Annotated in this window: 52 protein-coding genes (1 of these 52 cut by a window edge); 30 read left to right on the plus strand and 22 right to left on the minus strand. The window is 69.7% G+C overall.

Annotated features, from left to right (window positions below):
• The coding region (locus AC16DP_RS10255) for a hypothetical protein (protein ID WP_483956692.1) at positions 1–267 on the plus strand (267 nt) is incomplete at its 5' end.
• Positions 268–450: 183 nt separating this feature from the next.
• Here the strand turns inward: AC16DP_RS10255 and AC16DP_RS10260 are convergent.
• Together AC16DP_RS10260 and AC16DP_RS10265 are read right to left on the minus strand one after the other, a co-directional pair.
• A complete protein-coding gene (locus tag AC16DP_RS10260) occupies positions 451–726 on the minus strand; it encodes a hypothetical protein (protein WP_483956693.1) in 276 nt (91 codons plus the stop codon).
• Between the two features lie 562 nt (positions 727–1,288).
• The gene (locus tag AC16DP_RS10265) at positions 1,289–1,732 is read right to left on the minus strand and encodes a hypothetical protein (protein ID WP_329728145.1); all 444 of its coding nucleotides are present in this window, start codon (positions 1,730–1,732) and stop codon (positions 1,289–1,291) included.
• A 337-nt stretch (positions 1,733–2,069) separates the two neighbouring features.
• Between AC16DP_RS10265 and AC16DP_RS10270 the strand changes: the two genes are divergently transcribed.
• The 3 genes from AC16DP_RS10270 to AC16DP_RS10280 all read left to right on the plus strand — a co-directional run bounded on the left by AC16DP_RS10270 (position 2,070) and on the right by AC16DP_RS10280 (position 4,167).
• Positions 2,070–2,618: a hypothetical protein gene (locus AC16DP_RS10270; RefSeq protein WP_329728144.1), complete on the plus strand. Its 549-nt coding sequence runs from the start codon at positions 2,070–2,072 to the stop codon at positions 2,616–2,618.
• A gap of 2 nt (positions 2,619–2,620) precedes the next feature.
• Entirely contained in the window at positions 2,621–3,097 is a 477-nt protein-coding gene (locus AC16DP_RS10275) for an SMI1/KNR4 family protein (protein WP_329728143.1), read from the plus strand.
• Positions 3,098–3,267: 170 nt separating this feature from the next.
• The gene (locus tag AC16DP_RS10280; protein ID WP_329728142.1) at positions 3,268–4,167 is read left to right on the plus strand and encodes an SEC-C metal-binding domain-containing protein; all 900 of its coding nucleotides are present in this window, start codon (positions 3,268–3,270) and stop codon (positions 4,165–4,167) included.
• Positions 4,168–4,195: 28 nt separating this feature from the next.
• Here AC16DP_RS10280 and AC16DP_RS10285 read toward each other — a convergent pair whose 3' ends face one another.
• The 3 genes from AC16DP_RS10285 to AC16DP_RS10295 form a co-directional block, all read right to left on the minus strand.
• Positions 4,196–4,483 carry a hypothetical protein gene (locus AC16DP_RS10285; protein WP_329728141.1) on the minus strand — a complete coding sequence of 96 codons (288 nt, stop codon included), beginning with the start codon at positions 4,481–4,483 and terminating at the stop codon, positions 4,196–4,198.
• A 535-nt stretch (positions 4,484–5,018) separates the two neighbouring features.
• Positions 5,019–6,086 carry a hypothetical protein gene (locus AC16DP_RS10290; protein ID WP_329728140.1) on the minus strand — a complete coding sequence of 356 codons (1,068 nt, stop codon included), beginning with the start codon at positions 6,084–6,086 and terminating at the stop codon, positions 5,019–5,021.
• A gap of 98 nt (positions 6,087–6,184) precedes the next feature.
• Positions 6,185–6,970 carry a YidH family protein gene (locus tag AC16DP_RS10295; RefSeq protein WP_329728139.1) on the minus strand — a complete coding sequence of 262 codons (786 nt, stop codon included), beginning with the start codon at positions 6,968–6,970 and terminating at the stop codon, positions 6,185–6,187.
• 194 nt (positions 6,971–7,164) lie between these two features.
• Between AC16DP_RS10295 and AC16DP_RS10300 the strand changes: the two genes are divergently transcribed.
• Positions 7,165–8,442 (plus strand): hypothetical protein, encoded by a 1,278-nt coding sequence (locus AC16DP_RS10300; RefSeq protein WP_329728138.1) that lies wholly within the window; start codon positions 7,165–7,167, stop codon positions 8,440–8,442.
• Between the two features lie 37 nt (positions 8,443–8,479).
• Here AC16DP_RS10300 and AC16DP_RS10305 read toward each other — a convergent pair whose 3' ends face one another.
• The 3 genes from AC16DP_RS10305 to AC16DP_RS10315 all read right to left on the minus strand — a co-directional run bounded on the left by AC16DP_RS10305 (position 8,480) and on the right by AC16DP_RS10315 (position 13,801).
• Positions 8,480–11,269: a protein kinase domain-containing protein gene (locus AC16DP_RS10305; protein WP_329728137.1), complete on the minus strand. Its 2,790-nt coding sequence runs from the start codon at positions 11,267–11,269 to the stop codon at positions 8,480–8,482.
• On the minus strand, positions 11,266–11,883 hold the full coding sequence (locus tag AC16DP_RS10310) for an RNA polymerase sigma factor (protein ID WP_329728136.1): 618 nt from the start codon (positions 11,881–11,883) through the stop codon (positions 11,266–11,268). The genes AC16DP_RS10305 and AC16DP_RS10310 overlap by 4 nt, the downstream gene beginning before the upstream one ends.
• A gap of 70 nt (positions 11,884–11,953) precedes the next feature.
• On the minus strand, positions 11,954–13,801 hold the full coding sequence (locus AC16DP_RS10315) for a right-handed parallel beta-helix repeat-containing protein (protein ID WP_329728135.1): 1,848 nt from the start codon (positions 13,799–13,801) through the stop codon (positions 11,954–11,956).
• Positions 13,802–14,349: 548 nt separating this feature from the next.
• Here AC16DP_RS10315 and AC16DP_RS10320 point away from each other — a divergent pair.
• From AC16DP_RS10320 to AC16DP_RS10340, 5 genes are all read left to right on the plus strand, one after another.
• Positions 14,350–15,789: a methyl-accepting chemotaxis protein gene (locus tag AC16DP_RS10320; RefSeq protein ID WP_329728134.1), complete on the plus strand. Its 1,440-nt coding sequence runs from the start codon at positions 14,350–14,352 to the stop codon at positions 15,787–15,789.
• Positions 15,790–15,843: 54 nt separating this feature from the next.
• A complete protein-coding gene (locus AC16DP_RS10325) occupies positions 15,844–16,227 on the plus strand; it encodes a hypothetical protein (RefSeq protein ID WP_329728133.1) in 384 nt (127 codons plus the stop codon).
• A 31-nt stretch (positions 16,228–16,258) separates the two neighbouring features.
• Positions 16,259–16,864 carry a class I SAM-dependent methyltransferase gene (locus AC16DP_RS10330; protein ID WP_329728132.1) on the plus strand — a complete coding sequence of 202 codons (606 nt, stop codon included), beginning with the start codon at positions 16,259–16,261 and terminating at the stop codon, positions 16,862–16,864.
• 148 nt (positions 16,865–17,012) lie between these two features.
• On the plus strand, positions 17,013–18,101 hold the full coding sequence (locus tag AC16DP_RS10335) for a M35 family metalloendopeptidase (protein ID WP_329728131.1): 1,089 nt from the start codon (positions 17,013–17,015) through the stop codon (positions 18,099–18,101).
• Between the two features lie 98 nt (positions 18,102–18,199).
• Positions 18,200–18,808, plus strand: coding sequence for a protease (locus AC16DP_RS10340; RefSeq protein WP_329728130.1), 609 nt, complete (start codon positions 18,200–18,202; stop codon positions 18,806–18,808).
• Positions 18,809–18,867: 59 nt separating this feature from the next.
• On the opposite strand, the gene AC16DP_RS10345 is transcribed toward AC16DP_RS10340, so the two are convergent.
• Positions 18,868–19,440, minus strand: coding sequence for a hypothetical protein (locus AC16DP_RS10345; protein WP_329728129.1), 573 nt, complete (start codon positions 19,438–19,440; stop codon positions 18,868–18,870).
• A 281-nt stretch (positions 19,441–19,721) separates the two neighbouring features.
• Here AC16DP_RS10345 and tesB point away from each other — a divergent pair, with 281 nt between their 5' ends.
• A complete protein-coding gene (gene tesB / locus AC16DP_RS10350; protein ID WP_329728128.1) occupies positions 19,722–20,591 on the plus strand; it encodes an acyl-CoA thioesterase II in 870 nt (289 codons plus the stop codon).
• Between the two features lie 5 nt (positions 20,592–20,596).
• Here the strand turns inward: tesB and AC16DP_RS10355 are convergent, their stop codons facing one another.
• The 4 genes from AC16DP_RS10355 to AC16DP_RS10370 form a co-directional block, all read right to left on the minus strand.
• Positions 20,597–21,868: an MFS transporter gene (locus AC16DP_RS10355; RefSeq protein ID WP_329728127.1), complete on the minus strand. Its 1,272-nt coding sequence runs from the start codon at positions 21,866–21,868 to the stop codon at positions 20,597–20,599.
• 431 nt (positions 21,869–22,299) lie between these two features.
• The gene (locus tag AC16DP_RS10360; protein ID WP_329728126.1) at positions 22,300–23,337 is read right to left on the minus strand and encodes an ABC transporter substrate-binding protein; all 1,038 of its coding nucleotides are present in this window, start codon (positions 23,335–23,337) and stop codon (positions 22,300–22,302) included.
• Between the two features lie 44 nt (positions 23,338–23,381).
• The gene (locus tag AC16DP_RS10365; RefSeq protein ID WP_329728125.1) at positions 23,382–24,158 is read right to left on the minus strand and encodes an ABC transporter permease; all 777 of its coding nucleotides are present in this window, start codon (positions 24,156–24,158) and stop codon (positions 23,382–23,384) included.
• Positions 24,155–24,901: an ABC transporter ATP-binding protein gene (locus AC16DP_RS10370; RefSeq protein ID WP_329728124.1), complete on the minus strand. Its 747-nt coding sequence runs from the start codon at positions 24,899–24,901 to the stop codon at positions 24,155–24,157. Before AC16DP_RS10370 ends, AC16DP_RS10365 begins: the two co-directional genes overlap by 4 nt.
• 346 nt (positions 24,902–25,247) lie before the next feature.
• Between AC16DP_RS10370 and AC16DP_RS10375 the strand changes: the two genes are divergently transcribed.
• The 6 genes from AC16DP_RS10375 to AC16DP_RS10400 all read left to right on the plus strand — a co-directional run bounded on the left by AC16DP_RS10375 (position 25,248) and on the right by AC16DP_RS10400 (position 33,990).
• Entirely contained in the window at positions 25,248–26,813 is a 1,566-nt protein-coding gene (locus AC16DP_RS10375; protein WP_329728123.1) for a hypothetical protein, read from the plus strand.
• 23 nt (positions 26,814–26,836) lie between these two features.
• Positions 26,837–27,967: a hypothetical protein gene (locus tag AC16DP_RS10380; RefSeq protein WP_329728122.1), complete on the plus strand. Its 1,131-nt coding sequence runs from the start codon at positions 26,837–26,839 to the stop codon at positions 27,965–27,967.
• A gap of 12 nt (positions 27,968–27,979) precedes the next feature.
• The gene (locus tag AC16DP_RS10385) at positions 27,980–28,534 is read left to right on the plus strand and encodes a hypothetical protein (protein WP_329728121.1); all 555 of its coding nucleotides are present in this window, start codon (positions 27,980–27,982) and stop codon (positions 28,532–28,534) included.
• A gap of 53 nt (positions 28,535–28,587) precedes the next feature.
• On the plus strand, positions 28,588–29,103 hold the full coding sequence (locus AC16DP_RS10390; RefSeq protein WP_329728120.1) for a GNAT family N-acetyltransferase: 516 nt from the start codon (positions 28,588–28,590) through the stop codon (positions 29,101–29,103).
• A 170-nt stretch (positions 29,104–29,273) separates the two neighbouring features.
• Positions 29,274–31,223, plus strand: coding sequence for a tetratricopeptide repeat protein (locus AC16DP_RS10395; RefSeq protein ID WP_329728119.1), 1,950 nt, complete (start codon positions 29,274–29,276; stop codon positions 31,221–31,223).
• On the plus strand, positions 31,213–33,990 hold the full coding sequence (locus AC16DP_RS10400; protein ID WP_329728118.1) for a tetratricopeptide repeat protein: 2,778 nt from the start codon (positions 31,213–31,215) through the stop codon (positions 33,988–33,990). The genes AC16DP_RS10395 and AC16DP_RS10400 overlap by 11 nt, the downstream gene beginning before the upstream one ends.
• Here the strand turns inward: AC16DP_RS10400 and AC16DP_RS10405 are convergent.
• Positions 33,956–34,777, minus strand: a complete 822-nt coding sequence (locus AC16DP_RS10405; RefSeq protein ID WP_329728117.1) for an alpha/beta fold hydrolase — start codon at positions 34,775–34,777, stop codon at positions 33,956–33,958. The two genes, AC16DP_RS10400 and AC16DP_RS10405, sit on opposite strands and share 35 nt — an antisense overlap.
• Before the next feature lie 157 nt (positions 34,778–34,934).
• Here AC16DP_RS10405 and AC16DP_RS10410 point away from each other — a divergent pair, with 157 nt between their 5' ends.
• The 4 genes from AC16DP_RS10410 to AC16DP_RS10425 are packed head-to-tail and all read left to right on the plus strand — an operon-like array spanning position 34,935 to position 37,884.
• On the plus strand, positions 34,935–35,588 hold the full coding sequence (locus tag AC16DP_RS10410; protein ID WP_329728116.1) for a TetR/AcrR family transcriptional regulator: 654 nt from the start codon (positions 34,935–34,937) through the stop codon (positions 35,586–35,588).
• A 4-nt stretch (positions 35,589–35,592) separates the two neighbouring features.
• A complete protein-coding gene (locus AC16DP_RS10415; protein WP_329728115.1) occupies positions 35,593–36,324 on the plus strand; it encodes an ABC transporter ATP-binding protein in 732 nt (243 codons plus the stop codon).
• Entirely contained in the window at positions 36,321–37,091 is a 771-nt protein-coding gene (locus AC16DP_RS10420; RefSeq protein ID WP_329728114.1) for an ABC transporter permease subunit, read from the plus strand. Before AC16DP_RS10415 ends, AC16DP_RS10420 begins: the two co-directional genes overlap by 4 nt.
• Positions 37,092–37,095: 4 nt before the next feature.
• The gene (locus AC16DP_RS10425) at positions 37,096–37,884 is read left to right on the plus strand and encodes an ABC transporter permease (RefSeq protein WP_329728113.1); all 789 of its coding nucleotides are present in this window, start codon (positions 37,096–37,098) and stop codon (positions 37,882–37,884) included.
• Between the two features lie 21 nt (positions 37,885–37,905).
• On the opposite strand, the gene AC16DP_RS10430 is transcribed toward AC16DP_RS10425, so the two are convergent.
• Together AC16DP_RS10430 and AC16DP_RS10435 are read right to left on the minus strand one after the other, a co-directional pair.
• Positions 37,906–38,622 carry a hypothetical protein gene (locus AC16DP_RS10430; RefSeq protein WP_329728112.1) on the minus strand — a complete coding sequence of 239 codons (717 nt, stop codon included), beginning with the start codon at positions 38,620–38,622 and terminating at the stop codon, positions 37,906–37,908.
• On the minus strand, positions 38,619–39,512 hold the full coding sequence (locus AC16DP_RS10435; RefSeq protein ID WP_329728111.1) for a transporter: 894 nt from the start codon (positions 39,510–39,512) through the stop codon (positions 38,619–38,621). Before AC16DP_RS10435 ends, AC16DP_RS10430 begins: the two co-directional genes overlap by 4 nt.
• Positions 39,513–39,835: 323 nt before the next feature.
• Between AC16DP_RS10435 and AC16DP_RS10440 the strand changes: the two genes are divergently transcribed.
• Positions 39,836–40,663: a TonB-dependent receptor gene (locus AC16DP_RS10440; RefSeq protein ID WP_329728110.1), complete on the plus strand. Its 828-nt coding sequence runs from the start codon at positions 39,836–39,838 to the stop codon at positions 40,661–40,663.
• A 96-nt stretch (positions 40,664–40,759) separates the two neighbouring features.
• On the opposite strand, the gene valS is transcribed toward AC16DP_RS10440, so the two are convergent.
• Positions 40,760–43,441: a valine--tRNA ligase gene (gene valS / locus AC16DP_RS10445; protein WP_329728109.1), complete on the minus strand. Its 2,682-nt coding sequence runs from the start codon at positions 43,439–43,441 to the stop codon at positions 40,760–40,762.
• A 359-nt stretch (positions 43,442–43,800) separates the two neighbouring features.
• On the opposite strand from valS, the gene AC16DP_RS10450 reads away from it, so the two are divergent.
• On the plus strand, positions 43,801–44,280 hold the full coding sequence (locus AC16DP_RS10450) for a hypothetical protein (protein ID WP_329728108.1): 480 nt from the start codon (positions 43,801–43,803) through the stop codon (positions 44,278–44,280).
• 15 nt (positions 44,281–44,295) lie between these two features.
• Complete coding sequence (locus tag AC16DP_RS10455; RefSeq protein ID WP_329728107.1) at positions 44,296–46,008, plus strand: type IV pilus twitching motility protein PilT; 1,713 nt, start codon at positions 44,296–44,298, stop codon at positions 46,006–46,008.
• A gap of 32 nt (positions 46,009–46,040) precedes the next feature.
• Here AC16DP_RS10455 and AC16DP_RS10460 read toward each other — a convergent pair whose 3' ends face one another.
• A complete protein-coding gene (locus AC16DP_RS10460) occupies positions 46,041–47,333 on the minus strand; it encodes a hypothetical protein (RefSeq protein ID WP_329728106.1) in 1,293 nt (430 codons plus the stop codon).
• A gap of 103 nt (positions 47,334–47,436) precedes the next feature.
• On the opposite strand from AC16DP_RS10460, the gene AC16DP_RS10465 reads away from it, so the two are divergent.
• Entirely contained in the window at positions 47,437–48,033 is a 597-nt protein-coding gene (locus tag AC16DP_RS10465; protein ID WP_329728105.1) for a hypothetical protein, read from the plus strand.
• Here AC16DP_RS10465 and rnk read toward each other — a convergent pair.
• Complete coding sequence (gene rnk, locus AC16DP_RS10470) at positions 48,030–48,446, minus strand: nucleoside diphosphate kinase regulator (RefSeq protein WP_329728104.1); 417 nt, start codon at positions 48,444–48,446, stop codon at positions 48,030–48,032. The genes AC16DP_RS10465 and rnk overlap by 4 nt on opposite strands.
• Before the next feature lie 155 nt (positions 48,447–48,601).
• On the minus strand, positions 48,602–48,775 hold the full coding sequence (locus AC16DP_RS10475; protein WP_329728103.1) for a hypothetical protein: 174 nt from the start codon (positions 48,773–48,775) through the stop codon (positions 48,602–48,604).
• Between the two features lie 68 nt (positions 48,776–48,843).
• On the opposite strand from AC16DP_RS10475, the gene AC16DP_RS10480 reads away from it, so the two are divergent.
• Complete coding sequence (locus AC16DP_RS10480; RefSeq protein ID WP_329728102.1) at positions 48,844–49,338, plus strand: GNAT family N-acetyltransferase; 495 nt, start codon at positions 48,844–48,846, stop codon at positions 49,336–49,338.
• A gap of 71 nt (positions 49,339–49,409) precedes the next feature.
• Here the strand turns inward: AC16DP_RS10480 and AC16DP_RS10485 are convergent, their stop codons facing one another.
• Positions 49,410–51,242 (minus strand): DUF7151 family protein, encoded by a 1,833-nt coding sequence (locus tag AC16DP_RS10485; protein WP_329728101.1) that lies wholly within the window; start codon positions 51,240–51,242, stop codon positions 49,410–49,412.
• 229 nt (positions 51,243–51,471) lie between these two features.
• Between AC16DP_RS10485 and AC16DP_RS10490 the strand changes: the two genes are divergently transcribed.
• Entirely contained in the window at positions 51,472–51,996 is a 525-nt protein-coding gene (locus tag AC16DP_RS10490) for a phage tail protein (RefSeq protein WP_329728100.1), read from the plus strand.
• A 51-nt stretch (positions 51,997–52,047) separates the two neighbouring features.
• Here the strand turns inward: AC16DP_RS10490 and AC16DP_RS10495 are convergent, their stop codons facing one another.
• Positions 52,048–53,622 (minus strand): MFS transporter, encoded by a 1,575-nt coding sequence (locus AC16DP_RS10495; protein WP_329728099.1) that lies wholly within the window; start codon positions 53,620–53,622, stop codon positions 52,048–52,050.
• A 143-nt stretch (positions 53,623–53,765) separates the two neighbouring features.
• On the opposite strand from AC16DP_RS10495, the gene AC16DP_RS10500 reads away from it, so the two are divergent.
• The 3 genes in view from AC16DP_RS10500 to AC16DP_RS10510 are tightly spaced (at most 28 nt apart) and all read left to right on the plus strand, a layout consistent with a single transcriptional unit that may run on beyond the window.
• Positions 53,766–54,770, plus strand: a complete 1,005-nt coding sequence (locus tag AC16DP_RS10500; protein ID WP_329728098.1) for a polyprenyl synthetase family protein — start codon at positions 53,766–53,768, stop codon at positions 54,768–54,770.
• Positions 54,767–55,345, plus strand: a complete 579-nt coding sequence (locus AC16DP_RS10505; protein ID WP_043410265.1) for a GbsR/MarR family transcriptional regulator — start codon at positions 54,767–54,769, stop codon at positions 55,343–55,345. Before AC16DP_RS10500 ends, AC16DP_RS10505 begins: the two co-directional genes overlap by 4 nt.
• A gap of 28 nt (positions 55,346–55,373) precedes the next feature.
• Positions 55,374–55,378, plus strand: partial view of a gamma-glutamylcyclotransferase gene (locus AC16DP_RS10510; protein ID WP_329728097.1) — the 5' end (the start) only. Its footprint extends 517 nt past the window's final position; only the first 5 of its 522 coding nucleotides appear in the window; it begins with the start codon at positions 55,374–55,376; its stop codon lies beyond the right edge, outside the window.

Raw genomic sequence — 55,378 nt, forward strand, 5'->3', positions numbered from 1 at the left:
AAGTGGGCCCACCCGCGCACGCTCCGGCGCTGGTGGTTCAACTTCCCGGCCGACCTCTACCTCACCGACCGGGCCTTGTTCGTCGTCCTCCACCCTCGGTGGTTTCGCTCCTGGTGGGAGCAGAAGGTCGAGCACCTCAACGCCAAGAAGGTGCGCATCCCCTGGATGAACGACCGCCTCGTCCTCTACTCGCTCGACGCCCCGCTTCCAGAAAGCGCGGAACCGTCAAGTGCTCCCTCGACGGCCCCATCGGACGTTCGGTGCTAGGGCTATCGAGATCGGGTGAACCCCCCCACCCCAGGGGGACAGTGGTTCCCTTGTCTCGGGTCCAATCCGCAAGGCCCCGGTTTTCATCGAGGACCCCCCCGGGCATGGGGGCAACTCGAATTTTTGGGGCTTACCTGGGCGGGGCTCCTCCTGGCCCGAACTCCCACCCAGGTGAATCCCAGCTTACTTCTTGCGCTTACTCCTCGGACTCCGCTGCTTGATCTCCTGCGGCAGCTCCACGCGCTTCATGTAGACCTCCGCGTCAATGCCACCGGGTTTGAGCGGTGTATGGTGGACAAGAACGACCTCGTAATCGAGGGCGCTGCCATTCTTGTCTTGCCCCATGTCGACGAACTCCCCCTCGGATGGGACGCGGGTGAATTTGAACTTTCGGCCGATGCGCTGGAAATCAGCCACGCTTCCAGGCTTCGGGTCGATGAACAACGTCACAGTAGCCATTACGTTCTTCTTTCTCTCCCTCTACGGAGGCAATGCACCGACGACACGTCGGTGTTGCACTCGCATAGATCCGCGAGGGGGAGCCGTCGAGGTGCTTATCGCCCGCCCCCAGGGCAATAACGATGTTGCGTCTTCTCTCAGCACGTGTATCGGCCCTTTCCATGACGGTACCCAGTGCTCACCCACCACTTCCTCGCGCAACGAGGGGTACGGGCGTCCCTGACACTTAAAAATCTCGAGGACTACCGGGAGAAGTGACCGGGGACTTCCGGCGGTGGAGTTGCACCGGAGCTGGTGCCCGACAACCCGGCCCCCGCCACACCACCCGGACGAGACCGGGAACACCCCGGTGGGTGCTGGTGCAGCTTGGACGGTGCCTATCTTCTCGGGCTTCTTCACCGCCCCTGGCGCATCACTTCCCGCAGGTGCTCGGCCAGCCCGAGCAGGATGGCCATTGCTACCCGGCGAGTGAGTGGTGAGGTGGCCAGCTTCTTCATGGCGCCCATCATCGTTTTCACCTCCCTTCCCCTGGAACTACAGGCACGACACGGGCAGCAGACCGTCAGCCCTGCTCCCCGGTAGGTGGTGGTTGCTCCCCCGGCGTGCCGGGCTGGACGGGAGAGCTTTCCTCCAACGGACGGGTTGGCTCCGTTCCCGCTACTGGACGGGGTTGCGCGGTCTCCTTCGTCTCGGATGGAGACGGCTTCGACGCTCCGCTCCAGTCCCAGGGCCGCAGAACCACGTCTTCCCTGTCCGCGTACTCCCCGCCGGTGACGTTGTGCGACGTCAACAGGTGCGCCGGGTTCTCCTCGCCCCGGAGCACACGGCCGAGCTGATGCAGCCTGTTCTCCACCAGCAGAAGGATGGCGCTGATGATGACGGGTGCACTGTGTGTCCGCTCCGGGTCGGGCACCGCGCCCATGGCGACGCTGTCCGCGATCCAGTGGGCGCCCTCGATGGCGTAACGAATTTCCCCCAGCTCAGCGGAGAGGCTGATGTTTTCCATCTGGATTCCTCCTCGGGTGGATTGGATGAAGACGCACTGGCCGACCAGCCAGGACGTCAGCGGGAATGCCCGCCAAGGTTCTTATGCCGAAGCGCGGACGCTCTTGATGATCCCGACGAATGGCGCCGCCGAGAGCGGTGAGCGCCGGGAGTTGTCAGCCCCATCGAGTACTTCCTCGGCCCAGCTAACATTAGGGGGGGCCATCACCACGGGGAGTCCGATGAAGCTGGGCTGGACGGCGGTACTGCTAATGCTCCTCGCGGGGTGCGGATCCATCAACGAAGCGAGCGGTTCCCTCGGGACCAGACCCACGCCATCACCCGGTGCCAAGCCCGCCGTGAAGAAGGAACTGCCGTGGCTGGTGGTGCCGGGCGGGCAGATGAAGACGACCCTCTTCTATGGCCCTTGGCAGTGTCGCCGGGAATTCTTGAACCAGTGCCAGAGGGAGTGTGCCGGTGAGGGCTACCCGCTCATGGGCTGCATATGGCTGGCCGATCTCAAGTTCGACTGGAAGGGACGCCTCGTCCTCTTGCCCGTGGACGTTGAGGCCGGTAGCCGCTACGGCATCTACCACTGCTGCTGCAAGTTCCCCACGCGGACGAAGGCGGAGAACGAGGTTGCGCGCCAGGAGTGGAAGAACGCGATGAAGTCCTACCGAAAGAGCTGGAGTGAACGGTTCGGGGAATGGCCATCGGTGGATGGCGTGTCATGGCCGGGGCACCACATCCGGGACCTCTGGCACGGCGGCAACCCGGTGGAGCCCAACAACGTCTTCCCCGCGCAGCCGGGCGTTCACGACCTGTACAACAGGGCGTATCCCGCGTGCTACGACGGCCAGCCGCCCTGGAATACCGTGGGACCTGACCTGCCCTACACGGACAACTGACGATGACCACGCCCATGAGCAGCCTGCTCGAAGAGGTCTCCCGCGACCACTTCCCGTATCCACCCGCTACGCCCGAAAAGATCGCGGAGTTCGAGCAGCGGGTGGGCTGGAGGCTGGACCCGGACCTCCGGGCCTTCTACCTGCACTGCAACGGGGCGGAGCTGATTGAACGGTTGCCGGACACCCCCTACCGCATCCTTCCTCTGTCCAAGATCGTCCGGGCACGGGTGGCCATCTACGGTGAGGATGACGACAAATGGGGTCCCGCGTCGATGTACACCCTCTGTGACGTACAGGACGGGGATTACGTCCTGGTAGACGTGAGCCGCCAGGAGAATGGCCGCTACCCCCTCATGGACGGCTACCATGAGGCGTGGCCGAACCCGGAATACTGCGGGCCAGTCGCCAACTCTTTCTCGAAGTTCTTGGAGGCGGCGATCCGTTCTCGACGCCCCGTGTACTGGTTGGAGAAGAAGTGATTCAACGCGCTCGGGACTCCGCCTTGGGCGGCATTGGCCCCAGCCTCTTCTCCTCCTTCTCCTTCGCTCGGAAGAACATGGCCACTGCACCCGAGAAATGGCAGGCTGGGCTCAATCAGAAACAGCGCAAAGCCAAAACGTCTAATCAAAACGGCCCCAGAGGATGCGTCATGGCGAAGATCGGAGAGAATGACCCATGTCACTGCGGGAGCGGCAAGAAGAGGAAGAAGTGCCATGGGGACATTGCCGCCGCTCCGCCTAGCGTGCCGCTGGACGTGCGGGCGGAGGCTCGGCGCTTTCTGAACCAGCCTGGAATAAAGCCGGGCTGTTACGATGCGCCGGAGTTCCTCGCTCTTGAACAGAGGGACCCAGGAGTTGCTGAGGAATACGCGTGGCACGTCCTGACTCGTGCGCGGACGCCCGAGGAAGATGAGCGCACGCGGCGCATCGTCTCCCGGCTCCAAGCGGCCATCGAGGGGCGCTGCACCCCGGAGGAATTGCTGGGCCAGTGTGTTAATACCTCCTCCGCGATCTCGCGGATGCTTGACGCGGAGGGAATTTGGTCCTTCGTAGTGCGGGGCTCGACGAAGACCGAGTTCGATGCGTCCCTAGGCATAGAGGCGCAGTACTTCTGGAGCCGCAACAAAGACCGCGACTTCACAGGCGGCTACGCCGGGCACGCTTGGGTCGTTGCGCCCCCGTTCGTCGTCATCGACTTCACGGCGGCGCACCAGCGCTGGAGCGATGGAGGGGGTCGGCACGTCCCGGCGGGCGCAGTACTTCAAGAGTTCGCAAGCGCGCGGTTCGTCAGACCACATCTCGATCTCGTCCATCCCCTCCCGCACGAGCGTCCGAGCGACCACGCGATGATCCATCCCAAGCTTCAGGACTTCTGGGCGCGGCTAAAGCCGGTCGAGATCAAGTGCGGTTCGATCCTGCGAGTCTACCAGCCCGATGGCATCGGGCTCTTGGATGCTCCACTTGAGGGCCTTAAACGTCCTTCGTTCGGCGGCCTTTCTCCGCTGGAGTTCTACCGGCAGGCCATCGCAGGGGGTGGTACCGACGCCTAATGGCAGGATCCGCGTTCACATCTTGGGTCTATCGGTGCTCCCCAGGGTAGGCCGTGAAGTGGACCTCCGCACCGTCCTGAGTTTCCTCAATGCTGTCGATGAAGATGCAGATTTCAGTGTCGCTGGGGAGGCTCTGGACGCGCCGGAGCAGCGCGGGATCCTTCGAGGCGGCATCCATCAGGGCGGTCGTGAACGGTTGTTGTACCCGGCTTGGGTAGAGTGTCAGCACGGCCCGAACTGCGTCTGGTTGCCCCACCTCGCGAAAACGACCTTTCACGAGCGGATTAACGTTCGGCCTCACCTCGATGATTCGCATTCGTGCCCTCCATGACCGCGTCCTTCCAGGACGCTGAAGACTACTCCGCGCGGACGACACGCACAGGAAGAAACAGGAGGGTGCTTGTGGGGCGGGGGCAGTAGTGTGGCGCAGGCGGCTTGGGCAGGCGGTATCGAGCGGGTAGCAGGCGAGCGCGTCCTTCAAGACGCAGCCCTCCCGTGGCGAACCGCCGAGCAGGGGTGCTCATCATAAGGGGCAGAACTTCCCGCAGCAGAGCGCTTGGGGGTTACAGCGACCTGCGCCAGCCCAGGGTTCAGGGACCCACAGCGACATTGGCCCCGTCTCCAGAATGTCTCCAAGGCTGGAGGGGACTCCGGGGGACAGGTGGGACCGCCGGGGACTGGCCCGTGGATTTGAAGTGCCCGAATTTACTCGCGATTCCTCGAAAGGCGTGTGCCGTCGCGGGTTTAGGACACCCCTCGTCCACGGGTTCAAGTCCCGTACTCCTCGCCATGGAAACCCTTAGGGGTTGCTGGGCTCTTGTTTTTCATCTCGATGGAGCTGTGAACCAGGCTCAGTCGCCGCCGAAGAAGATGCGGCCCAGGCCCTCGCCCAGCGCGTTGCCGAACTGGCCGACGACGCCGTACTTGCCCGACGCCGCATCCTCCACGAAGCGCTCGCGGGAGTTGGGGTCTCCCAGCGTGGTGATGGCGTTGCCCGCCGCATTGCCCGCCTGCAGGAAGATGCCGTAGTCGCCGCTCTGGGACTTGCGGGCCAGCTCCTCCAGGCCCTTGGTATCGCCCGTGATGCCGGCCTCCGCCAGGGTCACCGCCGTGCCGACGACGCCGTTGAGCGCGTTGGAGATGTGCTGGCCCGTCACGGCGTCCACCGCGCCAATGCCCGCCAGGCCCGGCCCCTTGCCGAACAGGTAGTTGGTGACGCCCGCCAGCACCCCATCCACGATCTTCCCCGCCTGCGTCTGGGCCGGGCTGTTGGCCGCCACGCTGAAGCCGTTGGTGGCCGCGCCGGCCGCCGTCAGCGAGTCGCCAATCACGCCCAGCGCCTTGGACTGCTTGGACAGGTTGGCCAGCTTGGACTTGTTGGCGGCCAGGAAGTCGTCCATCCGCCGCAGCGAGGTGTCGAAAGGCTTCAGCGCCTTGGCCTTGCTTTGCGTGGCGATCTGCAGCTGCTTCTGCAGCCGGCCCATCAGCTGCGGGTCCTTCTTGACCGCGGGGTTGTTGAGCAGGTTCTTGGTCTGCTGGATGGTCTTGTCGTACCCGCGCTCCACCAACTCACGGCCGACGGCGAGGTGGGCGCGGTTGTTGAGCGCCGTGTTCACGCCCTGCTGGGTGTTCTGCAGCTTGGCGCCGATGTTGAGCTTCTTGTCCAGGCCGTACAGCAGGGAGCCGGCGGCTCCGCCCCAGGTGTTGACGGTGCTGCTCAACTCCGCGGCCTGCTCCAGCGGGGTCTTCTTCTCGGCGCCGCCCGCCCGGGCATCCGCCACCTCGAACCGGCTCTCTCCGGAGAAGCCCACCTCGTGCGGCTTCGCTTGCGGCTCGGGTGTGACGACCTTGGGGGTCGGAGACTCCGTGGGGCGGGTAGGGACAGCAGTCCCCGAACGGCCAACGCTCGAAATGCTCATGACGGCCTCTGTGCTTCGTCTGAGGGTGGAGATGGAACCTGTTCAGTTCAACACCCTCCAGTGTGGCAGCGCGGCGTCAGCGCAGCGTCAGCGCAGCGTCAGCGCACGGGGATGCCTTCAAGACGAGGGCTTCCGCCTGCCCCGGGGCTTCCCCCATCGAACGAGGAGCCGGCCGCCGGCGGGGCCTCCGCGGGCCGTGGCGGCGAGGCCTTGCCGGGCCGCACCAGTCCCACGCCGAAGCCCAGGGCCATCACGGCGGCGCCGATCGTCAGAATCGGCAGGACGCGGCGCTCCCGGAGGGGCCCACCGCCCGGCACGGTCTCCTCCGGCTCGCCCCGCAGCGCCCGCTGGAAGGGGCGGAGCATGGCCTCGAATCCGAACGCCCACAGGCTGAACAGGGAGGTGATGAAGAGCATCCCGAGCAGGTTCGGAATCCACGTCCCGCCATCGGGGAGGCTGGTCAACCGGGGACCCCAGACGGCGAAGGCCACCCCATAGCCCCCCGCGGCCAGGGCCGTGGACAGCGCCCACTTGTCTCGCATACGCCAGGGCCGCCCGGGACCGGCCACGCGCGCGAGCAGCAGATGCACGCCGTAGAGGACCAGCGACACCTTGCCCCAGACCTCCTTCCACTCGCCGATACCGCCATGCCCGGTCTCGTCCACGCCGCCCAACAACTCGTAGAGCCAGAGCAGGCGTTGTCCCACCTGCGTCAAGAGCTCCTGCTGCATCTCCTCCATGAGGCCGATGCTCACGAGCATGAACCAGCCGAAGTGGCCCGCCAACGCGAACACCTCCTGGGTGCTGGCCAGCAAGCCCAGGCCATGCGCCAACAGCGTGCGCACCAGGCGTTCCAACGGATGGCGAGGGGAGGGTTGCTTCATCGACACCATGTTCTCCCTGGGTCCCGGGCAGCCAGCACCCGCGGCCCGGAATCCGTAACCCAGGTGGACGTCGTCATCAACGGAGGGCGCGGTTCGAGCACCGTTCGCCCCTCGTGGGCACATCCGCCCTGTCACATCGTTCCATGCCTGTCTCTACATCCCGGAACCTCATCCGTACGAGAAAGGAGCTGGGAGTGATTGAAGTCATTCGAGGACGAGCGGGGGCGGCGGTGCTCGCGCTCGCGCTGGCCACCGCGGGGTGTGGAGCCGGGCCGGAGACGGCTTCCCCCTCAACCCAGACCCTCCATTCTTCCCTCGCCCCCGGAGTGGACCCCTTCGATCCGGCGGTCTTCAACTGGCAGTTCTACCTGCAGGCCAACGCGGACCTGATGGTCGCCTACATCTGGGACGAGCAGGGAGCGCGCAGCCACTGGTTGAGCAACGGTATCGCCGAGTGCCGCCGGGCCCACCCCACCTTCCACACCCAGCAGTACCTGCAGCTCAACCCGGACGTGAGCGCCGCCTACCAGGGCAGCTGCGTGGGCGCCCTGGAGCACTATCTGCGCAACGGCCGCAACGAGGGCCGGCAGACCTTCTACCAGGGCCATTTCGGCGGGCGCTACACGGTGAGCAACGGCGTGCTCACGCTCGGGGCCTCCACCCGCACGGCGGGCGCGGTGGACAGCCTGTACGTCAATGGCGTCGAGCTCATCGACTCCTTCGACCATGGGCGGCAAATCCAGACGGCCCTCCAGGCGTCCCGCCCTGGCGCGTTCGACTACAGGGACGGACTGCCCGGCGAGTGCTACAACCCCACCGAGGCCGGCGGTGCGTATGACGGCTTCGGCATCAACTCGACAAGCCAGCTCCTGGCGGCCGCCGTCGGCCCCAACACCTATTCCTCCCAGACGCAGATGGCCTTCTGGCTGGCGCCAGGAACCGACTCGACGGTGGCGCCCTGTGGTGGCGCGCAGAACACCACCCGGCTGTCGAACTATGTCCTCCACAAGCAGTTCACCCTCGGCGCCGCGGGGGATCCCCGCCTCATCCGCCACGACGTGACGCTCCATCTTCCCGAGTACGTGGAGCAGGCGAACATCGAGGCCTCCACGGGCTACTTCGACAGCTCGCTCGATGTCCTCTACAGCATGGAGCCGGGCACCTGCACCCTGTCCTTCATCGGCTACAACCGGGAGTACAGACACGGGAGCTCGAGGGCGCTGATCGCCACCCGGTCGGATGGAACGGTGGCCATGGGCGTCTGGGGCACGGGCCAGCCGGCCGAGTACTACGGCAGCAATGATCTCGACGTCCTCACCCCGGACATCCGGCGCACGGGCAAATGGGCCGTCGTCTACCAGAAGCGAGACATGGCGGTGGGGCCCCACGCCTTCCGCGTCTACATCGCCGCGGGCACGCTGTCGCAGGTGCACCACTCCCTGTGCGACATCACCCGCTCGCCCAATCCGTAGCCCTCCGCGCGCCGGCGGAAGTGTCCCCCCGGAGGCGTCAGGGCGCCTCCAGGTCCACCAGCCACACATCGTTGTCCAGCTCCAGGGTGGACCAGGCCAGGTGGCGGCCATCGGGTGAGGCCGCCACGTAGCGGAAGTAGGTGGAGGGCGAGGAGAGCAGCTCCGTGGTGTGGCCCCGCTCGTCCTGGTGGTGGAGGGCGAAGCGGCTCGTCCCGTCGCAGGCGCTGGTGAAGAACAGCCCGCGCCCATCCGCCGCCCACGCGAGGCTGGTGGGCCCCTGGCAGCCCTCGGCGCCGATGTGCCAGCCCACGGGTTGTCCGTCCAGGCTCCGCACCTCGGCGGGCTGTCCGGGCCGGGGCTCCGCGTGGGCGATGCGCAGCCCGTCGGGGGACACGTCCCACTGGGCGCCCAGGGGGACGCGCGTCTCCTCCAGGCGGAAGAGCTCGCGCTGGCGTCCCGTCTCCGGCTCCAACGCGAAGAAGGTGGTGCCCTGTCCCCGCTGCGTGGCGAGGACGCACGGGGTGGGCGCGGAGCGCGCGTGCGCCGGGCTGACACACCGCGCCGCGGCCTCCATGGGCGGGGGGGCGAAAGGTGGACGCGCGGCGGGCTCCTCCAGCCCGAGCAGTCTCCGCGGGCCCGGGGCCCCGGGGGCCTGGTACAGCAGGCTCGGGGGCCGCGCGGGCTCGGGCGGCACGCGCCAGTACAGCAGTCCCCCGTCCGGGGTGGCCCGCGCATGGGTCACCCAGGCCTCCGGCTCCGAGAGCTTCAGGGGCGGGCCATCCTCCAGCGGGTGTCCCGTCAGGGAGTAGGCCCCCTGGAGGTTGGTGGTGACCCAGACATACGCCCCGTCGGCGGACCAGCCCGCGAGCCGCTCGCTGCGCTGCGAGCGGGAGAGCTTCCGCGCCGCGCCCAGGCGGGGCCCCGGCTCGAGCGGTGCCACGAAGGTGCGGTAGTGGAGCCGGCTGCGGTTGAAGGCGAGCCGCCCCGAGCGCGCGGAGACGCTGGGGGCGGAGAGCACCGAGCCACTCCAGAAGGTGCGCTGGCGCAGCGGCCCGAGCGGCTCGCCGGAGCCGGAGAGGGGCAGCTCCCACAGGTTGGAGCCCTCCTCGTCCGTGCCCACGTCCGCCAGGGACATCCACAGCCGGCCCGGCAACCAGACGAAGGCACCCACTCCACCGGGGAGGCCCAGGCGCCAGTCCCTCAGCACCACGCGCTCGGGCCCTCCCTCCACGGGGAGGATCACCAGCGCATGGGCCCCGCCCGGCTCGTCCCACCGCAGGTAGGCCAGGAACGCGCCGTCCGGCGAGAAACACAGGGGGGCGGTGGAGTGGGTGGAGCTCCCGGGGGACACGCGCCGGGGCCGCGTGCCATCCGCGCGGGCCACCCAGACGGCCCCGTGCGCCAGGTAGGCGAGGTGGCGGCCCGTGGGGGAGTCCACCGCGTCACTCCCCTCGGGCAGCAGCCGCCGCCAGGTGCCCGAGGGCGGGGAGAGACGCCACACGCTCTGGTTCCCACGCCGTGCATCCACGAGGGTGGTGAGCAGCCCCTGCTCCGTGCTCCAGGAGAGCTGACGGATCCGCAGGCCGGCCGGGGGCTCCAGACGGGCGAAGGGCTCCTCCGCATCCACCCGCTGCAACGACAGGGTGCCCCGCCGCTCCACGTAGGCCAGGGTGTCGCCGTCCGGCCCCAGCGTCACGTCCTGGATCCAGGCGTCCGGCTCGAAGGCCGTCACCCGCCGGGCCTGGAGCGAGGCGGGCGGGGGCGGCTCGGCGCGAGGCCAGGAGCGCCAGGCGCCCAGGAGCGCCACGCCCGTCACCACCGCGGCCAGCGGCCAGGGCCAGCGGCGCGCGGGGGGAGACACGGGCCAGGTGGCTCGCAGCGCCGAGGCCAGCTCCCCCGCGTGGGGGAAGCGGGCCGCGGGGGCGCTCCACAGGCAGCGCTCCACCACCCGCGCGAGGGGAGGGCTCGTGGCCGCCGCGAGCGAGGCCCGGGCCGCGGGGGACAGGGCGTGCGCTCCAGGGGCGGCGGGCCTCCCTCCCTCCGGCGGCCGGCCGGTGAGCAGCTCGTACAGCACCAGCCCGAAGGAGAAGACATCCGAGGGGGGACCGGCCGGCTCGCCCCGCCGCTGCTCCGGGGACATATAGGGCGGGGTGCCCGCCACGGTGCCGGGAAGCTCCTCCCCGGGGCCGTGCTCGTCACCGGCGGGCCCATGGACGAAGCGGGCCAGGCCGAAGTCCAGCAGCTTCACCTGCCCATCCGGCCGCACCAGGACGTTGGCGGGCTTGAGATCCCGGTGCACCACGCCGGCGGCATGCGCGGCCGCCAGCGCCTCGGCCACCTGCTGCGCCAGCGCTCGCGCCTCCTCGAGGGGCGGCCGGCGCCGGGAGAGCACCCCCGAGAGCGGCTCGCCCTCCACCAGCTCCATGGTGAGGAAGGCCCACCCGTCCACCTCCTCGACGGAGTACACGGTGGCGATGCACGGGTGGTGGACGGAGGCGGCGGCCCGGGCCTCGTGCAGCAGCCGGGCCCGCCAGGCCGAGTCCCGGAGCGACAGCAGCTTGAGGGCCACGGTGCGGCGCAGGCGCGTATCCCGCGCCCGGTACACCACGCCCATGCCGCCCCGGCCCAGCGGCGCCTCCACCTCGTAGTGGCCGATCCGGTCCCCCGCGCGCAACGCGAGCGCCTCGGGGGTGAGGATGTCGGGCGCGTGGGCCAGCAGGGCCAGCAGCGGGTCGGCCTCGTGCGAGTCGGCCTCGTGCGAGTCGGCCTCCGGCCGTGAGCTGGAGGTGGGCGCGCTGGAGGCGGAGTCGTCGTCCGGTGGGCTCATTCTCGCGGGGGTGGGGCGGGCGTCATCCGGGCCCGCAGCCGCTCCTTGAGGCGCTGGAAGCGCTTGCGCACCGCGGCGGCGGCGCGCTCGGGCTCCTCCGCCTCGGGCAGGAGCACGCGAGCGATGTCCACCCACTCCATCCGCCGGTCGATGCGCAGGGTGAGGAGCATCTGCTCCTCGGTGGACAGCAAGGCGCGAAGCTCGCGCACACGCTCCTGCGGGTCTCCGCGCAGGTGGCTGACGGTGGACTGGCGCACCTCGGCCGCCACGTTGAGCACCTCGGAGTTCAGCGGCTCGCTGGCGCGCAGGGGCTGGCGCGAGGCGCGGGTGCCGAAGCGCAGGCAGGCGTGGCGGGCGATGACATAGGTCCACGTCCTCAGCGAGCAGCGCCACTGGAAGCTGGCCAGCCCCCTCCAGAGCGCCTCGCAGAAGACGGAGAAGACCTCCTCGGCGTCCGCGCGGTCGCCCAGCGCGGTACACAGGAAGCCGAGCACTTCCGGTCCATGGGCGCGGATGGTGAGCGTGGCGGCCTCACTCACCTCTCCAGCCCGGCACAGAGCCTGGACACGCGCTTCGATGTCGGCTCGCGCGTGGTCCATCCGCATGCTGCTCATGCTCTGTTCATGCCAGCTTTCCCCGGCCCGTGCCAGGGGACGGGCGGGCGCTCTTGTGTATCCCCTGTTCCTACACCCGCCCGGGCCGCGCTAGGGACACGCGAGCTCGATGGGGGGCGAGATCGCGCTCATCGCGTTCTCGGACAGGAAATCCGGATGCGATTGAGTGCCGCGCAGGCGCAGGAAGAGCTGCCCGGTGCAAGGGGAGGGCGAGGAGCGCGAGCTCGTACTGGCAGCGCAGCGCGGTGGTGTTCGGCAACGGGGAGCACGCCGTGTCCTGGTTCATCGGGTGGTTGGCGACGATGAGCGCGCCTTGCACGCCGCCGAGCGAGCCATCCAGATCCTTCACCGCGGAGTTCAGCAGCGAGTCCTGCCACACCGGCCCGAGGACACCGGCCGCCGGATCCAGGGCGATTCGCTGGGAGGGCTCGGGCGAGAAGGTGAGGCCCCTCACCGTGTTGACGTAGCGCATGGCCCCGCCCACCGAATAGAAGGGCACCGGCGTGACGTCCCAGGTGCCGTGGAAGACGCGCTGCGACGGGAAGCCCGCGAAGTGGATGTTGCGCAGATCGAACGGACCGTCATACAGCCGCACGCCCTGGAACAAGTTTCCCGCCCAGCCTCCGTGGCTCACGTGGAAGTCGAGGTCCGCGCTCGAGTGGTTGGCGCTGAAGCCCACGACGAGCGAGTCCGAGACGATCTGGTTGTAGGCGAAGAACAGGGAGTTGCCGTTGTCGGCGGCGATGAGCTCGCGGAGCGTCATCGTCGCGCCGCGCGTATAGATGCCGGTCAGCTTGTTCTTGAAGACGGCCAGCCGGTCCATGACGGGAATGGCCCCGGTGGGATTGGTCGCTCCGCGGTGGTGGTAGTGCGAGGCGACGATGTGCCGGTCCCGGTCGTTGAGAGGGTTGCCCACCAGCGCTCCATCGGGCGCGCCGTCCCACGTCATTCCCACATCCGAGCTGTGCGCGACGTTGTCCGAGAAGAGCGTGGTGCTCAGCTCGGCGGGAGCCAGCGTCGTGGCCCCGGCGGGCGCCGGGCCCTCCGGGAAGAAGCAGCCGCTCTCCGTACACGCCAGCCTCTGGCTGAACGACATCCAGAACCCGGTGCCCTCCGAGCCGGAGGCCACGTTCCCGCGGACGATGTTCCGCGGGTTGGAAATCCAGAAGGCGCCTGGCGGAGAGAAGCGCGTGAGGTCCACCCCCGCCGACATGTACTCGGAGGCCAGGAGCGCCTTTTCCACGGGGACGCGCTTGGAGAGCAGCGTCAGGTTGTCGATGAGCTGGTTGTCCACCTCGTTCCCGTCCTCCAGGAAGAAGCCGTGGCCGAAGTGGTTGAAGCAGACGTTGTTCTGCACCAGGGCCTCGTGCGTCCCGTGCACGGTCACACAGCGCTGGTAGGAGTTGCGGATGCTCGAGTTGCGGATGAACTGCCCCGGCACCGCGCCCGCCATGTGCCAGTGGAAGGGGTAGCGTCCCATCTTCCCCATCTGCCCCATGCGCACCAGCTCGATGCCGTCCAGGTAGGCGAAGGCCGAGCGCATGGCCATGACGTGGCCGCCGAAGGCGGCGGCATCGAGCTCGGCCTCGGAGCCGTCGGGCTCGATGCGGATGTTGCGGCTCAGGTTGGCCACCTCGGCGCGCTCATCCAGCGTCCACGCGCGTGAGCCATTGGAGTAGGTCTGCGTCACGCCGTGGTGGTTGTAGGAGAAGGGACGGTCCACCTGGATCGTCCTGCCGTCGGGGGAGATGGCGGTGATGAGGCGCTCCTCGGCCTCGGCGAAGTTGTAGCTGCTGGGGCCCAGGACGATGCGGTCGCCGGCGGCCCAGTCCGGGGCGGCCGAGGAGAGCACCAGGGTGCTGGAGCCCTGGGGGAGGGTGCCGTTGATTCGCTGCCAGCCCTTCTTCCGCTCACCCACGCTAGGGCCGGAAAAAATAAATCCCCCCTGTCACATCCTTCCCAGCCTGTCTCTACCTCGCGGCCATTGTCAGACAAGGAGTCCGTGATCCAGATGCAAGCGTATGCGTGGAAGAGCCCCCAGCCGCCGAGCCGCTCTCCTGCCCGACGGACACCTTCCGGCGCCCCTCCGGTGGGATGGCCCCTCTGGGCTACCGGGCCGGCGCCGGGTGGTGCTCGGGCATTCGGGGGCTCGGACTGGCGAGCCCCGGCGCCGGGGCTGCTGGGCCAGGGCGCCCGCTCGGGTGGGACTGCCGGAGACGCCTCCGTGGGCTCCAAGTGCCCGGATTCACTCGGGATTTCCGTACTCCTCGCCCAGGGAAGAGGGCCCGGAGCCGCGAGCCGGTTCCAGGCCCTTCGTCTTTTCCCACCCGGCGCGCCGAAATCCCGCGATTGAACTAGACTCGGGGCGCGCTGCCGCGGGGCCTCCGTTCCCCCCCGGCCGAGGAGAACGAGACGATGTTTTCGAGATGGACAGTGGGGCGGCAGTTCCTCGTGGGTTTGCTCCTGATGTCGACGTTGATCGGGGGCTTCATCGTCCTGACGCGCAAGGGCACCCAGATGGTGATGGACGCCGCGGAGCTCGTGATGCAGAGCCACGAGTCGCTCACCCACATCGAGCGCGCCTTCTCCCTGGTGAAGGACGCGGACGTGGGCCACCGCGACTACATCCTCACCGGCAACGAGGCCGCCCTCGACTTCTACCGCCAGGCCCAGGGCAGCGTGTCCAAGGAGCTCGAGCGGCTGCGCCAGTTGCTGTCCGGCGACGCCGAGCGGCTGCGGCTCCTGGAGTCGGTCTCGGCCGCCCTGGAGCAGAAGCTGAACAGCGTGCGTGGCAACGTCGAGGTGCGCCGCGCCCAGGGGATGGACGTCGCCCTGGCCCGCCTCAACTCTGGTGAGAGCGCGCGGCTGATGGACAACCTCCGCACCGCCGTCTCGGAGCTGCGCCAGCACGAGGAGCAGCTGCTCGCGGCGCGCGAGACGAAGCAGCACGATGAGCTGCGGGGTCTCGACAAGTTCTACTGGATCGACGGCATCGGGCTCCTGGTCATCTGTATGGCCATCGCCACGGTCATCGGCAGGAGCCTGGAGCGCCGGCTGTCCACCGCCATCGCGCAGGTGCAGGGCTCCTCGGCCGATCTCCACTCGGCGGCCTCGCAGCAGGTCAGCGGCGCGCGCGAGCAGGCCTCGGCCACCACGGAGATCTCCACCACCGTCAAGGAGCTGCTGTCCACCTCGCGGCAGATCGCCGGCAGCGCCCAGCAGGTGGCCCGCGTGGCGGATGACACGGCCGGCGCCGCCCGCACCGGCAACGACACGGTGCTGCGCGCCCAGGAGGCCATCGACGTGGTGAGCCGCCAGGTGGACTCCATCGTCAATCACATGCTGGAGCTGGGCAAGCGCTCGCAGGAGATTGGCGGCATCCTGGACATCATCAACGAGCTGGCCGAGCAGACGAACATCCTCGCCATCAACGCCACCATCGAGAGCGCCGGGGCGGGCGAGCACGGCAAGCGCTTCGCCGTGGTGGCCGATGAGATCCGCAAGCTGGCGGACCGCGTCGGTGGAGCCACCAAGGACATCCGCGTGCTCATCGACGAGATCCGCGCCGCCTCCAACACCACCATCATGGCCACCGAGGACGGCTCCAAGGCGGTGCAGAGCAGCGCGAAGCAGTTCGGCGAGGTGGCCGGCAACTTCCGGCGCATCGCCGAGCTGGTGCGCGCCAACCTGGACGTGGCGCGGGAGATCGAGCTGAGCACCCAGCAGCAGACGACGGCGGTGGAGCAGGTGAACACCGCCATCCTCGAGGTGGCCCAGACGGCGCGTCAGGCCGAGTCCACCTCCGCGCAGACGCTGCAGACGGCCAACCAGCTCTCCCAGCTGTCCAAGCAGCTCAGCGCCATCCTCGACGCGAGCGCCGCCGCCGCCGCCGCTTCCTCCTCCTGAGTCCGGGAAGAATCCCGTACCCGCGGGGGAGGGCTTGTGTTCACCTCCCCCGTCATGACCGTGTCGCGACTCGCCGGGGGCTCCCGGCTGCTGTGGGTGTGGGTCCCGTGTCTCCTGGGCCTCTCCTGTGTGTCGGCCCGCTCCGAGCCGGTGCCCGCCGCCGCTTCCGTGGACGCGGGCCCGGGCTCGCCGGACGCGGGCCTGGCGCCGGTGGACGCGGGCCTCCGCTGTGTGCCCCTCACCTGTCTGAAGGCCCGGGCCCGGTGTGGTGTCATCTCCGATGGGTGTGGCGGCTCGGTGGACTGTGGGCAGTGCTCCCAGCCCTGCGCGCCGGAGGAGATGAACTGCTGCGGCATCTGCATTCCCCGATCCGAGGGCCGCTGTCCCGACAACATCCACTGCCGTCCCCTCGCCCCTCCCGTGGAAGCGGAGCAGTGAGCGTGGAAGACTGCGCCGTGGAGGTGACTCGGTGAACCCTGACGTTCGAGAGATCTACGACGATCTCGGCCAGAAATACGATGTGTGGACCCTGCTGCCGGACCGCCTCTTCCTGGACCGGTGGCGGCGCGAGCTGCTCGCGAATGCCCGGGGAGAGGTGCTCGAGGTGGCCGTCGGCACGGGCAAGAACCTGCCCTTCTACCCCGAGGCGTGCCGGGTGACGGGCCTGGACTTCTCGCGCGCCATGCTCGACGAGGCCTCGCGCCGGGCCCGGGCGCTGAATCGCCCCTTCGAGCCCCGCGAAGGCGATGTCACGGCGTTGCCCTTCGCCGATGCGAGCTTCGACACGGTGACGTGCACGCTCGCCGTCTGCACCTTCACGGAGCCGCTCGCCGCGCTGCGCGAGATGCGCCGGGTGTGCCGTCCCGGCGGCTCCGTGCTGTTGCTGGAGCACGTGCTCCCCAGGGATCGGCCCCTGGCCCGGGTCGCCCAGGCCCTCGCCCCCCTCACGCGCAAGGCGGTGGGCTGCAACCCCGACCGGGACACCCTGGCGCTCCTGCGCGAGGCGGGGCTGTACGTCGACTCCGTTCGCGGCCGCGCCCGCGACATCATCCTCGCCGTGGTCGCCCGGCCCTGAGGGGGATGGTTTGTGCGTCAATCAAATCGCGTGAATAAATATTACGGCGAGTAATCTCACATAGACGACATTCCTGACTCTGGTATAAGAACGGATTAACCGGGTTAGCCCTGGAGCTAACGGTTCTGTCAGACAAAGGAGTCACTGCGTGAGCAAGAGCGTTCGTGGTTTCAAGTGGCTGGTGGGGGGAATCGTCGGAGTGTCCATGCTGGGCGCGTGCGGCGCACCGGAGGAGCTCGGTACGGCCTCGGAGCAGAGCGCGCAGGCCACCGGCGAGGTGGCGGTGAGCCTGTCGGTGAGCAAGGCCACGCTGAGCGCCCGCGAGGACGTGTCGGTGACGGTCACGCTGACCAACGTCTCGTCCCAGCCCGTGCAGCTGCTCAAGTTCTACGTCCCGGACAGCCGCCTGAAGGAGGGTCTGTTCGAGGTGACGCGCAATGGCGAGCCCGTGGAGTACATCGGTCCGCACATCAAGCGCGCGGCCCCCACCGCCCAGGACTACATCACCCTGGCCCCCGGCGAGAGCATCTCGGGCTCGGCCCCCGTCTCCGGCATGTATGACCTGACCGAGACCGGCGCCTACACCATCCGTTACGCCGCGCGCTCGCTGGATCAGCACAGCGCGGTGATCACCAAGGCGGCGCAGCTCGACTCCAACCTGGTGAGCCTGTGGATCGAGGGCCGCGCCAGTGAGCTCGAGTCGCAGGGCACGGTGTCCGCCCAGGGCCTGTCGTACTCCGGCGCCTGCACCAGCACCGAGCAGTCGTCGATCTCCTCGGCGCTGAGCTATGCCCGCACGTACGCCAACAACGCGTCCACCTACCTCAACGGCATCTCCTCGGGCACCACGCGCTACACCACGTGGTTCGGCGCGTACTCCAGCACCAACCTGAGCACGGCGCGCAGCCACTTCACCAACATCAAGAACGCGCTGGCCAACGCGGCGATCGTGGTCGACTGCAGCTGCAACGACAGCTACTACGCCTACGTGTACCCGTCCTCGCCGTACAAGATCTACGTGTGCAACGCCTTCTGGAGCGCCCCCACCACGGGCACGGACTCCAAGGCCGGCACGCTGGTCCACGAGATGAGCCACTTCAACGTGGTGGCCGCCACGGATGACTGGGCCTACGGCCAGAGCGCGGCCAAGAACCTCGCGATCTCCAGCCCCACCAAGGCGCTGGACAACGCGGACAGCCACGAGTACTTCGCCGAGAACACCCCCGCGCTGCCGTAATCGGAGAGCGTGAGGTGAAGCAGGACGAGACGGGAGCGGCGACGCTCCCGTTTTTCTTTTTCCCGCAGTCGTCTTTCCCGGAGGAGAGCATCCGTCCCATGACTCGTGGATATGGCCGTTGGGTCGCGCTGTGCTGTCTGACGTTGAGCGCGGGCGCGTGTGCGCCGCGCAAGGAGACCGTGGAACCGAAGCCGGCCCCCGTGCCGGAGCAACCGGCCCCGGCCCCGCAGGCGGCTCCCGAGCCGCAGAAGGAGAACCCGGCGATGGCGGCGTCCCTGGACTGTGTGGTGAGCGTGCCCGCCAGCGTGCGCGCGGGCGAGCCGGTGCAGCTGCGCTTCCAGCTCACCAACCGCACGGCGCAACCGCTGTCCGTGCTCAAGTGGCGTACGCCGCTCGAGGGGTTGATGGGCAAGGACTTCGAGGTGACCCGCGATGGCACCGAGGTCGCCTACCTGGGGCGCATGGTGAAGCGGGGCAACCCGTCGGCGGATGCGTACGTGACGATCGCGCCCGGCGCCTCCGTGGACGCCCAGGTCGATCTCTCGCAGGCCTACGAGATGAAGCAGCCGGGGCGCTACCGCATCGCGTTCAACGGCGAGCTGATGGACGTGGTGGAGAAGCAGGCGGAGGTGCCGCGTTCGCTGGAGCAGCTCCAGTCCCGCCCGGTGTCCTGCCCCGCGGTGGAGACGACGATCACCGCTCCCTGAGCCGTGCGCTTCGAGCAGTACCCTGGAAGCACCCTCGCGCGAGCCGTGCCGCGGGGGTGCTACCGGGAGACGGCGCTGACGAGCGACGGGGAGGGCGCTGCGAGGGCCCGGCTGATGGCCCGGCTGATGGCCCCGGCGGCCTCGGGGAACGGTCCGCGCGCGAGCTCCCGGCCGCGGGGCCCCAGCGCCTGGACGAGCACCTGGCGGAAGCCCTTCTCCAGCCCCAGCGCGCTGTGGGGCGCCCCGGTGGTGTCGGCCACCATGTAGAGCGACTGCTCCAGATCGGCGGGCGGCTGCTGGCCCTGCGAGAGGAACATCGCGCGGACCTTCTCGAGCGACTCGCCGTGGATCTTCCGGATCTCCCGGCTGGCGGCGCCCTTGAAGAAGCCGGGGATGCCGCGCAGGTCCACGCGCACCACCACGATGGGGTGCTGGCGGCGCAGGTCATACGCGAAGCGCAGGGCGTGCTCGCGCAGCACGTCCCGCGTGTCCCGGTTGGCGTAGAGCACCACCGCCGGCCGCCCCTGTCCGAGCGGCACTTCCCGGCCGAACACGTCCTCGAGCTCCGAGGCGTGGGCGGGGAGGGCTCCGAACAGCCCCATCAAGCAGGCGGCAACCACCAGGATTCGCATGGGCAAAGGTTTCCTCCGGGGTATGGGGACGGGCTGCTCCACCGTCCCTCGCCGCCGGGGCGCATGGACGACAGTGTACGGGCCCACCCTGACGGTCCTCGCCCAACAGCAGCGGGCTTCCGCTTCTGCCCACCCCGGCCCTCGGGGGGCTCCTGGCCGCCCGTCCACCCGGGAGCCGGGCCCTTCCCACTGGCCAAGCCCCGCCGTTTCCTCCATGGTACGGAGCCGTACCAGCCCGGGAGCCGAGCGCCTCGGGGCCATGTGGAGACGAAGGAGAAGGGATGAGTCGCGTTCTGGATGAACTGTTGGCGCTGCTCAAGCTGGAGCCCATCGAGGAGAACCTGTTCCGGGGGGCGAGCCAGGACCTGGGCTACCGGCAGCTCTTCGGCGGGCAGGTGATCGGCCAGGCGCTGTCGGCGGCCAGCCAGACGGTGATGCCCGAGCGCCACGTGCACTCGGTGCACGGCTACTTCCTGCGCCCCGGGGATGCCAGCCTGCCGGTCGTCTACACGGTGGATCGCGTGCGCGACGGCGGCAGCTTCACCACCCGCCGCGTGGTGGCCATCCAGAAGGGCGAGTCCATCTTCACCATGATGGCCTCCTTCCAGGGGGACGAGCCCGGCTACGAGCACCAGGCGAAGATGCCCGAGGTGCCCGGACCGGAGGGGCTGGCCTCGGACATCGAGCTGCTGCGCCGCCGGGCCGGCCTCATCCCCGAGCGCGTGCGGGAGAAGTTCCTGTGCGAGAAGCCGATCGAGATCCGTCCGGTGACGCTCTTCGATCCATTCGAGCCCCAGGTGAGCGAGCCGGTGAAGTACGTGTGGTTCCGCGCCGACGGCGTGCTGCCGGAGGATCCGCAGGTGCACAAGTACGTGCTCGCCTACGCCTCGGACTTCAACCTCATCACCACGACACTGCAGCCGCATGGCGCCAGCTTCATGCAGCGCAACATGCAGATGGCGAGCCTGGACCACTCGCTGTGGTTCCACGGCAACCTGCGCGTGAACGACTGGCTCCTGTACGCCATGGACAGTCCGTGGGCGGGCAACTCGCGGGGCCTGGCGCGCGGGCACATCTTCACCCGCGAGGGCCGGCTGGTGGCGTCCGTGGCCCAGGAAGGGCTCATCCGCGTCCGCCAGGACAAGCGCTGAACGGCTCAGCCTCCGGGGGCGGTGTGGCCGCTGCCTGAGCCGGAGGTGGGCTCGGAGCGGGTGGGGCGGTCGGCCAGTGCGACGAGCACCTCGTGGACCGCGGCCAGCAGCACCGCGACGCCGAGGATCAACGGAGCGATGGCCGCGAGCCCGAGCCGCTCGCCGACGAGGCCCGCGGCGCTCGGGAGGACCGCGACGCCCAGGGTGGCCGCGCTCACCTGGAAGCCGACCGCGTGCGCGGCGGCATCCGCGCCCACCCGCCGGGGCGTCTCGGACATGAGGGCCGGGAAGATGGGTGCCAGGGAGAAGCCGAGCACCGCCAGCCCGAGGACGGCGGGGATCGCCGGGATCGCGACGAGGAGCGCGCCCAGGATGGCCCCCGCCGTGCCGAGCCGCAGGAGCCGCACGGCGCCCACCCGCTCGACGACGAAGCCGAGCACGATGCGTCCGGCGAGCAGACCCGCCCAGTACAGGCTGACCCACGTGCCGGCCACCGCGGTGCCGAGCCCGCGCGCTTCGGTGAGGACGGTGTAGCTCCACTGTCCCGCGGTGACCTCGACGCCGGAGTAGAGGAAGAAGATGGCGATCTGCAGCCAGACGCGGGGACGGCGCAGCGTGGCCCACGCGGTGACGGTGGGGGAGGTGGCGTCCACGGGGGCCGGGGCCTCGGCCGTGGGAGGGCTCGAGCCCGGCCCGGCGTCCCACTGCCGGCGCATCCCGGTGAAGGCCACCGCGAGCAGCGCGAGCACCCCGCCGATGACGGCATAACCGGCCCGCCACCCCGCGCCGCGCGTGAGGAGCGCCGTCATGAGCACCGGTCCGAGCGCGGCCCCGGTGCTGTAGGCGGCGTGCAGCCAGGTCATGTGGCGCGCCCCGAAGTGGTGGGCGGCGTACGTATTGAGCCCGGCATCCACCGCGCCCGACCCGAACCCGACCACACAGGCCGCGGCGATGAAGAGGGCGAAGGCGGGAGAGGCCGCGTAGCCGGCGACCCCGGTGGCGGCGAGCGCGGTGCTGGCGGCCAGGAGGGTGCCGATGCCCGCGGTGCGCATGAACCGCCCCGCGAACAGGCCCGAGGTGAAGTACGCCGAGGCGGCCATGGCGAGCACCGCGCCGAGTGCCACCTGCGGGAGCGTGAAGGCCTCGCGGATGGACGGCCAGGCGACGCCGAGCACCGCATCCGGCAGCCCCAGGCTGACGAAGGCCAGGTACGACAGGGCCAGGAGCGCCGGGCGGGGTGCTGCCGGGGTGGAGGCGGACTCGGGCGGACGGCTCATGGGCGCGCCTTCCTCGAGGTTCGCGGATGCTCGCCGTGGATCATGCCATGCCTACATTTCGGCATATCTCGTGCGTCCGACCGCGCAGTGGGTCGGATATCGTGCCTACATTTCGCGACATGTGTGGCCTTTGTCGGGGTTGTAATGCCTACATTTCGCGACCTATGCATACCACTGGGCCGGATGTCGTGCCTACATTTCCATGCATGTAGGTCCTGGGTGCCAAATGGAAATACATTAAATATTGGCATTTATGTCTGATATTGACAATAAATGCTTGCATTTGATTTGATCTTGTTTGTGAAGGTGATTGTCTGGCCTGATTCTTGCTTTTGTTTGTGTTTGTGTTTGTGTTTGTCTGTATTTCGCGTCTGTTGTTTGTGTTTGTCTTTGTGTGTTGTCTTGTTTGTGATTGGGTGTCTGGTAATGCTTTACGGAGAGCCCTTGCCAGCGGCTTGCGTGAACTCGGGCAGGAGGAACTCGTCCGGAGCCGGCGCCTTCTCGAGGAGGCCCAGCTCCACGAGCTGCCGTCCCAGCGTCTCCCAGCGCGTGCGGCTCATGAAGCCCAGGCCCTGGGTGCGTGTCTCCTCCGTCTCGATGAGGGGCTTCTGGGCCTGCGCCGCCGCGGCGAACGTCTCCGCGTCCAGGGTGGTGTTCAGCTTCCCCATCACCGCGTTGGCCGGTGCCGGATTGTCCAGGTAGGCGCGCCAGCCCTCGCGCACCGCCGCCACGAAATTCTTCACGCGCTCCGGCTGCTCCTTCCACATCTCCCGGCGGGTGACGACCACGGCTGAATAGGGATTGAAACCCTCATCGGCCACCAGGAACACCACCGGATCCGCGCCCTGCCTGCGCGCCGCGATGGGCTCCGAGGTGATGAAGCATTGCTGGGCGAAGTCCTTGTTCGTCACGAACTGCGCCACGCCGCCGTCGTAGGGCACCACCTTCACCTTGTCGAAGCCGTACTTCTTCTTGAGCCAGGCGGCATAGGGCAGGCCGGGCTCCAGGGCGATGGTGCCCGAGGAGAGCACGTCCTGGATGCCCTTCGCCCCGCGGGAGGCGTGGACCATGATGGCCTGCGGCGACGTCTGGTACACGGCGAACAGCGGAATCAGGTCCACGCCACGCGCCCGGGCGGTGAGCAGCTCGTCCCCGCCCACGATGCCGAACTCCACCTGCCCCGTGGCCACCATCTGCAACACGGGCACGCCGACCCCGCCGCCGAGGATCTCCACCTCCAGCCCGTGCCGCTTGAACGCGCCCTGATCCCTCGCGGCGTAGAAGCCACCGAACTCGGGCTCGGGCACCCAGTTGAGGGCCAGCTTCACGCGGGCCACCTGGGCCGCGGCCTGCGTCCCCCCAGCGTCCGAGCCTCCCGCCTGCTGCGCGCCTTCCTTCGAGCGCGAGCACGCCCCCGCCACCACGAGCAGCACCAGACTCCCCAGCAATCCGACGAGACGTCCTCTCACGTGTGGTTTCCTCCGGAAGAAGCAGCGGAAAGGGAAGGGGGCCCTCACGAGCCCGAGGCGGATGGGTGCCAGCGCCGCAGCATGCGCTCGCCGGTGAGGCTCACCGCGCCGAACAGCATCAGCCCCAACATCGAGGCCGCCAGGACGGCGGCGAAGACCCGGGCCGTGTTGCCCTGCCGGTTGGCGGCCAGCACCAGGATGCCCAGTCCGGCGTCGCCCTCGACGACTCCGGCGACCCACTCGCCCACGATGGCGCCGACGACGGACAGGCCCGAGGCCACGCGCAGGCCGGTGAACAGGTGGGGCAGCGAGGCGGGCAGCTCCAGCTTCCACAGCGTGGCCACCCGGCGCGCGCCATAGAGGCGGAACATGTCCCGCAGGGCCGGGTCCACCGAGCGCATCCCGGTGTGCGTGTTGGCGATGACGGGGAAGACGGAGACGATGAAGGAAGAGACGGCCACCGCGCGCGCCCCATGGCCGAACCACACCACCAGCACCGGGGCGATGGCGATGATGGGCACCATCTGCAGGAAGAGGGCATACGGGTAGAGCGCCCGCTCCAGCACCCGGGACGAGGACAGCACGATGGCGGCCAGCACGCCCACCGCGGTGCTCAGCCCGAAGCCCAGCAGCGCCGAGCGGCCGGTGGACAGCGCCCCACTCAGCAGCGTGTCCGCGGCCCGGCTCGCCTCGAGGCCGATGGCGGACGGGGGCGGCAGCACGATGGGGCTCACGGAGAAGACGCGCGCCACGGTCTCCCAGAGGACCAGGAGGATGGCGAGCGCGGTCAGCGGCGCCAGGGCCTCGCGGAGGATCTTCAAGCGGCATCTCCTTGCTCCAGGGCGTGGAACAGCAGGCCCATCTCCCGGGCGAAGCCGGGATCCGCGCGCAGGGCGGGGAGCCGCTCGGAGGGCAGGTCCAGGTGCCGATCCAGCATCACCCGCGCGGGCCTGCGCGACAGCACCACGACGCGCTCGGCCAGGTAGGCGGCCTCGGACAGCGAGTGCGTGACGAAGAGGACGGTCATCCCCAGCTCCTTCCACAGCGCCAGCAGCTGATCATCCAGCCGGTGGCGGGTGAGCTCGTCCAGGGCGGCGAAGGGCTCGTCCAGCAGCAGCAGCCGGGGGCGGGTGACGAGCGCCCGGGCCAGGGAGACGCGCATGCGCATGCCGCCGGAGAGCTGGGCCGGGTAGCGCGCGGTGGCGTCGCCGAGCCCCACCTGCGTCAGCATGGCCCGGGCCGAGGCATGGCGTTCCGCGGCCGGCACCCCGGCCAGCTCCAGGGGCAGGGCCACGTTGTCCAGCACCGAGCGCCAGGGCAGCAGGTGCGCGTCCTGGAAGACGTAGGCGATGGGGGTGCGCGCACCCGGAGTGTGATCCAGGGGAGGGGAGAAGGTGAGGGTCCCGGCGTTGGGCTGGTCCAGTCCGGCCACCAGGCGCAGCAGGGTGGACTTGCCGCAGCCGGAGGGGCCCACCAGGGCCACGAAGGAGCCCGCGCCGACATCCAGGTCCATCCCCTGAAGGACGGGGACTCCTCCCGGGAAGGTGCGCCGGAGGCCGGACATCCGCACGCGGACGCCCTCCCTGCCAGGGCCGGTCGTGGACGGAGAGGAGGGGACGGGGTGGGGGGAAGCCATGGGGCGGACCCGGTTCTAACCGTCTCGCGTGCTCCCGGCCAGACTCTCATTGGAGGTACTCGCGCCGGCGTCCCAGGCCCGGTAGAAGCCAGCCCTGCACAGATGTGAACCGCTCTGCACATCGGCCGCGAAGCCCGCGTGCCGGATCCAGGTTCCCTGGCGCCATCGCCCCAAGGGGCTTCCTCGTGTTCACGGGTTGGCACGAAGTCCGCAGAGCCACGCACGCCCCTCGCCTGGGGCATATGGCCTCGCCCCGCGGGGCCTCCGAGAGGTGATGATGAAGCTCCCGCTCCTCCTGTTGCTGTTGTTGTCCACTCCCGCCCTCGCGGCCCCCCGCGCGGCGTTCGTCCTGCGCATCGAGGGCGCGGATGCCTTCGTGGACCTCGGGCGCGCGGATACGGCGCAGCCCGGCGAACGGCTGCGCGTCTACCGCGTCATCGAGGCGCGCCACCCGGCCACGGGCAAGGTGCTGCGCGACCGCTTCCTGCTCGGCGAGGCCACGGTGCTGGAGGCGGGCGAGACGCTCTCGCGCATCTCCGCCCCGGACGAGCTCCTCGCCCGCATGGAGGTGGGGGACGAGGTGGAGCAGGTGAATGCCCAGGCCCCGCGCGAGCGCCCCGCCACGCCGGGGGCGACGGCTCCGGCGCAGCCTCCCGCGGGGTCCGCGACCGCCTCCGCCGGCCCGTCCGACGCCGAGCGTGCCGCGCTGCGCACCGCGTGGAACACCGCCCTGAAGCTCCCGCCCGCCGAGCGCGCCAGGGTGTGGGAGGGCTTCCTCGCCAACTGGCCCCAGTCGGACCTGGCCGGCCCCATCCGCACGGAGATCTCCCTGCTGCGCGAGGCGCCCGTGGCCTCCTCGACGACGAAGGTGCCCGCCTCGCCGGTGCCGCCCGTCCTCAAGGTGAGCGCCCCCACCAGCGCGCTGACCGACGAGCTCATCACCGTGTCCCTCTCCAGCCTGGCGGGTCCCACGCCGCGCGCGGTGATGGTGCACTGGCGTGAGCGCGGCTCGCCCACCTACCGCACCGTGCACATGCGCGCCGAGCCCCATGGCCACTTCCGCGCCACGCTGCCCCAGGAGGCGGCGGTGGAGCCGGCCATCGAGTACTACGTCGAGGCGGTGGAGCCCTCGGGCGCCACGCTCGCCGCGGCGGGCCTCCCGTCCCGGCCCCAGCACATCACCATCCGCCGCCCGCCCCGCGACGAGCGCATCGAGTACCGCAACCGCAGCCGCGTGCGCGTCAGCGACGAGTACGTCGACTTCAACCGCTTCAAGGGCAACGACGTCTACAACCTCTTCGAGGCGGACTTCCTCTACCGCGTCTACTCGACGGTGCACGCCGTGCGCGTGGGTTTCGGCAACTACCGGGGCACCGGCACGCCGCGCTATCAGCTCGATGACCCGAGCATCCCCGGCCAGGAGGTGGGCTACACCTATGGCTTCAGTGAAATCGAGCTGCGCCTGCACCCGTCCCTCGCCCTGCTGGTGAAGGGCACCGCGGGTGTCACCCGGGACGGGCTCAAGGGCGGCTTCGATCTCGGCCTGCGCATCGGCAGCGAGACGGGCACGTCCCTGCTGATCCGCGGCGCCACCATCGCGGACATCGGCGCGCGCGGCAGCCTCGCGCTGTCGTGGGACGCCGTGAAGAACTGGCCCATGAGCGCCGAGGTCGTCGTCACCAACGAGCCCATCGGTGAGGATCTGGGCGTGCGCCTCATCTACACGGTGGGCCGCTCCATCACCCCCTGGCTCGATGTCTCCGGCCGCGTGAGCTACCAGCTGCGGGACATCAACCACTCCGGCCTCGGCTTCGGGCTGGGCACCACCTTCCACTGGTAGCGGACCCCGGGAGAACACCTCCGATGATGACCCTTTCCACCGTTACCTGCCTCCTGCTGCTGCTCGCTCCTCCTGCCCAGACGGCGCCGGCCAGGGCCGAGCCGTCCACCGCCGCTCCGGCCACTGCGCCCGCGGCCGCGCCCGCCGAGCCCCTCGAGGTGCGGCACGTCCCGGCCGCCCAGGTGCTGGTCGGCAACAACCTGGTGCTCCGCGCCGAGGTGGCTCCGTCCTGGCGCCTGGGGGCGCTCGTGGCCCACTACCGCTCCGCGGGCGAGACGGCCTTCCGCGAGCAGGCCTTCGAGCTCAGCGCCGACGGCACCTACGCGGCCGTCATCGCCCTGTCCCCCGAGCAGCGCGTGCCCGTGGAGTACTACGTCACCGCCCGGGACACCGATGGTGTGGAGACCGTGCGCTTCGCCAGCGCCGACGCTCCGTACCCGGTGCTCATCGAGGTGCCCCGGTACACGCTGGAGCGCGAGGCCCTGCTCGAGGTGTACGGGCAGCGCCGCTCCCGCGTGAGCGCCTCCGGCGAGTACGTGGACTACGGCTTCCAGACGCTCAATGGCACGCGCTACAAGGACAGCTACTACCGGCTGGAGGCGGACTACCTCTACCGCCTGTTCACCCAGGTGGGCGGCATGCGCATCGACTCCATCCGCATCGGCGTGGGCCACCTGCGCGCGCACACGCCGCCCTTCGAGCTGCGCGCTCCGGAGGGCGGGAGCCTGCCGCAGCTGCGCCCGGGCCTCGACTACGGCTTCTCCGAGGTGGACGTGGGCTTCAGCCCGTACTTCGGCCTCGGCGTGCGCCTGTCGCTCGGTGGCAACGCGACCGGCTTCTCGGCGGGCATCGGCGGCAAGGTGCGCCTCGGCCGGCCCAATGGGGCTCGCGTGGAGCTCGAGGGCGATTACACCGGAGGACTCGGCGGCTCCGCGACGATCCGGCTCGCCTGGGACACGGTGCGCCGCTTCCCCATGAGCGCCGCGGCCCAGGTGACCAACGTGCCCTCGGGTCCCTCCGGTGTGCGGCTGCTCTACCGCGTGGATTATCTGTTCTCCGATGCCTTCGCCCTCGGTACCCAGATCGGCTATCAGGCGCGCGCCTCGCAGGGCGGCGGGCCGACGTTGGGGCTCGTGGCGAGCTACGGCTGGTAGAAGGGGGCGCCCATGATGCTCACCGCGCTCACGTTGCTCCTGCTGTCGGCGGACCCGGCTCCACCGGCTTCGTCCTCTCCGGTCTCGTCCCTGATGGTGGTGTCCACCGCGGACCCAGGCCTGGAGAAGGCCGCTCTCGAGGCGGGGCGGACGCTCGGCTCGCGTCTCGAGGCCCCCTATGTGGACCTGGGCGGCTACCTCAAATCCCGGGGTCAGGGGTGTCAGGATGATCCGCGCTGCCTCCTGGCGGCCCCCGGGCTCTCGGGCGCCACGCGCCTGCTGCTCCTGAGCCTGCGCCCGGTGTCCGCCGGGCGGCTCGCCGTGGATCTGCGCCTCATCGAGCTCAAGTCCCGGAAGGTCATCGGCCGGAGTGCCTCGGTGGTGGAGACGGGGGGGCTCTCCGCGTGGGTGGAGGTGTCCGCCACCCGGCTCATCTCCCGGGCCGACCCGTATGCGAAGGATCGGCCCCAGAGCCCCTTCGCGGTGAAGCCCGCCCCGGAGACTCCCGTCGCGCCGCCAGCGCCGGCCAGTGACGCCCGGCCGCGCCCCGCGCCCGAGACGAAGTAGCCGCGCTCCGGGCTGGGCGGACGTCTGGGCGCGGCGGTATGGTCGCCGCGCCCATGAGCTTCACCCTCCGGTTCGCCACGCCCGCCGATGCCGCCCTGCTCGCAGAGCTGGGCGCTCGCACGTTCCGGGATGCCTTCGCCGCCGACAACCGGCCCGAGGATCTGGCGGCCCACCTGGCCTCTCATTATTCGCCCGCCCTCCAGGAGCGGGAGCTGCGGGATCCCCAGCGCTCCTTCCTGCTGGCGGAGACCGCTGGTGTTCCCGCGGGCTTCGCGTTGCTCCAAGACATTCCACCCGGGCCAGGTGTCCCGGGGCGCCGGCCGCTGCGTATCGAGCGGCTGTACGTGGACAAGCCCTTCCATGGCACCGGCGTGGGTGCGGCGCTCATGGGGCGCTGCCTGGACGAGGCCCGGGCCCGGGGCCATGACGTGATCTGGCTGGGGGTCTGGGAGCGGAACTTCCGCGCCCGGGATTTCTACACACGCTGGGGCTTCACCGAGGTGGGCGAGACGACGTTCGTCATCGGCGGCGATGCCCAACGCGATCTCGTGCTGGCTCGTCCCCTCTAAGCCCCCGGACACTGAGCGGGGGCTCGCTCGGAGGGGAATCCGTTCTCCCGGGGCTCGATTGAAGAAGGAGAGAGCCGCACACGCGTTCCCGATGGGGCTCAGGAAGGAAGCTCGGTTCCGGGTCCTCGTGGCCGGAAGCAGGGGCGCCTCGGGGACCAGGGGGAGTCGCCATGCCCGATGAGGGAAACGCCCGGCCTGGGGAAGGCACGCCTTCCGCCGTGCCTGCTCCCGAGACGGAGGCCCAAGGCCCATCAGGGGGGCCTCCCTCCGCTCCCGAGAAGGGTCCCCCCACGCTCAAGGAGCTGTTCCATCACGGGCTCTACCGGCGCTTCGGCACCTGGGGCCTGGTGACGCTCGCCCTGGTGAGCCTGGGGTTCTTCGTCCAGTGGAACTGGGACAAGGTGAGCACCCTGCCCCTCCTCTCCCAGCTCGTGGAGCTGCTCTCCCGGGAGAAATCGCCTCCAGCGTCGGCCAGGAAGTTCACCGTGGCGGTGGCCCACCTGGAGAACGACGAGGGTCAGGAGTACGAGCGCCTCATCCGCGACACCCTCAATGGATACGCGGGCATCGAGGTCATCCAGGTGGACAGGGAGGTGATGTCCAAACATGCCGTCTCCGGGGAACGCCTCGAGGCCGGGCACGCCCGGGCCCGGAAGTACCTGGAGAAGACGGGAGCGGACATGCTCATCTGGGGCACGGTCCTCCAGGTGGGGGGCCAGAGCACGTCCAAGCTCTTCCTGACGGACTCCCTGGGCCTGAATCGGAAGCACTCGGGACGCTATGCGCCCGAGAACCTGAGCCTGCCTTCCCTCTTCTGGGACGAACTGGAACAGGTGCTTCGCCTGCGGGTACTCACCCAGAGCGCGGACTTGCAAGCCGTGCAAGGGCGCTTCGCCGCCGAGAAACTCAAGCCCCTCGTGGAGAAGGTGCGCCACCTGCTGGAGAGCAGCGAGGGACAGGGGTGGAGCGTGGAGACACGGGCCAGCATGCGCGTGCTTCTCGCCGACGCCCTCCTGCGCATGGGCACCTATGCTGGAGAGGGCCAGGAACTCGTGGCGGCGGTGGCGGCGTACCGGGCCGCCCTGGCGGAGAGGCCGCGAGATCGTGAGCCCCTGGCGTGGGCCCGGACGCAGAACAACCTGGGTCTGGTGCTGGCCACCCTGGGCTCGAAGGAGAGAAGCAGGGCGCGGCTGGAGGAGGCGGTGGGGGCCTTCCGGGCGGCCCTGGAGGAGCGGACGCGGGAGCGCGGGCCCCTGGAGTGGGCCCAGGCGCAGAACAACCTGGCACTGGCGCTGACCACGCTGGGCAAGACGGGAGAGGGGGGAGCGGCACGGCTGGAAGAAGCGGTGGTCGCGCACCGTGCGGCCCTGGAGGCACTCCCGCGGAAGCGCGAGCCCCTGTACTGGGCCAGGATCCAGAACGAGCTGGGGATGACGCTGCGACTTCTGGGCGAGAGGCAGGGGAGCACGGCGAGGCTGGAGGAAGCGGTGGTGGCCTACCGGGCCACCCTGGAGGAATGGACGCAGGAGCTCGATCCTGTGGCATGGGCCGCGACACAGCACCGGCTGGCGCAGACGCTGCGATTGCTGGGAGAGCGGGAGCAGGGCACGGAGCGGTTGGAGGAGGCGGTGGCGGTGTACCGGACCGTCCTGCGCGAGAACGCGCGGGAGCGCCAGCCCCTGGCGTGGTCCCACACGCAGAACCATCTGGGGATCACGCTGGCCATCCTGGGGGAGAGAAAGCAGAGCGCAGCACTTCTGGAAGAGGCGGTGGAGGCCTTCCAGACATCCCTGGACGAATTGAAGCGGGAGCGTGAGCCCCTGGATTGGGCCCGGACGCACTTCAACCTGGGGAATACGCTCTGGATGCTGGGCGAGTCCAAGCAGAGCGCCTCCCTGCGGTGCGAAGCCCTCCATTCCCACGGGCTGGCGTGGGAGGTCTTCTCCGGGGTCGGAGCCCCCGAGGCCATGGTCAGTGAACGAGAGGTCCGGAGAGAGCGCGACCTCCTGCGGAGCCAACCGGGTTCACAGGGGCTGGAGCGATGCCTGAAGACCTACGGCAAACGCATGGCTCGGAGGCTCGCCACGCTGGAGCGGAGGGGAAGTCACCATGCCCGATGAGGGAAACGTTCGGCTCCCGGAGGGCACGCCGCCCGCCGTGTCTCCTCCCGCCCCGGAGCCCCAGGGCCCAGGGGGCGCTCCCCCTGCTCCCGACAAGGGTCCCCCCACGCTCAAGGGGGTGATCCATCAATGGCTCTACCAGCGTTTTGGCACCTGGGGCCTGGTGACGCTCGCCCTGGTGAGCCTGGGGTTCTTCGTCTGGTGGAACTGGGACAAGGTGAGCACCTTGCCCCTCCTCTCCCAGCTCGTGGAGCTGCTCTCGCGGGAGGAGCTGCCACCCGCCCCCGACGGGAAGTTCACCGTGGCGGTGGCCCGCCTGGAGAACGACGAGGGCCGGGAGTACGAGCGCCTCATCCGGGAGTCCCTCGATGAACAGGAGGGCATCGAGGTCATCCAGGTGGACAGGGAGGTGATGTCCGAACACTCCGTGTCCGACAAGCGCTTCCAGGAAGGAGAGGCCCGGGCCCGGAAGTACCTGCGGAAGACGGGAGCGGACGTGCTCATCTGGGGCACGGTCCTCCGCGTGGGGGGCCAGAGCACGCCCAAGCTCTTCCTGACGGATGCCCGCGGCCTGGAGCGCAAGCACTCGGGACGCTACGCGCCGGAGACGCAGAACCTGAACCTCCCGTCCCTCTTCTGGGACGAACTCGAGGAGCTCCTGCGCCTGCGCCTGCTCACCCAGAGTACGGAGCTGCAAGCCGCGGAAGGGCGCTACGTAGCCGACAAGCTCGAGCCCTTCGTGCAGAAGGTGCGCCAGCTGCTGGAGAGCAGCGAGGGCCAGGGGTGGAGCGTGGAGACACGGGCCAGCATGCGCGTGCTCCTCGCCGATGCGCTCCTGCTCATGGGCAGCCAGTCGGGAGAGCGTGAGGAGCTCGTGGAGGCGGCGGCGTCGTACCGGGCTGCCCTGGAGGAGAGGCCGCGAGTGCGCGACCCGCTGGAGTGGGCCGGGATGCAGCACAGCCTGGGGGTCGCGCTGGCAACCCTGGGCGAGCGGGAGAGGGGCACGCTGCGGCTGGAGGAAGCGGTGGGGGCCTTCCGGGCCGCCCTGGAGGAGCGGACGCGGGAGCGCGAACCCCTGGAGTGGGCCATGACGCAGGCCCATCTGGGGTGGACGCTGGCCAGACTGGGCGATCGGGAGCCGGGCACGGAGCGGCTGGAGGAAGCGGTGGCGACCTTCCGGGCGGCCCTGGAGGAACTCACGCGGGAGCGCGAGTCCCTGACATGGGCCCAGACGCAGACCCAACTGGGATTGGCACTGACCGCCCTGGGAACGAGGGAGGGGAGGACGGCGAGGCTGGAGGAGGCGGTGGCGGCCTACCAGGCCGCTCTGGAGGAACTCACGCGGGAGGGGGTGCCCCTGTACTGGGCCCGAACGCAGCTGTGCCTGGGGTGGACGCTGATGAACCTGGGCGCGTGGGAAGGAGGCACGGCGAGGCTGGAGGATGCGGTGGCGGCCTACCGGGAGGCCTTGAAGGAATTCAAGCGGGAGCGCACACCCATGGACTGGGCGACGACGCAGGCCAGCCTGGGGTGGACGCTGATGAACCTGGGCGCGAGGGAGGGGGGCACGGCGAGGCTGGAGGAGGCGGTGGAGGCCCACCGGGCCGCCCTGAAGGAATGGACGCGCGTGAGCGTGCCCCTGCACTGGGCGGCGACGCAGGCCAGCCTGGGCGTGGCGCTGACGGCCCTGGGGGAGAGGGAGGGGAGTGTGGCGCGGCTGGAAGAAGCGGTGGAGGCACACCAGGAGGCCCTGAAGGAAGTCACACGGGAGCGCGTGCCCCTGAAGTGGGCGACGACGCAGTCCAGCCTGGGCGTGGCGCTGGCGGCCCTGGGCGAGCGAGAGGGGAACCCGGCGCGGCTGGAGCAGGCGGTGGGGGCCTACCGAGCGGCCCTGAAGGAGCTCACGCGGGAGCGCATCCCCCTGGAGTGGGCCCGGACGCAGCTCAACCTGGGACTGGTGCTGGCAACCCTGGGCGAGCGAGAGGGAAGCGTCGCGCGGTTGAAGCAGGCGGTGGAGGCGCACCGGGCGGCCCTGAAGGAGTTCACGCGGGAGCGCGTGCCCTCGGACTGGGCCCGGACGCAGAACGGCCTGGGAATGGCGCTGGCGGCCCTGGGCACCCGGGAGGGCAGCGTGGCGCGGTTGGAGCAGGCGGTGGGGGCCTTCCGGGCCGCCCTGGAGGAATGGAAGCGGGAGCGCGAGCCCCTGGACTGGGCTCTGGCGCAGCACAACCTGGGCTGGGTGCTGCGAGCCTTGAGCGAGAAGGAGGGCAGCGGAGTGCGGTTGGAGGAGGCGGTGGCGGCCTACCGGGCCTCTCTGGAGGAACGGACGCGGGAGCGCGAGCCCCTGGAATGGGCCCGGACGCAGTACCAGCTGGGGCACGCGCTCTGGGCGCTGGGTCAGCACAGGCGGAGCGCCTCCCTGCGTTGCGAAGCCCTCCACTCCCAGACCCTGGCGTGGGAGGTCCTCTCCGAGGCCAGGGCATACGAGGCGAGGGAGGTGGCCCAGGAGGTCCGGAAGGAGAGTGCCCTCCTACGAGGCGACCTGGGCTCACAGGGGCTCGAGGGTTGCGTGAAGACCCATGGCGCGCCACTGGCGGAGCGGCTCGCCACCCTGGAGCGGTGGAAGGGAGACGCGCCACCGGGTTCGCCCGTCGCCCGCCGCGGGAGCGAGCGGGCCGGCACTCGTCCCTCCCCGGGAAGCCTGGAGCGCCCGGCGCGCGCCCCACATCGGGTCAGCTCCGGGCGAACGCCAGCAGATCGGCGTTGAGCTGATCCTTGTGGGTGGCGGCGAGGCCATGATCGCCACCGGGATAGATCTTCAGCGTCGCGCCCTTGACGAGCTGGGCCGTGCGGCGGGCCGAGGCGTCGATGGGCACGATCTGATCGTCATCGCCGTGGATGATCAGCGTCGGCACGTCGAACTTCTCGAGATCCGCGGTGAAGTCGGTCTCGGAGAAGGCCTTGATGCAGTCGAGCTCGGGCTTGAGGCCGCCCATCATTCCCTGCATCCAGAAGCTGTCGCGCATGCCCTGCGAGACCTTCGCGCCCGGGCGGTTGGCGCCGAAGAAGGGCGTGGTCAGGTCCTTGAAGAACTGCGAGCGGTCCGCGGCCACGCCCTTGCGGATGTCATCGAACACGGACATCGGCAGTCCGCCGGGATTGGCGGCGGTCTTGAGCATGATGGGCGGCACCGCGCCCACCAGCACCGCCTTGGCGACGCGGCTCGTGCCGTGCCGGCCGATGTAGCGCGCCACCTCGCCGCCGCCCGTCGAGTGGCCCACGAGGATGGCCTTCTTGACGTCCAGCTTCTCCAACAGCTCGGCGAGATCATCGGCGTAGGTGTTCATCTCGTGACCCGCCCAGGGCTGGCTGGAGCGGCCATGCCCGCGCCGATCATGGGCGATGGTGCGGAAGCCATGGGAGGCGAGGAACACCATCTGGTCCTCCCAGGCGTCCGAGCTGAGCGGCCAGCCGTGGCTGAACACCACCGGCTGACCCGAACCCCAGTCCTTGTAATAGAGCTGCGTCCCGTCCTTCGTCGTGAACATCGCCATATGTGGGCTCCCTTGGTCCCCGAGTCTGGCGCGGTATAGCGGCGGTGCTCCCTCCCTTGCCTCCCCCTCCAGGGGGACGTGTCCACCCCCAGATAGGGGAGGCGGCATGTCACCGTGACCGTTTGACCGGAAATTCGAATCCGGTCATGATGTCCACATGGCAGCAACATCCGTCGAGGTCCGGCGCCAGCGCATCCTCCAGGTGGCCAAGGGCCACTTCGAGCGTTTCGGCTTCCGCCGGACGCGCATCGAGGACATCGCCCGCGAGGCGGGGATCGCCAAGGGGGCCGTCTACCTGGAGTTCGAGAGCAAGGAGGTCCTGCTCCACGCGGTCATCGAGGCCGTGCTCGCGGAGACGGGGCGCCGGTATGCCGCGGAGGTGATGGGGCAGGAGTCTCCTCGCGAGCGGCTGCGCGCCACGCTGCGCTTCGCCTACCGGGAGCTCGCCCGGGATGCCCTGCTCGAGCGGCTCGTCCGCGAGGATCCGGAGTTGACGGTGCTCCGCTCGCTGGCGGAGTCCGGAGACAACCCGCGCAAGGCGGATGCCCAGGTGGAGATGATCCGCAACTGGGTGCGCGAGGGCATCGAGCGGGGCGAGTTCCGCGCGGATCTGGACGTCGACGCGGTGCCCTTCGTGATCGGGCTGCTGCGCTTCCTGCACTACCACACCGGGCTCGTCACCACGGGAGACCGCATCTCCCGGGAGCGGCTGCTCGACGCCGTCATCGACATCTTCATCGCGGGGCTGTCCGCGCCCGCGCCCACCCCGCCGTCCCCGGGCAAGCGCCCGGGCCGCGGCTCCAAGAGGTAATGCCATGCATGCCATCGAGATCGATCGGCTCACCCGCGTCTACGGCCCCGTCCGGGCAGTGGATGGAGTGAGCTTCCACGTGGAGCCCGGGGAGATCTTCGGCTTCATGGGGCACAACGGCGCGGGGAAGACGACCACGCTCCGGATGCTGCTCGGGCTGACACGGCCCACCTCGGGCAGCGCCCGGGTGCTCGGCCACGACGTGGTGCGCGAGAGCCTCGAGGTGCGCCGCCAGTGCGGCTTCCTCCCCGCCAGCTACGCGCTCCCGGCCCACATGACGGCGCGCCAGTTCCTCCACTATGTCGCCGCCATGTTCGACCTCGACACCGGCATGGCCGAGGCGCGCATCCAGTCGCTGCTCCAGCTCTTCGGCCTCGAGGCCGCGGCGGACCGGAAGCTCGGCGGCTTCTCCACCGGCATGACGCAGAAGGTGGGGCTCGCCCAGGCCCTCATCAACGAGCCCCGCATCGTGCTGCTGGACGAGCCCACCTCCGGGTTGGATCCGCTCGGCCGTCACGAATTGCTCGAGCACCTGCGCCGCCTGTCCTCCGAGCGCGGTGTCACCGTGCTCTTCTCCAGCCACATCCTGTCGGACATCGAGACGCTGTGCCGGCGCGTCGCGGCGCTGCACCAGGGCAGGCTGGTCGCCTTCGGCCCCATCGAGGCGCTCAAGAGCGAGCACCGCTCGGGGAACATGGACGAGCTCTACCTGTCGCTCGCGCGGAGGGCCGCATGAAGGCGCGCTTCCTCTGGCTCGACATGCGGGCCACCTTCCGTGAGCGGAAGACGTGGCTGGCCGCGGGCATGCTGGCCTACGCGGCGCTCGCCATGCCGGTGATCGCCGCGAAGCCGCCCGCGCACGTGCTCTCGGCCTTGCAGGGGTGGTTCTCCACGTCGGACCCCTCCATCCTCTTCCTGTTCATCTGGACGGACCTGGCGATGAACAAGAGCATCATGGTGCTCGGGGTGGTGCTCGCGGGCAGCCTGCTCATCCGCGAGAAGGAGACGGGACAGCTCGCGGTGCTGCTGTCCAAGCCCGTGTCACCCGCCGCGTACTTCCTGGCGCGCACGCTGTCGGCCTGTGCCGTCATGGGGGTGCTCTACATCGGCTCGCACCTGGCCACCGCGCTCCTCGTCTCGCGGAGCCTCCCGGGGTTCCGCCCGGGGATCTTCTTCGCCTCGATGACGGTGCACCTGTTCGCCGCGTTCTTCTGCGTCTGCTTCAGCGCGCTCATGGCCGTGCTCATCCAGAAGCGGGCGCTGGCGGCGCTCGTGAGCCTGCTGGTGCTCAGCCTGCTCGTGGGCATGGCCTTCATCGGCTTCTACAACCCCGCCTGGAGTGGTCTCTCCGCCTTCAACCCCCTCACCCAGGGCATCTCCATGCTCGGCCACCTGGATGATCCGAGCCCCGCCCACATGGTGGGGCCCATCGCGGCCCTGCTGGGCATGAACGCGGCCGTGCTCGCTCTCGGCGCCCTGCGGGCGCGCCATCTGGAGGTGTGACGCCATGCAGGCTCCTCTTCGCCGCTACCGCCTCCTCGAGGCCCGCCATTCCCTCGGGGGCGTGCCCCTCGTGTCCCTGCTCGTGGGCATCGTCGTGGTGCTCGTCACGGCCGCGCTCATTCCGCGCCTGCCCGCCGCGGTCAATGCCTTCATGGAGCGCGCGTTCCTGATCCGCGGGCTCGATGCCGTCATCCTGGTGAACGTCTACACCGGCATCTACATGCTGCCCTTCTTCGGTGGGGTCGCCGGGTTGATGCGCGCCCTCGTGGAGCCCCGGGAGAACCGCTCCATGGAGATGCTGCTCAGCAAGCCCATCTCGCGCCGTGCGTTCCTCATGGCCCGCGTGGGCCCCGTGCTGCTCGCCTCCTCGGTGGTGGGCCTGGTGATGTCCCTGCTCACGGGGCTCGCCGTGCGGCCCTTCGTGGGGGAGGGGTCCTCCGTGAGCGTGGCGGGCGCGATCGGCTCCGGGCTCATCTTCACGGCCCTGGTGGTGCTGCTGCTCTGCGTGCTCGTCGGCCCGTTGCTCCTGGTGCGCGATGCGTTCCAGGGACTCCTCATCGCGTTCCTGGTCTGGATGCTGCCGATGATCCCCACCGTGTTCCTGCTCTACCGCCCCGATGTGTACGAGGGACGTGAGCGGCTGCGCGATCTGCTCGTCCTGGGGCCGAACCTCCTGTGGTTCGACGCCTCGGTGCCGCTCTTCGCGGCCATCGCGCTGGCCGTGGCCTTCGTGGGCTCCTGGGGTGCGCTCGTGCTCGGCACCCGCGTGTTCGAGCGCGCCGAGCTGCGCTGAGCCCCGTGGCCCCGGGGCCGCTCAGGGGCCGATCGTGGCGGAGCTGGCCACGTTGCGCAGCACCTGCTCGGCGGCTCCGGGCGACGTGGGCTCCACGCCGTCCAGCCACCGGTCATAGGCCAGGTGGAGGGTGCGGCTCGCCTCCAGCGCGTCCGGGGTGAGCGCGAGCCCCTCCAGCCAGAGCTCGGCGTTGATGAGGCTGGCCGACTCCAGGCGGAAGGTCTGCTCGGGTCCACCGCTGGCGGGGAGGAGACGGCCCTCCAGCAGGAGCGTCCTTCCCTCCATGTCCACCTCGGGCGTCAGCCCCTCGGCGTCCTCGTCCGCGGGCGCGAAGACGAGGCGGGCGCGGCAATAGCTGCCGGGCGGCGGTTCCAACGTCCCCAGCATCTTCGGCTCGCCATCCGCGAGCTCCAGTCCGCTCACATGGGGCGTGCCCAGCCGCCGGGGCGTGTTGGCCTCGTGCGCCTGGGCCGTGCCGATGGGGGAGAGCGCGCGCAGCCACCGCCACGCACTGCTCGTCTGGCAGGGGATGATCTCCACGCTGCCCAGGGTGACGTGGGCCCGGTCCAGGGTGATGCGATCTCCCCGGTCGTTGGTGAACTGGCGCGAGGTGCCTCCCGCCAGCGTCTGGCGCGCGGGGCGGAAGTCGAGCCCGAGGTGGAGCCGGATGCCCTCCTCGCGAGCGCCGCATGCGCAGAGGGCCAACAAGAGGAGGACGGGAGCGGAGCGGGACTTCATAGATCGTAGACGATGGAGGCCTGGAGGATGGGGCTCTGACGGACGTTGCCCCGCAGCAGGTTGAGCACGGGCACGCGCACCCCGAGCTCCAGCACCACATCGGTGACGGGGCTGAAGAGCACGTCCGGGGACACGAAGGCGAGGACCCCGCTGCCCACCGGATCGGCGACGCCGCGCAGATCACCGGGGCCCTCGAGGCGGCCGTCCACGGCGAGGCGCACGGCCCAGCGCGGGCCCGGTTGCAGTTGCGCGGCGAGCGTGGTGCGCAGCGAGGCCCCGGCGCGGAAGCCCTCGCGCCCGCGTGTGGGGAGGTAGCCCGTGGCGCTGGCGAGGAAGGACCAGTCGCCGCGGAAGGTCGAGTAGGAGAGCCCCAGGTATGGATCCAGGGACGCGGTGCCGAGCTGGGCATCGAGCGACAGTGGGCGTCCATCCGCGTCGTGCACCGTGGGCGAGGTGGGCAGCCGGGCCCCGGCGAGCACGCCGATGAGGTGGTCCGCCGAGAACTCGCGATCGCGGAAGACGAAGACCTTGGCGCCGACCTCCATGTCTCCGGGTCCCCATGCCGTCTCGCGCGCGAGGCTGACCTGCTGCAACGAGCGCGTCTGCAGGGGCAGGGTGGCGGACAGGAAGAGCCAGGGGAGGGGGGCGTAGGCCACCGACAGGTCCATGCGCAGCTCGCGCAGGGAGACGGCGTCCACGGCGTCCTGGCCGGTCGTCAGGCTCCAGGCGCGCACCTGGTTGGCGAGCCGCAGGCGCCCGGCGAAGGGCTGCTCGGTGCCCATGGACGTGAGGGTCGGATCACCACAGGCGCAGGTGGCGCAGGCCTGTCCCTCCAGGGGAACGAGCAGGGTGGCCACGAGCAGGGGCACGGCGAGACAGGACTTCCACATGATACGGCCACTCTACCGGCGAGGGCTCGCCACCCCCCTGTGGCGAGTTGTCGCGGCATCATCCGGGGGACAGCCGCAGCGTCCGTATGACCTCGAAGGGGCGATTCCCCTCGCGCGCGATGATGCTCACCTCGGTGACATTGGGGGGACGCCCGCTCCTCTGTACAGGAGGCAATGCATTGATGAAGTCGAGCCGGTTCTAAGGCGTTCCCCCGGTAGTGCGCAGCAAGCAAGGTACGATGAAGCCGCGAGCGAATGTCCTGTGCACGACAATCGCTCTCACGCTGGTGTCCGGACAGGCGGCATGGGCGCAGCAGCAGGCAATGCCGGCACAGACGCCCGCTCCGGCACCCGCACCGGCGCCCGCGGCCCAGGGCGGGTCGGTGCAGGGACGGGTCACCGCGGCCTATGGAGAGCCGCTGTGGGGTGTCACCGTCTCGGCGAGGGGCACGAAGATGCCGCTGCTCGACCAGTACCTCACCGCCACGGATCCGGCCGACCCGGCGTTCCCGCGGACGCCGGAGTTGCTGTGGCAGAACGAGGCGGGCCTCAAGCTGGGTGGCAGCTGGTACGCCCTGGCGGCCGTGGCCTACTGGATGCAGATCGAGAACTTCCCCAGCCAGGACGCCCGGGTGGATCCGGTGACGGGGGACACGCGCTTCGTCACCGTGTACGCGGGCAAGGCGCGCACGCTGGGCCTGGAGCTGGAGGGCGCGGTGCAGCCGGTCAAATGGTTCCGCGGACAGGGCATGCTGACGCTGCAGGACCCGCGCTACACGGAGTTCAACGAGGGTGCGAATGACTTCACCGGCAACCGCATCCGCCGCATCCCCCAGGTGATTGGCGATCTGACGGGCACCTTCATGTTCGGGAACGCCAGCCTCGGCATCAACTGGAGCTACGTGGGCCACCGGTTCTCGAACAACGCCAACACGGTGGACCTGCCCGGCTTCGGCCAGTTCAACGTCCGCGCGGGCTACACGTACGAGAACGTCACCCTGGACCTGCAGCTCTTCAACGCGCTCAACAGCATCGGCCTCACCGAGGGCAACCCGCGCGTGGACGAGTCGCTGGGCGCCGTGCCGGACATCTTCCTGGCCCGGCCGGTGCTCCCGCGCCGCCTCATGCTGTCGCTGACCGCGCGTCTGTAATAGCGGCGAGCAGCACCCGATGAACGACGGGCCCGGCGATCCTCATGGGATTCGCCGGGCCCGTTTCACTTCAGGGCTTCCGCTCGAGGCTTCCGCTCAGCCCTCGGAGGCCTCGGGGGCCTTCTCCTTCTCGGCGGCGGGGGCCAGCTCGAAGTCCTGGATCTCGAACGTGCCGTCGGCGAGATCCGCCTTCTCCACCAGCTCCACGCCCTGGCTGCGGGTGGCGGACAGCACGTCCTCGCGCACGGGCCCGAAGCCGGCGAGGGTGGCCGCGTTCGCCGCCAGCTTCATGCGGGTGACACCCCGGCCCACGCCCGCGCCGGACTCGCTCTTGCGCTTGTTGATGGCCTGCTGCGCGGCCTCGGCGATGGCGAAGGAGGCGGGGTTGGCCGGCTTCTCGATGCCCGCGAAGGTGCGCGCGTCGGGCCAGCGGGCGCGGTGGATGCTCTTGCGGCCCGTCTCCTCGGCGAAGGCCCAGCTCCACACCTCCTCGGTGATGTAGGGCAGCACGGGGGCGAACAGCCGCAGCAGCACGTTGAGCCCCAGCCGCAGCGCCGCCACCGCCGAGCCGCGTGCCTCCTCGCCACCGGAGCCCTCTCCGCGCGCACGCGCCTTCACCAGCTCCAGGTACGTGTCCGTGAAGCTCGCCCAGAAGAAGCTCTCCGTGTTGGCCAGGGCCGGAGCGAACTCGAACTCCTTGTAGGACGCCGTCGCGGTCTCCACCACCTCCGCGAGCTTCGCCACGAAGGCGCGGTCCAGCTCGTGGGTGATGGGGTGCTCCTGCGCCGTCTGGCTCAGCACGTACTTGCCGGCGTTGAAGAGCTTCGTCACCAGCCGCTTGCCCACCTTGAACACCTTCTCGTCGAAGGCCGTGTCCGTGCCCAGCCGCGCCGAGGCCGACCAGTAGCGCACCGCGTCCGCGCCGTAGTTCTCCAGCAGGTGCATGGGCGTGATGACGTTGCCCTTGCTCTTGGACATCTTCTTGCGGTCCGGATCGAGGATCCACCCGGAGATGAGCACGTGCTTCCAGGGGATGGAGTTCTCGTGCAGCATCGCCTTGGCGATGGTGTAGAAGGCCCACGTCCGGATGATCTCGTGGCTCTGCGGGCGGATGTCCGCGGGGAACAGCTTGCCGTGGCGCTCCGGATCCAGCTCCCAGCCCGAGGCGATCTGCGGCGTCAGCGAGCTGGTGAACCAGGTGTCGAACACGTCCGATTCGGCGGTGAAGCCGTTGGGCTGGTCCCGCTGCGAGGCCTCGTAGCCCGTGGGCACGTCCACCGTGGGGTCCACCGGAATCTGCTCGCGCGTGGCGACGATGGGCTCGTCGTGGAGGGGGTTGCCGTCCGCGTCCAGCGGGTACCACACGGGGAACTGCACGCCGAAGTAGCGCTGGCGGCTGATGCACCAGTCCAGCTGCAGGTTCTCCGTCCAGTTGCGGTAGCGCGAGCCCATGTGCTCGGGGTGCCACTTCACCCGATCACCGAAGCGCAGCAGCTGATCCTTCTTGTCCATCAACCGCACGAACCACTGGCGCGTGGAGATGAACTCGAGCGGCTGGTCTCCCTTCTCGAAGAACTTCACCTCGCGCTGGATGGGCTTGGGCTCGCCCTGGAGCGGGACGCCCATGCCGGGCTTCGCCGCGCCGTCCTCGCGCCGCAGCAGCTCCACCATGGCCGTGCGCGCCTGCTTCACCGTCTTGCCCAGCAGGCCCGCGTAGAAGCCCTGCGCGGCCGGGGCGTCCAGGCTCTCCCAGCCCGAGTCCCCGAAGGTGACGGCCATCAGCCGCCCGTTGCGGCCGATGATCTGCCGCAGCGGGAGCTTCTGCTGGCGCCACCAGAGCACGTCCGTGGCGTCACCGAAGGTACACACCATGAGGATGCCGGTGCCCTTGGTGGGGTCGGCCAGCTCGCTGGGGAAGATGGGGACGGGGACGCGGAAGAGGGGAGTGATGGCGCGCTTGCCGAAGAGGCCCTTGTAGCGCTCGTCGTCCGGGTGCGCGGTGACGCCCACGCAGGCGGCCAGCAGCTCCGGGCGCGTGGTGGCGATGGTGAAGCGCGCGTCCGAGCCCTCCACGCCGAACTCGATGTCATGGAACGCGCCCGCCTGGGGCCGGTCCTCCACCTCGGCCTGGGCCACGGCCGTCTGGAAGTCCACGTCCCACATGGTGGGGGCCTTCACCGAGTAGGCATGGCCCTTCTCGTACAGGTCGAGGAAGGACAGCTGCGCCAGCTTGCGGCTGTCATCGTCGATGGTGGCGTACTCCTCGGCCCAGTCCACCGACAGGCCGATGCGCCGGAACAGGCCCTTGAAGACCTGCTCGTCCTGCTGGGTCACCTGGTGGCACAGCTCGATGAAGTTGGGGCGCGAGACGGTGCGCGGCGGCTGCTTGGAGGACTCGGCGGTGGCCGGCTCCAGGCGGAGGCCGGGCTCATGCGGGGTGCGGACGTCGGCGCGGACGTTGAAGTAGTTCTGGACGCGGCGCTCGGTGGGCAGGCCGTTGTCGTCCCAGCCCATGGGGTAGAAGATGTTCTTGCCGAGCATCCGCTGCTGCCGGGCGATGACGTCCGTGTGCGTGTAGCTGAAGATGTGGCCCACGTGCAGCGAGCCGGACACCGTGGGGGGCGGGGTGTCCACGACGAACGTCTCCTCGCGGGTGCGCGAGGGATCGAAACGGTAGGTGCCCTCCGACTCCCACCGGGCATCGAGCTTCTTCTCGATGGCCTCGGCTTCGAAGTGCTTGGGGAGGAGCTCAGGGTTGATGGAGCGGAACGTCTTCATGGCGCGCAAGATGCCAAGGAGGCGTGTCCGCTGCTACTGAGATCTCCAGTGCCGCTCCTCCCGGCGCCTCACCTCGCGTCGAGGGTGGTCAGCGTGAACGCGCGCAGGGCGCGGAAGAGGCGCGCGGAGCGCTGCTCGGAGCGAGGTCACCCAGGCCACGGCCATGTCACCGGGATTCATCCGCGGGTCCTCCGAGGCGTCGGGTCCCGGCTCCCAATCCACCATCCGCTCGGCTGCCCTCCTGGTGGCTCCGGCCTGTAGAGGGCTGTAGAAACGGCCTTCACCCCCGGTCCGGATTCCTGGGAGACTCGCCGAGTGTGCTAAACAACGCACCTCAGACTGACTGATACTGCCCCCCCATGCTGGAATCCCTCTCCGTACCGAAGCGACGCGTAGCGGCCCAGTTCGTCCTGCCGGGTGGTGCCTCGCGCAACGTGGCCGTGTTCCTCGCCGAAGCCGCTCCCGGACACACCGGCGGTGAGCGCCTGTCGGACCTGCTCAACGGCAGTGGCTCCCTGTTCATCCCCGCGGTCGACGCGGACACGGACGCCATGACGTTCGTGCACTGCGAGAACCTCGCCCTGGCGCGCGTGGCCGCCGAGCTCGAGCCCAACGTCGTCGATCAGTTCACCATCCCCACCGAGCACGAGGTGGAGGTGACGATGATGGACGGCCAGAAGCTGCGCGGGCTCATCACCTACGTGCTGCCCGAGGCCCACTCCCGCCTCACCGACTACCTCAACAACAGCGCGCCCGCGTTCTTCCCCGTGTTGGAGGGGGAGCAGGTCGCCCTGGTCAACAAGCGCCACGTCGCCTACGTGGAAACCCTTCGCCGCTGAGAAGCCTGAAAAGCCATGGCTCGGTTCGACGCCTTCATCGAGAAGCTCTACAAGGAAGCCGGTGTCGCCATCATGTTGGAGACCGGCAGCGGCATCAATCTGCGGACCGCCGCGGGCAACGTCCCCATGGTCAAGGCGGGTCTCAACTCGCAGCAGATCATCGGCGCGCTCTCGGAGATCCTCCCCGCCGACATGCGGGGCAGCTTCCCCACCGAGGGGGTCTCCACCTTCTCCTATGCCGCTCCCGCGGGCGCGGTGCAGGTCAAGGTGCAGAACGTCGCGGGCCACCTGAAGGTGGCGCTGGTGCCCCAGAAGGCGGCGCCGGCCGCGAACGTCGTCGCGGTGCCGCTCCCGGCTCCGTCCCAGGGTGGTCTGGATCTGCCGCCCGCCTCCGAGGAGGACAAGCTGGAGCTGGCCTCTCCGGCGGACATGATGGACCTGGCCGCCCGCGGCGCTGGGGGTGCCTTCACGGCCGGCCCCGGTGCCGCCCCGGCGCGTGCGCCCACCGCTCCGGCCGCGGGTCCTCGCGCCGTCCCCACCGCCGCTCCGGCCGCCGCCAAGGCCCCCACGCCCGCTCCCGCCGCCGAGGCGAAGTCCTCCATCCAGGTGATTCCGGTCAACGACGGGCCGGACTCGGATGCGGCCCAGGCCCTGCGCGCGCTGTTGGACCGGATGCTCGACAAGAAGGCCTCCGACCTCCACCTGTCCAGCCAGGTGGTGCCCATGCTGCGCATCGATGGCGACATGGTGGCGCAGGAAGACTACCGGCCCCTCACGAACGATCGCCTCAAGGCGATGCTCTGGACCATCGCTCCGGAGAAGAACAAGAAGCAGTGGGAGGAGACGCGCGACACGGACTTCGCCCACGAGACCGAGCGCGCCCGCTTCCGCGTCAACGTCTTCGAGGACCGCAAGGGCATCGGCTCCGTGATGCGGCAGATCCCCACGAAGATCATGTCCGCCGAGGACATGGGGCTCTCCAAGCACATCCTCGACCTGTGCTACCTCAGCAAGGGTCTGGTGCTCGTCACCGGCCCCACGGGCTCCGGTAAGTCCACGACCCTCGCCGCGATGATCGACTACATCAATCGCAATCGCGAGGATCACATCATCACGATCGAGGACCCGATCGAGTTCGTGCACCCGAACAAGAAGTGCCTGGTCAACCAGCGCGAGGTGCACGTCCACACGCACGGCTTCAAGAACGCCCTGCGCGCCGCGCTCCGTGAGGACCCGGACATCGTGCTCGTCGGCGAAATGCGAGACCTCGAGACGATCGCCATCGCCATCGAAACGGCCGAAACGGGCCACCTCGTCTTCGGAACGCTGCACACCAACACGGCGCCCTCGACGGTGGACCGCATCATCGACCAGTTCCCCGCGGACCGGCAGGAGCAGATCCGCATGATGCTCTCCGAGTCCCTCAAGGGCGTCATCTCGCAGATGCTGGTGAAGAAGATCGGCGGAGGCCGCGTGCCCGCGCAGGAAGTGCTCCTGTGCACCAGCTCCGTGGCCAACCTCATCCGCGAGGGCAAGACGTTCCAGATTCCCTCCATCATGCAGACCTCGCGCGGCATCGGCATGCAGACGCTCAACGATGCCCTGCTGGATCTGGTGAAGAAGAAGCTCTGCGAGCCCAACGACGCCTACATCAAGGCCATCGCCAAGGGGGAGTTCAAGCAGATGCTGGAGCGCTCGGGCTTCAAGATCGATCTGCCCACCTCCTGAGCCATGGAGGTGGACAGTCCGGTCCGGGCGGCTCAGTCCAGCGAGGCCTGGTCCGCGAAGAAGACCACCCGGCCGCCGCTGGCCGGGCTGGTGCTGCCGTTGTAGCCCTCGGTGACCGTCCACAGGTTGGTGCCGCTGCCCGTGGCGTGCATGCCCTCGGGCATCCGGGCCCAGTCGCCATTGCCGGACAGGTACGCCGTGCGCGAGGCGCCCGTGGACACCTTGAAGAGGGCGCCGCTGTAGCGCGTCGAGCTCAGCCAGTACGACGTGGTCGCCGTCGTGGTCATGATGGGGGCCACGCCCTGCACGTTGGGCTCGTTCATGATCCAGGCGCGCTCGGGGGCCACCAGGCCGCTCACCGTCTGGAGGCGGTACGTGGTGGAGTCCACCGGCCAGCGGTAGAGCCGCCCGCCGAGCCCCGGCGTGGAGCCGTCATAGGGGCAGCCCGTGCCGGTGTTGTTGCAGTACTCGCCCGAGAGCAGCACGTCCGTGGTGCCGCGCGTGTCCTTGCCCAGGAAGGAGAACTTGGGCCGGCAGGGGCTGACGATGGTCGAGGGCACCACGTACGCGCTCACCTGCGGCAGCACGTACTTGTAGCCGTAGGCGCACCACTCGGTGCCCACCTTGCCGATCGCCGTGTCACACGTGGTGCTGGTGCTCACCTCGCGGATCTGCGTGAGGTCGAACACGCGCATGCCATCCGAGGTGTCCGCCATGTAGAGGTAGTTGCCGTACCAGGCCAGGCCACCGCCGTGCTCGGGGATGGTGGTGAAGTTGCCGGAGCTGGTGGGCCGCACCAGCAGGAGGTGCCGGTAGTTCACCGCGCTCAGCGACATGTCCGAGATGTCCGCCACGGAGATGCGCACGCCCTTGTCCGGGCTGGTGAGCGTGTAGTGCCAGGAGACGATGGCCACGTTGGTGCTGCCGGACACGCCCGCCGTCAGTCCCTGCGGCACCCAGTCCGTGGTGGACATGTCGCCGTCGTTCCAGCGGAAGCCGCCCTTGTAGCCCACCGCCGGCGGGTGGTTGGTCGAGGTGAGCACCGGGCCCGCGCGGTTCAGGTCCTGGAGGATCGCCGGCAGCCCCAGCGCCGGGCCCACGCCCGTCATGTACGAGGCGTAGGTGCTCCACGTGTTCTGGTCCTGCAGCTTGAGGCAGCTCGCGTCATGGGCCGTCAGCGGCGCTCCCTCCGTGAGGGGCTGCGATTGCGCTCCCGGGGTCTCGTCCCCGGGCTCCTCCTGCTCCAGCGCGGGACCGCACCCCGCCAGCCCGGCCCCGGTCAGCCACGTCGCGATGAAGAGTCCCCGCGTCTTGTTGAAACCCATGTCGTCCGCCTCCCTCTGGGAAGTAAGAGAAGACTGGACTTACACGAGTTTTCAGGATTGATACAGTGGCTTCGGGGGCTCGCGGGGGAGGTAGGGTTTCCGCATGGCCACCGGTGAGAGTGACGAACTCCAGGCGTATCTCGATGAAGCACCCGGGGTGCGCCCGCTCTCGGATTGGATCTGGGGGCTGTCGCGGTGGGGGAAGGGCGTCCTCGTTCGCGCCGGGCTCGCCATCGCCGGGGCCTGTGTGGACCGCTGGCGCCAGGGCGCTCCCAGGGATGAAGGTTGGCAGAGGCACTTCGCCTCCTCGACCCAGCCCGAGGAGGCCCTGTCGGCGCTTCGCGCGTGGCTGGCGCGAGGCGCGCCTCCTGGAGACGCCGGGCTCGCCTCGTGCACCGCGGCCCTGCGCGACCTGATCGGCAACGCGGAGTTCTATGACGACGAGGCCTCGTCCTGGGGCGCCGCCTCCGAGCGCGAGCAGGCCGCGGCTTCCGGGCGTGCCATCCTGATGGCCCTGGAAGCCTCCCAGTGGACGGCCGAGCGCGCGACCGAGGACATCCCGGACGAGGCCGAGCGCCAGGCCATCGCGCGCTCGGGCCCCGTTCCGGAGCTCTGGGAGGCCGTCCGGGCGTATCGCCACGCACTCCCGGACTGCTCGGAGGCCACGGTCCGGGAGTTGATTCGCAACGGCCTGCGCTAGAGGTGGAAGTGCCCCGCCGCCTCCGGCTGGTACGGCACGGCGACGATGCGGAGCGTCCGGGTCCGCCCGCCCGGCATGGGCCAGTCGATGGACTGGCCCACGGACAGCCCGATGAGGGCGCTCCCGACAGGCGCGAGCACGGAGACGCGGCCTTCGTCGCTGCGTGCATCCCACGGGTAGCAGAGCGTCACCTCCCGGCGCGCGCCCGTCTCCTCGTCCTCGAAGACGACGGTGCTGTTCATCGTCACCACGTCCGGAGGGACTTTCTGGGAGCTCGTCACCTCGGCCCGGGCCAACTCCAGGTCCAACATCTCGGCCAGTGTGGCGTTACGCCCACCACTGTATTGCTCGATGACGCGCTGAAGGCGCTCCAGGTCGGTCTCCGTGACGATGATGCGTCGCTCGTGGGTCATTCCATGTTCCTCATGGGGCAATGGCCGAGTTGCGGCCGGGTGTGAAGTGGGCGGAGGTCAGGCGAGGGGCAACCCGCGTCAGCGTGCGGACCCGTGACGACGCGCGAGCGTGTCCGGGTGGCCGGCGGAGCGGGCGGGACGCCGCGCGCCGGGGCTTAGAGCGGGTGGCGGGCGGCGCGGGACTGGAGCCAGGCGGTGGCCCGGCCGTGGGCGAGCAGCACCCGACGCACCACGGCCCAGCGCGTACCGGACTTCATCGCAGCTGGGCAGGTGGAGGGCATCATGGGCTCGGTCACCACGGGAGTGCGCACGGTCTCGTGCGCGGACATCGGACGAGTATAACTGCCCGATGTCCCCGGGCAAGCCAGGTCTCTGGTGCCCGCTCCTCGAGGTCACCGTGAACCAGCCCGTCCGCCTGACCCTCCGTCCAGTAGCCGAGAGTGACGACCCCTTCCTCTTCGCGCTCTACGCGAGCACCCGTGCCGAGGAGATGGCGGCCTGGGGCTGGAGCGCGGCGCAGCAGGAGCCCTTCCTGCGCATGCAGTGGCTGGCGCAGAAGCGCGGTTACGAGGCGCGCTACCCGTCCGAGGGCCACCGCATCCTCGAGCACGAGGGCCGTCCCGTGGGCCGCCTCTGGGTGGTCCGTGGCGAGCACGAGCTGCGTCTGGTGGATGTGACGCTGCTGCCCGCGTACCGGGGCTCGGGCCTGGGCACCTCGGTGCTGCGCGCGCTCCAGGAGGAGGCCTTGGCAGCCGGCAAGCCCTTGAGGCTCCACGTCCTGCGGAACAACCCGGCCCTGCGGCTCTACACCCGGCTGGGATTCACCCCCGTGGCCGAGGCGGAGCAGGAGACTCAGGAGCCCTATCTCGCGCTCGAGTGGGGCCCCAGATGACACGGCCCGCGGGTGGTGTCACCCGCGGGCCGCTTGCTTCACCCGGATGGAATGGGGGACGTCCGTTCAACTCACAGCAGCAGGTTCTCCGGGGCGTTCACCACCGTCTGGAAGGTCTTGCCGATGGCTCCGTCGGAGCCTTGCGCCGTGCTGGTGCTGCCATCGCCGCCATTGCCACCGCATGCACCGCCACCGCCACCGGCCGAGACAGCGGTGCTCGGGGACGTGGGCGCCGCGGAGGTTCCACCCGTGCCGTTCTGGACTTGGAGGGCTCCTGTGGTCACGTTGGGTGTCGTCATCGAGATCAGGTGGATGATGCCGCCGCCGCCGCCACCGCCACCGCCCTCTCCAGGGCCACCGGAAGTGATTCCATTGCCGCCATTGCCACCTCGGGCGCGGATGTTGCCATTCACGGTGAGCGTTCCCTTGGCGGCGATTACGATGACACCTCCCGCTCCGCCTCCGGGTCCCACTGTGTTGGTGTTGCTGGGCGGATTCACCCCGTTCGTGCCGTTCGCGTTGATGTTGCCCGTGCTCGTGACGAGGACATTGCCTCCAGCGGCGATGACCAGGGCGCCGCCACCCTGGCCTCCCGACGTGGCGGTGATGCGGCTGCCCGCGCCGCCCGCGAAGACCACGGGGCGGCGGACCTGGTGGGCCTGGAGGGTGTTCAGCCCGATTCCTCCGTTCGGATCACCCGCTGGAGCGACGGAGATGCCGGGGTGCGGCGCGCCGCCACCACTGTCCTCGGTGCCTGTCGTGACATCGATGGTGCCGCTCACCGTGACGTTCCCCGTGGCGCGGAGCATCGTCCCGCTCGGGACGATGAGCGTGCCGGCGATGTCGATGGTGGTGAACTGCAGGTGGATCTTGCCCTGGCTCACCAGCGTGTTGAACCCGGTGGAGGCGGTGAGGTCCAGGGTGCTTCCGGACGCCACCGACAACGCGCCCGCCGTGCCATCTCCGTAGATACCCATGGTTCCGGCCGGGCCCGCCGGACCCGGGTCGCCCTTGGCACCCGTGGCGCCGGTGTCGCCCTTGGCTCCCGTGGCGCCCGGGATGCCCTGGGGACCCTGAGGACCCGGGTCGCCCTTGGCCCCCGTGGCGCCGGTGTCACCCTTGGCCCCCGTGGCGCCAGTGTCGCCCTTGGCCCCCGGGATGCCCTGGGGTCCCTGAGCGCCATTGCACACGTAGCGGGTGAGGGCCGCGTCCACCTCGGCCGTGTCCAAGGTGTTGTTGCCATTGGCGTCCACGCCGGCCTCGAGCTTGATGCCGCCAGTGGCGCAGTTGGCCCCGAGCCCCTCGGCCGCCGTCTTCACCAGGGCCCGGGCTCCCGCCGCACCCGTGGCGCCGGTGTCGCCCTTGGCACCCGTGGCGCCGGTGTCACCCTTCGCGCCCGGGATGCCCTGGGGACCCTGAGCGCCATTGCACACGTAGCGGGTGAGGGCCGCGTCCACCTCGGTCGTGTCCAACGTGCTGTTGCCATTGGCGTCCACGCCGGCCTCGAGCTTGATACCGCCGGTGGCGCAGTTGGCCCCGAGCGCCTCGGCCGACGTCTTCACCAGCGCGCGCTTTCCTTCAGGTCCTGCCGGGCCCATGGGTCCACCCGCGGGGCCCGCTTCGCCCTGGGGTCCCTGGGCGCCGTTGCACACGTAGCGCGTCTGCGCGGCGTCGACCTCGGAGTCGTCCAGGGTTCCGTTCCGGTTGGCATCCAGACCGACCTCGAACTTCGAGCCCCCCAGCGCGCACTGGGTCCCATCCGGCTCGGCCGAGGTCCGCATCAGCGTGCCCGCGCCCGCCGCTCCGGGTTGCCCGGCGGGTCCCTCCGGTCCCTGGGGCCCCTGGGGTCCCTGCCCGCCTTCGTTCGTGCAGGCCGAGAGGACCAGTGCGGCACAGAGGGACATGACTCGGAACCCGGAGGGTCCCAGTTGGAGTCGCAGGAGGGTCGGCATCGTCATCGGCACGGTCCTTTCGAGAACCTGTTGCAGTTGCAAGCGCGCAGTATGTGCCAGTCCGTGGCCGGGGTGGTGTGATTGGCTTCACAACGCGTTCCGTCAGGGCTTGACAGCGAGTCCTGGTCCTCCGTCCCGGGACATGCTTTGTTGTCGGTTCAACACTCAGCAGGGAGCACGCATGTCGGATCCGTTCATCGGAGAGATTCGGATGTTCGCTGGCAACTTCCCGCCTCGGGGCTGGCAGTTCTGCCAGGGCCAGATCCTGTCCATCGCGCAGAACACCGCCCTCTTCTCCATCCTGGGCACCACCTACGGTGGCAACGGGACGACGACCTTCGCACTGCCGGACCTGCGCGGCCGCTACCCCATGCAGCCGGGCCAGGGCCCGGGTCTGTCGCCGCGCACCCTGGGGGAGCAGGGCGGCTCGGAGACCGTGACGCTGATCAGCAACCAGATGCCGGCGCACAACCACACGCTCAATGTCAGCAGCCAGGCCGGTGACGTGGAGACGCCCGTGGGAACGGTCCTGGCGGCGGACACGACGGCGACGGTGCTGAACTACCGGAGCGCTCCCATCGACGGCACGATGAACCCCGCGGTCATCGGCGCGGCGGGGGGCAACCAGCCCCACAACAACATGCCGCCCTACACGTGCGTGAACTTCATCATCGCGCTCCAGGGCATCTTCCCCTCGCGCAACTGACGCGGCCCGGGCGCCCGGGGTCCCCGAGGGCCCCGGGTCCGTCCTCCGCGCTCAGGACTCCGCGTGGGCGGATTGGGGCTCGGCGAGCACCGGATCGGGCGTGGGCACCCGCGCCGCGCGCGCCTGGAGCCGCGAGCCCACCAGCGACAGCAGCGCCCCCAGCGAGCACACCGGCTTCGCGTCCGGCTCGACGATGCGCATGGCCAGGAAGGCCGCCGCCAGCCGCGCCACCGAGGACAGCACGAAGAGCACGTGCAGGTTCACCCACAGGTGGCCCCCGAGGACGAACTCGGTGGGCAGCAGGCTCGCCAGCCCCCCGCCCAGCGCCGAGGCCGCCGCGTAGGCCAGGCCTCCCGCCGTGGAGAACGCCGCCAGGTAGAAGGGCCGGCCCCGGCGCGGTGCCACCGACAGCGGCAGCGCGAAGGCCGCCAGGCCATGGCCTCCCCACAGCACCCCCGCCAGCACCACGTCCGCCAGCAGCGGCCAGAGGAACGTGGCCGTCGGGAAGAGCCAGATGGCCGGGACGAAGCCAATCCCCAGCGAGCACGCCAGCAGCACCGGCTGCGCCCCCCGCCTGTCGATGAGCCGGCCCCACACCGGCGCGGCCAGCATGCGCATCCCGGCCACCGCCGCCAGGTACAGCGCCATCGTCAGGAAGCTCATCTTCAGGTTCTTCAGCATGTGGAACGAGAAGAAGGGCGCGGAGATCCCCACCGCCGCGTTCCACGCCACCTGGTACACCAGCACCCGGCGCGCCCGCTCGTCCTTCAGCGGCAGCAGCGCCACGCGGAAGTCCAGCTTCGCCTTCTCCTTGCCGGGCGCCGGATCATGCTGGCGCGCCATCAGCAGCGTCGTCACCCCGCCCGCCCCGCACGCCATCGCCGCCAGCAGCGGCAGGCCCAGGCCCACGCCCTCGGGCGGGCGCAGCTTGTCCATCAGCACGCCGGCCACCAGCGACGTCACCGTGCCTCCCAGCGTGCACAGCGCCGTGCGCCGGCCGAAGAAGCGCCCCCGGATGGACTCGGGCACCAGCTCGCCCATCCACGCCACCCAGGCGTTGTTTCCGATGACGCCCAGCACCGCCGACACCGCCGCCACCCCCACCAGCAGCCGCTGCTGCCCCTGCAACCCCAACGGCAGCCACGGCAGCACGCACAACGGCAGCATCACCTGGCGCGACAGGCACACCGCCGTCAGCGCCACCCGCCGGTGCCCGAAGGTGGACGTCAGCCACGCCGCCGGGAACTGCACGAACTGGGCGAAGAAGGGCAGCGCCGTCATCACCCCCACCAGCAAGGGCCCCAGCTTCAGCGCCAGCGCCCACGCGGTGAGCACCGTGGCCCCCGCGCACGCGGTGAACACCTCCGCCACAATCCCCTCGGCCACCGAGGCCCTCAGCGAGCCGCGCAGGGCGCTCCGGGCCTCGGTACCCGGGGTGGATGTGGGAGTGGTGCCTACCGATGGCGCCCCCAGGAGCGGGGCGGCCGAGCCCGGCAGCGAGTTACCGGGCCGGAAGAGGGGGACGGCGGTGGCCAGGGCAGCGAAGCTGCGGAGGACGTGACGGCGCAGGACGGCGAGAGACACGCGGACCTTGAGAGAGGGCGGGGGCTCCCGGGTCTCTCTCATGACGCACCGCACCCACTCAAACCGACCCCTGGTGCCCGCTCGCCCCCCTGCCAGGCCCCGGCGCCTGCCCGTCCATGCAGGAAGCAGGTGCAGTTCACGCGGTCTTGAACTATATGAACGGCGCAGAGGGAGAAGAGGGGTACATGGAACTCGCGCGTGAGCTGGCGGATTTTCTGGGGAGCGTGGAGCAGCGGCTGGGCACCATGCTGGCGGACGGGGATGCGGGCCCGGGTGTGAAGGGCGACACGCTGATGGAGGCCGCGCGCCACCTGTGCATCGGCACCGGCGGCAAGCGCGCCCGCCCCATGCTGGTGCGCCTGTTCGGCGGCGCGGTGAACGTGGCCCCCGAGAAGCTGGTGGACGTGGCCGTGGCCTCGGAGATGATCCACTCCTCCAGCCTCCTGCACGACGACGTGGTGGACGCCGGCATGTACCGCCGCGCCCGGCCCACGGTGAACGCCCGCTGGGGCAACATCGTCGCCGTCATGAGTGGAGACCTCATCCTCTCCACCGCGCTGCACCGCCTGTCGCTGCTGGATGCGCGCCTCACCCAGTCCGCCCTCGCCGTGGTGGTGGAGATGTCGCGCGCCGCCATCACCGAGGTGGAGGCCCGCGGCAACCTGGAGCTGCCCCTGGAGCGCCTGCGCTTCATCGCCGAGGGCAAGACGGGCTCGCTCTTCGGCTGGTGCGGCAGCGCCGCCGCCACGCTCGCCAACCAGCCCGAGGCCGCCCGGCGCTTCGATCTCTTCGGCCGCCGCTTCGGCGTGGCCTTCCAGATCGCCGATGACATCCGCGACGTGCTCGGCACGGATCCGGGCAAGCCGCGCTACGCGGACGTGCTCTCGGGCACGCCCTCGCTGCCCATCCTCCTGGCGGTGGAGCGCGACGGCACGCTGAAGACCAAGCTCAAGGACGCCTGGGCCTTCACCACCGTGAATCCCGAGCGCACCCGCGCCATCGGCGACGCCATCGAGGCCACCGGTGCGGTCGAGCTGGCCATGGAGCGGATGAACCGGGAGCTGGACGCCGCCGTGGACGCGCTGGGGCCGTACGGGCAGCAGGGCCCGGGCGCCGAGCTGGTGGACTGGGCGCGCAAGCTGTCCTTGGGCATGGCCGCCCAGGCCCAGGAGCGGAGCCGCGCCGCATGAAGGGCTACCTGTGGACGAGTGGTCTCGAAGCGGCCCGGGGGGAGGGCTCCAGCAACGGTCATCTCGCTCCCTGGGAAGCCATCGCCATCGACGCGGTGGGCAACGTGATCGAATTCTGGGGCTTCAAGCGCAACCAGGGCCGCGTCTGGGCCCTGCTGTACCTGCGCGGGGAGCCCCTCACCGCCGGGGAGCTCGAGCGCGAGCTGGAGCTGTCCAAGGGCGGGGTGTCCATGCTGTTGAGGGATCTGGAGCGCTGGGGAGTCATCCGCCGCGTGCGCTCGCCGCAGGACAGCGCCTGGCGCTACGCGGCGGAGACGGACCTCATCCGCATGGTGTCGCACGTGATTGAGGAGCGGGAGGCGGGGTTCATCGAGCGCATCCGCGCGGACCTGGCCGAGGCGCACCGGCTGGCGGTGGAGACGGGGAACGTTCCCCGTGAACACCTGGCGAGGCTGGAGAAGATGGCCACGCTTGCCGAGCACGTGGAGAGAGCGCTACGGCTGTTCATCAAGACGGCGCGCCTGGACGTGGGCGGCATCCTCGGCGCGCTGCGCGAGGACTCGCCGCGGCAGTGAGGCGGCCCGGGAGCCGAGGGAGGCACGGATGGA

The sequence above is a fragment of the Archangium sp. genome, assembly GCF_057119385.1.

Excerpts from the sequence above, each read along its gene's own strand:
- AC16DP_RS10275 (WP_329728143.1), top strand. The coding sequence starts at position 2,621 with ATGACCACGCCCATGAGCAGCCTGCTCGAAGAGGTCTCCCGCGACCAC.
- AC16DP_RS10485 (WP_329728101.1), bottom strand. The coding sequence starts at position 51,242 with ATGTCCCTCTGTGCCGCACTGGTCCTCTCGGCCTGCACGAACGAAGGC.
- AC16DP_RS10355 (WP_329728127.1), bottom strand. The coding sequence starts at position 21,868 with ATGAGCCGTCCGCCCGAGTCCGCCTCCACCCCGGCAGCACCCCGCCCG.
- AC16DP_RS10415 (WP_329728115.1), top strand. The coding sequence starts at position 35,593 with ATGCATGCCATCGAGATCGATCGGCTCACCCGCGTCTACGGCCCCGTC.
- AC16DP_RS10440 (WP_329728110.1), top strand. The coding sequence starts at position 39,836 with ATGCCGGCACAGACGCCCGCTCCGGCACCCGCACCGGCGCCCGCGGCC.
- AC16DP_RS10295 (WP_329728139.1), bottom strand. The coding sequence starts at position 6,970 with ATGAAGCAACCCTCCCCTCGCCATCCGTTGGAACGCCTGGTGCGCACG.
- AC16DP_RS10340 (WP_329728130.1), top strand. The coding sequence starts at position 18,200 with ATGACTCGTGGATATGGCCGTTGGGTCGCGCTGTGCTGTCTGACGTTG.
- AC16DP_RS10380 (WP_329728122.1), top strand. The coding sequence starts at position 26,837 with ATGATGACCCTTTCCACCGTTACCTGCCTCCTGCTGCTGCTCGCTCCT.
- AC16DP_RS10505 (WP_043410265.1), top strand. The coding sequence starts at position 54,767 with ATGAAGGGCTACCTGTGGACGAGTGGTCTCGAAGCGGCCCGGGGGGAG.
- AC16DP_RS10475 (WP_329728103.1), bottom strand. The coding sequence starts at position 48,775 with ATGTCCGCGCACGAGACCGTGCGCACTCCCGTGGTGACCGAGCCCATG.
- AC16DP_RS10285 (WP_329728141.1), bottom strand. The coding sequence starts at position 4,483 with ATGCGAATCATCGAGGTGAGGCCGAACGTTAATCCGCTCGTGAAAGGT.
- AC16DP_RS10495 (WP_329728099.1), bottom strand. The coding sequence starts at position 53,622 with ATGAGAGAGACCCGGGAGCCCCCGCCCTCTCTCAAGGTCCGCGTGTCT.
- AC16DP_RS10280 (WP_329728142.1), top strand. The coding sequence starts at position 3,268 with ATGGCGAAGATCGGAGAGAATGACCCATGTCACTGCGGGAGCGGCAAG.
- AC16DP_RS10425 (WP_329728113.1), top strand. The coding sequence starts at position 37,096 with ATGCAGGCTCCTCTTCGCCGCTACCGCCTCCTCGAGGCCCGCCATTCC.
- AC16DP_RS10290 (WP_329728140.1), bottom strand. The coding sequence starts at position 6,086 with ATGAGCATTTCGAGCGTTGGCCGTTCGGGGACTGCTGTCCCTACCCGC.
- AC16DP_RS10500 (WP_329728098.1), top strand. The coding sequence starts at position 53,766 with ATGGAACTCGCGCGTGAGCTGGCGGATTTTCTGGGGAGCGTGGAGCAG.
- AC16DP_RS10405 (WP_329728117.1), bottom strand. The coding sequence starts at position 34,777 with ATGGCGATGTTCACGACGAAGGACGGGACGCAGCTCTATTACAAGGAC.
- AC16DP_RS10305 (WP_329728137.1), bottom strand. The coding sequence starts at position 11,269 with ATGAGCCCACCGGACGACGACTCCGCCTCCAGCGCGCCCACCTCCAGC.
- AC16DP_RS10465 (WP_329728105.1), top strand. The coding sequence starts at position 47,437 with ATGGCCACCGGTGAGAGTGACGAACTCCAGGCGTATCTCGATGAAGCA.
- AC16DP_RS10430 (WP_329728112.1), bottom strand. The coding sequence starts at position 38,622 with ATGAAGTCCCGCTCCGCTCCCGTCCTCCTCTTGTTGGCCCTCTGCGCA.
- AC16DP_RS10450 (WP_329728108.1), top strand. The coding sequence starts at position 43,801 with ATGCTGGAATCCCTCTCCGTACCGAAGCGACGCGTAGCGGCCCAGTTC.
- AC16DP_RS10375 (WP_329728123.1), top strand. The coding sequence starts at position 25,248 with ATGATGAAGCTCCCGCTCCTCCTGTTGCTGTTGTTGTCCACTCCCGCC.
- AC16DP_RS10260 (WP_483956693.1), bottom strand. The coding sequence starts at position 726 with ATGGCTACTGTGACGTTGTTCATCGACCCGAAGCCTGGAAGCGTGGCT.
- AC16DP_RS10460 (WP_329728106.1), bottom strand. The coding sequence starts at position 47,333 with ATGGGTTTCAACAAGACGCGGGGACTCTTCATCGCGACGTGGCTGACC.
- AC16DP_RS10390 (WP_329728120.1), top strand. The coding sequence starts at position 28,588 with ATGAGCTTCACCCTCCGGTTCGCCACGCCCGCCGATGCCGCCCTGCTC.
- AC16DP_RS10320 (WP_329728134.1), top strand. The coding sequence starts at position 14,350 with ATGTCGACGTTGATCGGGGGCTTCATCGTCCTGACGCGCAAGGGCACC.
- AC16DP_RS10435 (WP_329728111.1), bottom strand. The coding sequence starts at position 39,512 with ATGTGGAAGTCCTGTCTCGCCGTGCCCCTGCTCGTGGCCACCCTGCTC.
- AC16DP_RS10395 (WP_329728119.1), top strand. The coding sequence starts at position 29,274 with ATGCCCGATGAGGGAAACGCCCGGCCTGGGGAAGGCACGCCTTCCGCC.
- AC16DP_RS10325 (WP_329728133.1), top strand. The coding sequence starts at position 15,844 with ATGACCGTGTCGCGACTCGCCGGGGGCTCCCGGCTGCTGTGGGTGTGG.
- AC16DP_RS10455 (WP_329728107.1), top strand. The coding sequence starts at position 44,296 with ATGGCTCGGTTCGACGCCTTCATCGAGAAGCTCTACAAGGAAGCCGGT.
- rnk (WP_329728104.1), bottom strand. The coding sequence starts at position 48,446 with ATGACCCACGAGCGACGCATCATCGTCACGGAGACCGACCTGGAGCGC.
- AC16DP_RS10400 (WP_329728118.1), top strand. The coding sequence starts at position 31,213 with ATGCCCGATGAGGGAAACGTTCGGCTCCCGGAGGGCACGCCGCCCGCC.
- AC16DP_RS10310 (WP_329728136.1), bottom strand. The coding sequence starts at position 11,883 with ATGAGCAGCATGCGGATGGACCACGCGCGAGCCGACATCGAAGCGCGT.
- AC16DP_RS10370 (WP_329728124.1), bottom strand. The coding sequence starts at position 24,901 with ATGTCCGGCCTCCGGCGCACCTTCCCGGGAGGAGTCCCCGTCCTTCAG.
- AC16DP_RS10265 (WP_329728145.1), bottom strand. The coding sequence starts at position 1,732 with ATGGAAAACATCAGCCTCTCCGCTGAGCTGGGGGAAATTCGTTACGCC.
- valS (WP_329728109.1), bottom strand. The coding sequence starts at position 43,441 with ATGAAGACGTTCCGCTCCATCAACCCTGAGCTCCTCCCCAAGCACTTC.
- AC16DP_RS10385 (WP_329728121.1), top strand. The coding sequence starts at position 27,980 with ATGATGCTCACCGCGCTCACGTTGCTCCTGCTGTCGGCGGACCCGGCT.
- AC16DP_RS10490 (WP_329728100.1), top strand. The coding sequence starts at position 51,472 with ATGTCGGATCCGTTCATCGGAGAGATTCGGATGTTCGCTGGCAACTTC.
- tesB (WP_329728128.1), top strand. The coding sequence starts at position 19,722 with ATGAGTCGCGTTCTGGATGAACTGTTGGCGCTGCTCAAGCTGGAGCCC.
- AC16DP_RS10345 (WP_329728129.1), bottom strand. The coding sequence starts at position 19,440 with ATGCGAATCCTGGTGGTTGCCGCCTGCTTGATGGGGCTGTTCGGAGCC.
- AC16DP_RS10420 (WP_329728114.1), top strand. The coding sequence starts at position 36,321 with ATGAAGGCGCGCTTCCTCTGGCTCGACATGCGGGCCACCTTCCGTGAG.
- AC16DP_RS10410 (WP_329728116.1), top strand. The coding sequence starts at position 34,935 with ATGGCAGCAACATCCGTCGAGGTCCGGCGCCAGCGCATCCTCCAGGTG.